This is a genomic window from Sporosarcina sp. SAFN-015, assembly GCF_059415085.1.
The window spans coordinates 288358-343768 of sequence record NZ_JBPFDR010000002.1; the positions used below are offsets into that span (position 1 = coordinate 288358).

The 55411-nt window shown below is 44.7% G+C and carries 71 protein-coding genes, 5 tRNA genes, 1 riboswitch and 1 other annotated feature (2 of these 78 running past the window's edge); of the genes, 74 read left to right on the plus strand and 2 right to left on the minus strand.

The window, feature by feature from the left end; translation table 11 throughout:
* From cysS to ACR65H_RS04715, 62 genes are all read left to right on the plus strand, one after another.
* Positions 1–647, plus strand: partial view of a cysteine--tRNA ligase gene (gene cysS, locus ACR65H_RS04410; protein ID WP_440498971.1) — the 3' end only. Its footprint begins 751 nt before the window's first position; 647 of the gene's 1398 nt are visible here — the last part of the coding sequence; its start codon lies off the left edge, out of view; the stop codon is at positions 645–647.
* Entirely contained in the window at positions 644–1075 is a 432-nt protein-coding gene (locus ACR65H_RS04415; RefSeq protein WP_440498972.1) for a Mini-ribonuclease 3, read from the plus strand. The genes cysS and ACR65H_RS04415 overlap by 4 nt, the downstream gene beginning before the upstream one ends.
* Positions 1072–1830 carry a 23S rRNA (guanosine(2251)-2'-O)-methyltransferase RlmB gene (gene rlmB, locus ACR65H_RS04420; RefSeq protein WP_440498973.1) on the plus strand — a complete coding sequence of 253 codons (759 nt, stop codon included), beginning with the start codon at positions 1072–1074 and terminating at the stop codon, positions 1828–1830. The genes ACR65H_RS04415 and rlmB overlap by 4 nt, the downstream gene beginning before the upstream one ends.
* The gene (locus ACR65H_RS04425; RefSeq protein ID WP_440498974.1) at positions 1827–2342 is read left to right on the plus strand and encodes an NYN domain-containing protein; all 516 of its coding nucleotides are present in this window, start codon (positions 1827–1829) and stop codon (positions 2340–2342) included. Before rlmB ends, ACR65H_RS04425 begins: the two co-directional genes overlap by 4 nt.
* A gap of 69 nt (positions 2343–2411) precedes the next feature.
* On the plus strand, positions 2412–3062 hold the full coding sequence (sigH, locus tag ACR65H_RS04430) for an RNA polymerase sporulation sigma factor SigH (RefSeq protein WP_440498975.1): 651 nt from the start codon (positions 2412–2414) through the stop codon (positions 3060–3062).
* Between the two features lie 132 nt (positions 3063–3194).
* On the plus strand, positions 3195–3344 hold the full coding sequence (gene rpmG, locus ACR65H_RS04435) for a 50S ribosomal protein L33 (protein ID WP_440498976.1): 150 nt from the start codon (positions 3195–3197) through the stop codon (positions 3342–3344).
* A 39-nt stretch (positions 3345–3383) separates the two neighbouring features.
* Complete coding sequence (secE, locus tag ACR65H_RS04440) at positions 3384–3569, plus strand: preprotein translocase subunit SecE (RefSeq protein WP_413054657.1); 186 nt, start codon at positions 3384–3386, stop codon at positions 3567–3569.
* A gap of 175 nt (positions 3570–3744) precedes the next feature.
* Entirely contained in the window at positions 3745–4278 is a 534-nt protein-coding gene (gene nusG, locus ACR65H_RS04445) for a transcription termination/antitermination protein NusG (protein ID WP_440498977.1), read from the plus strand.
* 171 nt (positions 4279–4449) lie between these two features.
* A complete protein-coding gene (gene rplK, locus ACR65H_RS04450; RefSeq protein WP_060203386.1) occupies positions 4450–4875 on the plus strand; it encodes a 50S ribosomal protein L11 in 426 nt (141 codons plus the stop codon).
* Between the two features lie 117 nt (positions 4876–4992).
* The gene (gene rplA / locus ACR65H_RS04455; protein WP_440498978.1) at positions 4993–5691 is read left to right on the plus strand and encodes a 50S ribosomal protein L1; all 699 of its coding nucleotides are present in this window, start codon (positions 4993–4995) and stop codon (positions 5689–5691) included.
* Between the two features lie 46 nt (positions 5692–5737).
* Positions 5738–5884, plus strand: a sequence feature (ribosomal protein L10 leader region).
* 32 nt (positions 5885–5916) lie between these two features.
* Positions 5917–6417, plus strand: a complete 501-nt coding sequence (rplJ, locus tag ACR65H_RS04460; protein WP_440498979.1) for a 50S ribosomal protein L10 — start codon at positions 5917–5919, stop codon at positions 6415–6417.
* A 76-nt stretch (positions 6418–6493) separates the two neighbouring features.
* Positions 6494–6859 (plus strand): 50S ribosomal protein L7/L12, encoded by a 366-nt coding sequence (rplL, locus tag ACR65H_RS04465; RefSeq protein ID WP_440498980.1) that lies wholly within the window; start codon positions 6494–6496, stop codon positions 6857–6859.
* 135 nt (positions 6860–6994) lie between these two features.
* Entirely contained in the window at positions 6995–7603 is a 609-nt protein-coding gene (locus ACR65H_RS04470) for a class I SAM-dependent methyltransferase (RefSeq protein ID WP_440498981.1), read from the plus strand.
* A gap of 213 nt (positions 7604–7816) precedes the next feature.
* Positions 7817–11353, plus strand: coding sequence for a DNA-directed RNA polymerase subunit beta (gene rpoB / locus ACR65H_RS04475; RefSeq protein ID WP_440498982.1), 3537 nt, complete (start codon positions 7817–7819; stop codon positions 11351–11353).
* Between the two features lie 111 nt (positions 11354–11464).
* Positions 11465–15058 carry a DNA-directed RNA polymerase subunit beta' gene (rpoC, locus tag ACR65H_RS04480; protein ID WP_440498983.1) on the plus strand — a complete coding sequence of 1198 codons (3594 nt, stop codon included), beginning with the start codon at positions 11465–11467 and terminating at the stop codon, positions 15056–15058.
* A 126-nt stretch (positions 15059–15184) separates the two neighbouring features.
* Positions 15185–15433 (plus strand): ribosomal L7Ae/L30e/S12e/Gadd45 family protein, encoded by a 249-nt coding sequence (locus ACR65H_RS04485; protein WP_440498984.1) that lies wholly within the window; start codon positions 15185–15187, stop codon positions 15431–15433.
* Positions 15434–15534: 101 nt separating this feature from the next.
* A complete protein-coding gene (gene rpsL, locus ACR65H_RS04490; protein ID WP_440498985.1) occupies positions 15535–15957 on the plus strand; it encodes a 30S ribosomal protein S12 in 423 nt (140 codons plus the stop codon).
* Positions 15958–15992: 35 nt separating this feature from the next.
* The gene (gene rpsG / locus ACR65H_RS04495; RefSeq protein ID WP_207959161.1) at positions 15993–16463 is read left to right on the plus strand and encodes a 30S ribosomal protein S7; all 471 of its coding nucleotides are present in this window, start codon (positions 15993–15995) and stop codon (positions 16461–16463) included.
* Positions 16464–16698: 235 nt separating this feature from the next.
* Positions 16699–18777 (plus strand): elongation factor G, encoded by a 2079-nt coding sequence (gene fusA, locus ACR65H_RS04500; protein WP_440498986.1) that lies wholly within the window; start codon positions 16699–16701, stop codon positions 18775–18777.
* Between the two features lie 125 nt (positions 18778–18902).
* The gene (gene tuf, locus ACR65H_RS04505) at positions 18903–20090 is read left to right on the plus strand and encodes an elongation factor Tu (RefSeq protein WP_440498987.1); all 1188 of its coding nucleotides are present in this window, start codon (positions 18903–18905) and stop codon (positions 20088–20090) included.
* Positions 20091–20752: 662 nt separating this feature from the next.
* Complete coding sequence (gene rpsJ / locus ACR65H_RS04510) at positions 20753–21061, plus strand: 30S ribosomal protein S10 (protein ID WP_042478628.1); 309 nt, start codon at positions 20753–20755, stop codon at positions 21059–21061.
* Positions 21062–21100: 39 nt separating this feature from the next.
* Complete coding sequence (rplC, locus tag ACR65H_RS04515) at positions 21101–21730, plus strand: 50S ribosomal protein L3 (protein WP_440498988.1); 630 nt, start codon at positions 21101–21103, stop codon at positions 21728–21730.
* A gap of 25 nt (positions 21731–21755) precedes the next feature.
* Positions 21756–22379: a 50S ribosomal protein L4 gene (gene rplD / locus ACR65H_RS04520; RefSeq protein WP_440498989.1), complete on the plus strand. Its 624-nt coding sequence runs from the start codon at positions 21756–21758 to the stop codon at positions 22377–22379.
* On the plus strand, positions 22379–22663 hold the full coding sequence (rplW, locus tag ACR65H_RS04525) for a 50S ribosomal protein L23 (protein ID WP_440498990.1): 285 nt from the start codon (positions 22379–22381) through the stop codon (positions 22661–22663). The genes rplD and rplW overlap by 1 nt, the downstream gene beginning before the upstream one ends.
* Positions 22664–22696: 33 nt before the next feature.
* Positions 22697–23527: a 50S ribosomal protein L2 gene (gene rplB / locus ACR65H_RS04530; RefSeq protein ID WP_440498991.1), complete on the plus strand. Its 831-nt coding sequence runs from the start codon at positions 22697–22699 to the stop codon at positions 23525–23527.
* Positions 23528–23590: 63 nt separating this feature from the next.
* Positions 23591–23869: a 30S ribosomal protein S19 gene (rpsS, locus tag ACR65H_RS04535; protein ID WP_060203421.1), complete on the plus strand. Its 279-nt coding sequence runs from the start codon at positions 23591–23593 to the stop codon at positions 23867–23869.
* Positions 23870–23888: 19 nt separating this feature from the next.
* Entirely contained in the window at positions 23889–24233 is a 345-nt protein-coding gene (gene rplV / locus ACR65H_RS04540) for a 50S ribosomal protein L22 (protein ID WP_060203423.1), read from the plus strand.
* A 3-nt stretch (positions 24234–24236) separates the two neighbouring features.
* The gene (gene rpsC, locus ACR65H_RS04545) at positions 24237–24893 is read left to right on the plus strand and encodes a 30S ribosomal protein S3 (protein ID WP_440498992.1); all 657 of its coding nucleotides are present in this window, start codon (positions 24237–24239) and stop codon (positions 24891–24893) included.
* A 2-nt stretch (positions 24894–24895) separates the two neighbouring features.
* A complete protein-coding gene (rplP, locus tag ACR65H_RS04550) occupies positions 24896–25330 on the plus strand; it encodes a 50S ribosomal protein L16 (RefSeq protein WP_440498993.1) in 435 nt (144 codons plus the stop codon).
* On the plus strand, positions 25320–25520 hold the full coding sequence (rpmC, locus tag ACR65H_RS04555; protein WP_009499049.1) for a 50S ribosomal protein L29: 201 nt from the start codon (positions 25320–25322) through the stop codon (positions 25518–25520). Before rplP ends, rpmC begins: the two co-directional genes overlap by 11 nt.
* A 17-nt stretch (positions 25521–25537) precedes the next feature.
* Positions 25538–25801: a 30S ribosomal protein S17 gene (gene rpsQ / locus ACR65H_RS04560; RefSeq protein WP_147057446.1), complete on the plus strand. Its 264-nt coding sequence runs from the start codon at positions 25538–25540 to the stop codon at positions 25799–25801.
* Positions 25802–25840: 39 nt separating this feature from the next.
* Complete coding sequence (gene rplN / locus ACR65H_RS04565; protein WP_060203431.1) at positions 25841–26209, plus strand: 50S ribosomal protein L14; 369 nt, start codon at positions 25841–25843, stop codon at positions 26207–26209.
* 35 nt (positions 26210–26244) lie between these two features.
* Complete coding sequence (gene rplX, locus ACR65H_RS04570; RefSeq protein ID WP_060203433.1) at positions 26245–26556, plus strand: 50S ribosomal protein L24; 312 nt, start codon at positions 26245–26247, stop codon at positions 26554–26556.
* Positions 26557–26582: 26 nt separating this feature from the next.
* The gene (rplE, locus tag ACR65H_RS04575; RefSeq protein WP_440498994.1) at positions 26583–27122 is read left to right on the plus strand and encodes a 50S ribosomal protein L5; all 540 of its coding nucleotides are present in this window, start codon (positions 26583–26585) and stop codon (positions 27120–27122) included.
* A 19-nt stretch (positions 27123–27141) separates the two neighbouring features.
* The gene (gene rpsN / locus ACR65H_RS04580; RefSeq protein WP_066366377.1) at positions 27142–27327 is read left to right on the plus strand and encodes a 30S ribosomal protein S14; all 186 of its coding nucleotides are present in this window, start codon (positions 27142–27144) and stop codon (positions 27325–27327) included.
* A 29-nt stretch (positions 27328–27356) separates the two neighbouring features.
* Entirely contained in the window at positions 27357–27755 is a 399-nt protein-coding gene (rpsH, locus tag ACR65H_RS04585; RefSeq protein WP_060203437.1) for a 30S ribosomal protein S8, read from the plus strand.
* A 30-nt stretch (positions 27756–27785) separates the two neighbouring features.
* A complete protein-coding gene (gene rplF, locus ACR65H_RS04590) occupies positions 27786–28325 on the plus strand; it encodes a 50S ribosomal protein L6 (RefSeq protein ID WP_440498995.1) in 540 nt (179 codons plus the stop codon).
* 34 nt (positions 28326–28359) lie between these two features.
* On the plus strand, positions 28360–28722 hold the full coding sequence (gene rplR / locus ACR65H_RS04595) for a 50S ribosomal protein L18 (protein ID WP_252504706.1): 363 nt from the start codon (positions 28360–28362) through the stop codon (positions 28720–28722).
* Positions 28723–28744: 22 nt separating this feature from the next.
* A complete protein-coding gene (rpsE, locus tag ACR65H_RS04600) occupies positions 28745–29245 on the plus strand; it encodes a 30S ribosomal protein S5 (RefSeq protein WP_440498996.1) in 501 nt (166 codons plus the stop codon).
* A gap of 13 nt (positions 29246–29258) precedes the next feature.
* A complete protein-coding gene (gene rpmD, locus ACR65H_RS04605; RefSeq protein WP_224654333.1) occupies positions 29259–29441 on the plus strand; it encodes a 50S ribosomal protein L30 in 183 nt (60 codons plus the stop codon).
* 33 nt (positions 29442–29474) lie between these two features.
* A complete protein-coding gene (gene rplO / locus ACR65H_RS04610) occupies positions 29475–29915 on the plus strand; it encodes a 50S ribosomal protein L15 (protein ID WP_060203448.1) in 441 nt (146 codons plus the stop codon).
* Positions 29915–31207 (plus strand): preprotein translocase subunit SecY, encoded by a 1293-nt coding sequence (gene secY / locus ACR65H_RS04615; RefSeq protein WP_440498997.1) that lies wholly within the window; start codon positions 29915–29917, stop codon positions 31205–31207. Before rplO ends, secY begins: the two co-directional genes overlap by 1 nt.
* A gap of 63 nt (positions 31208–31270) precedes the next feature.
* The gene (locus ACR65H_RS04620; protein WP_440498998.1) at positions 31271–31924 is read left to right on the plus strand and encodes an adenylate kinase; all 654 of its coding nucleotides are present in this window, start codon (positions 31271–31273) and stop codon (positions 31922–31924) included.
* A complete protein-coding gene (locus ACR65H_RS04625) occupies positions 31921–32352 on the plus strand; it encodes a hypothetical protein (protein ID WP_440498999.1) in 432 nt (143 codons plus the stop codon). The genes ACR65H_RS04620 and ACR65H_RS04625 overlap by 4 nt, the downstream gene beginning before the upstream one ends.
* The gene (gene infA, locus ACR65H_RS04630) at positions 32352–32570 is read left to right on the plus strand and encodes a translation initiation factor IF-1 (RefSeq protein WP_060203457.1); all 219 of its coding nucleotides are present in this window, start codon (positions 32352–32354) and stop codon (positions 32568–32570) included. The genes ACR65H_RS04625 and infA overlap by 1 nt, the downstream gene beginning before the upstream one ends.
* A gap of 40 nt (positions 32571–32610) precedes the next feature.
* On the plus strand, positions 32611–32724 hold the full coding sequence (gene rpmJ / locus ACR65H_RS04635; RefSeq protein ID WP_076758849.1) for a 50S ribosomal protein L36: 114 nt from the start codon (positions 32611–32613) through the stop codon (positions 32722–32724).
* A 24-nt stretch (positions 32725–32748) separates the two neighbouring features.
* Complete coding sequence (rpsM, locus tag ACR65H_RS04640) at positions 32749–33114, plus strand: 30S ribosomal protein S13 (RefSeq protein WP_440499000.1); 366 nt, start codon at positions 32749–32751, stop codon at positions 33112–33114.
* Positions 33115–33136: 22 nt separating this feature from the next.
* Positions 33137–33526, plus strand: coding sequence for a 30S ribosomal protein S11 (gene rpsK / locus ACR65H_RS04645; protein WP_009499031.1), 390 nt, complete (start codon positions 33137–33139; stop codon positions 33524–33526).
* Positions 33527–33662: 136 nt separating this feature from the next.
* Entirely contained in the window at positions 33663–34607 is a 945-nt protein-coding gene (locus tag ACR65H_RS04650) for a DNA-directed RNA polymerase subunit alpha (protein ID WP_251627903.1), read from the plus strand.
* Positions 34608–34635: 28 nt separating this feature from the next.
* On the plus strand, positions 34636–35016 hold the full coding sequence (gene rplQ, locus ACR65H_RS04655; protein ID WP_060203464.1) for a 50S ribosomal protein L17: 381 nt from the start codon (positions 34636–34638) through the stop codon (positions 35014–35016).
* Between the two features lie 401 nt (positions 35017–35417).
* Positions 35418–36263: an energy-coupling factor ABC transporter ATP-binding protein gene (locus ACR65H_RS04660; protein ID WP_440499001.1), complete on the plus strand. Its 846-nt coding sequence runs from the start codon at positions 35418–35420 to the stop codon at positions 36261–36263.
* Positions 36239–37108 (plus strand): energy-coupling factor ABC transporter ATP-binding protein, encoded by an 870-nt coding sequence (locus tag ACR65H_RS04665; RefSeq protein ID WP_440499002.1) that lies wholly within the window; start codon positions 36239–36241, stop codon positions 37106–37108. The genes ACR65H_RS04660 and ACR65H_RS04665 overlap by 25 nt, the downstream gene beginning before the upstream one ends.
* Positions 37109–37912, plus strand: coding sequence for an energy-coupling factor transporter transmembrane component T family protein (locus ACR65H_RS04670; RefSeq protein WP_440499003.1), 804 nt, complete (start codon positions 37109–37111; stop codon positions 37910–37912).
* A 1-nt stretch (position 37913) separates the two neighbouring features.
* Positions 37914–38654, plus strand: coding sequence for a tRNA pseudouridine(38-40) synthase TruA (gene truA, locus ACR65H_RS04675; RefSeq protein ID WP_440499004.1), 741 nt, complete (start codon positions 37914–37916; stop codon positions 38652–38654).
* Positions 38655–38829: 175 nt separating this feature from the next.
* On the plus strand, positions 38830–39267 hold the full coding sequence (gene rplM / locus ACR65H_RS04680; protein ID WP_440499005.1) for a 50S ribosomal protein L13: 438 nt from the start codon (positions 38830–38832) through the stop codon (positions 39265–39267).
* Between the two features lie 19 nt (positions 39268–39286).
* The gene (rpsI, locus tag ACR65H_RS04685; protein ID WP_440499006.1) at positions 39287–39679 is read left to right on the plus strand and encodes a 30S ribosomal protein S9; all 393 of its coding nucleotides are present in this window, start codon (positions 39287–39289) and stop codon (positions 39677–39679) included.
* A gap of 228 nt (positions 39680–39907) precedes the next feature.
* Positions 39908–40009: riboswitch (purine riboswitch) on the plus strand.
* A 174-nt stretch (positions 40010–40183) separates the two neighbouring features.
* On the plus strand, positions 40184–41143 hold the full coding sequence (locus ACR65H_RS04690; RefSeq protein WP_440499007.1) for a nucleoside hydrolase: 960 nt from the start codon (positions 40184–40186) through the stop codon (positions 41141–41143).
* A gap of 42 nt (positions 41144–41185) precedes the next feature.
* Positions 41186–42400: a NupC/NupG family nucleoside CNT transporter gene (locus tag ACR65H_RS04695; protein ID WP_440499008.1), complete on the plus strand. Its 1215-nt coding sequence runs from the start codon at positions 41186–41188 to the stop codon at positions 42398–42400.
* Between the two features lie 162 nt (positions 42401–42562).
* Positions 42563–43525 carry a hypothetical protein gene (locus tag ACR65H_RS04700; protein ID WP_440499009.1) on the plus strand — a complete coding sequence of 321 codons (963 nt, stop codon included), beginning with the start codon at positions 42563–42565 and terminating at the stop codon, positions 43523–43525.
* Between the two features lie 102 nt (positions 43526–43627).
* On the plus strand, positions 43628–43924 hold the full coding sequence (locus ACR65H_RS04705; RefSeq protein ID WP_440499010.1) for a rhodanese-like domain-containing protein: 297 nt from the start codon (positions 43628–43630) through the stop codon (positions 43922–43924).
* A 521-nt stretch (positions 43925–44445) separates the two neighbouring features.
* Complete coding sequence (locus ACR65H_RS04710) at positions 44446–45159, plus strand: N-acetylmuramoyl-L-alanine amidase (RefSeq protein WP_440499011.1); 714 nt, start codon at positions 44446–44448, stop codon at positions 45157–45159.
* 77 nt (positions 45160–45236) lie between these two features.
* Positions 45237–46295, plus strand: coding sequence for an iron-sulfur carrier protein/transcriptional regulator SalA (locus tag ACR65H_RS04715; protein ID WP_440499012.1), 1059 nt, complete (start codon positions 45237–45239; stop codon positions 46293–46295).
* Between the two features lie 29 nt (positions 46296–46324).
* On the opposite strand, the gene gerD is transcribed toward ACR65H_RS04715, so the two are convergent.
* The gene (gerD, locus tag ACR65H_RS04720; RefSeq protein WP_440499013.1) at positions 46325–46942 is read right to left on the minus strand and encodes a spore germination lipoprotein GerD; all 618 of its coding nucleotides are present in this window, start codon (positions 46940–46942) and stop codon (positions 46325–46327) included.
* A gap of 142 nt (positions 46943–47084) precedes the next feature.
* On the opposite strand from gerD, the gene ACR65H_RS04725 reads away from it, so the two are divergent.
* Positions 47085–47768: a KinB-signaling pathway activation protein gene (locus ACR65H_RS04725; RefSeq protein WP_440499014.1), complete on the plus strand. Its 684-nt coding sequence runs from the start codon at positions 47085–47087 to the stop codon at positions 47766–47768.
* A 168-nt stretch (positions 47769–47936) separates the two neighbouring features.
* Here the strand turns inward: ACR65H_RS04725 and ACR65H_RS04730 are convergent, their stop codons facing one another.
* A complete protein-coding gene (locus tag ACR65H_RS04730) occupies positions 47937–48602 on the minus strand; it encodes a polysaccharide deacetylase family protein (RefSeq protein ID WP_440499015.1) in 666 nt (221 codons plus the stop codon).
* A gap of 171 nt (positions 48603–48773) precedes the next feature.
* Here ACR65H_RS04730 and ACR65H_RS04735 point away from each other — a divergent pair.
* The 11 genes from ACR65H_RS04735 to ACR65H_RS04785 form a co-directional block, all read left to right on the plus strand.
* Positions 48774–48848 (plus strand) — tRNA-Asn (locus ACR65H_RS04735).
* 7 nt (positions 48849–48855) lie between these two features.
* Positions 48856–48931, plus strand: a tRNA-Thr gene (locus ACR65H_RS04740).
* A 165-nt stretch (positions 48932–49096) separates the two neighbouring features.
* Positions 49097–49171 (plus strand) — tRNA-Glu (locus ACR65H_RS04745).
* Between the two features lie 192 nt (positions 49172–49363).
* Positions 49364–49448, plus strand: a tRNA-Tyr gene (locus ACR65H_RS04750).
* A 90-nt stretch (positions 49449–49538) separates the two neighbouring features.
* Positions 49539–49613 (plus strand) — tRNA-Gln (locus tag ACR65H_RS04755).
* Between the two features lie 494 nt (positions 49614–50107).
* Positions 50108–51883 (plus strand): putative bifunctional diguanylate cyclase/phosphodiesterase, encoded by a 1776-nt coding sequence (locus tag ACR65H_RS04760; RefSeq protein ID WP_440499016.1) that lies wholly within the window; start codon positions 50108–50110, stop codon positions 51881–51883.
* A gap of 70 nt (positions 51884–51953) precedes the next feature.
* A complete protein-coding gene (gene rocF / locus ACR65H_RS04765; RefSeq protein ID WP_440499017.1) occupies positions 51954–52859 on the plus strand; it encodes an arginase in 906 nt (301 codons plus the stop codon).
* Between the two features lie 176 nt (positions 52860–53035).
* The gene (sigW, locus tag ACR65H_RS04770) at positions 53036–53599 is read left to right on the plus strand and encodes an RNA polymerase sigma factor SigW (RefSeq protein WP_440499018.1); all 564 of its coding nucleotides are present in this window, start codon (positions 53036–53038) and stop codon (positions 53597–53599) included.
* Positions 53600–53612: 13 nt separating this feature from the next.
* Positions 53613–54242 (plus strand): zf-HC2 domain-containing protein, encoded by a 630-nt coding sequence (locus ACR65H_RS04775; RefSeq protein ID WP_440499019.1) that lies wholly within the window; start codon positions 53613–53615, stop codon positions 54240–54242.
* Between the two features lie 206 nt (positions 54243–54448).
* Entirely contained in the window at positions 54449–55285 is an 837-nt protein-coding gene (gene cdaA, locus ACR65H_RS04780) for a diadenylate cyclase CdaA (RefSeq protein ID WP_440499020.1), read from the plus strand.
* Positions 55278–55411: the start of a CdaR family protein gene (locus tag ACR65H_RS04785; protein ID WP_440499021.1), read on the plus strand. Its footprint extends 1138 nt past the window's final position; only the first 134 of its 1272 coding nucleotides appear in the window; the start codon lies at positions 55278–55280; its stop codon lies off the right edge, out of view. Before cdaA ends, ACR65H_RS04785 begins: the two co-directional genes overlap by 8 nt.

A 55411-nucleotide genomic window follows, 5' to 3' on the forward strand; every position in this document is an offset into this window, starting at 1 on the left:
CTCGTTATTGGATGCATAACGGCTATATTAATATCGACAATGAAAAGATGTCAAAATCACTCGGGAACTTCATCCTTGTTCATGACATCCGTAAGCAGATCGATCCGAGAGTGCTCCGTTTCTTCATGCTATCCGTCCATTACCGTCACCCGGTGAACTTCTCTCAAGAGCTTGTCGAGAGCGCTTCGAATGGATTGGATCGCATTCAAACTGCGTACAACAATTTGAAGCACCGTTTAAGCACGTCCACTGACTTGGGCGACCAACAAGATATATGGACGCATAAAGTGGATGAAGTCGTCCGCCAGTTTGAAATTGCGATGGATGATGATTTCAACACTGCGAACGCTATTGCTGCCATTTTTGAACTTGTGAAAACTGCCAACATTTATTTGTTGGAGAAGAACACTCAAACAGCCGTACTAACTTATTTCATTTCCACGTTTGACCGAATGATGGAAGTGCTTGGCTTGCCATTCGGCGAGGAAGAGCTATTGGATGATGAAATTGACGGGTTGATCGAGGAGCGATTGAATGCCCGCCGCGAACGGAATTTCGGCCGTGCAGACGAGATTAGGGACCTTTTGAAGGAAAAAGGGATCATCCTGGAGGATACTGCTCAAGGAACGCGGTGGAAAAGAGGATGAGTGACGGATATACATTGCGTGACGTCGACGTAAAGCAACTGAACGCATTAGCGCTAGCTTATATGGGAGACGCGGTTTACGAGCAGGCGGTCCGTGAGCATTTACTGCGCTCGGGCCGCGTGAAGCCGAACATACTCCATAAGGAGGCTACTCGGTATGTATCCGCCAAAGCCCAGGCGTCCTCTGTCAAAATGATGCAGGAGATGGCTTTTCTGACCGATGAGGAGGAAGCCGTCCTGCGGCGAGGGCGGAATGCGAAATCCGGTTCGGTTCCAAAAAATACTGATGTCGTTACGTATAATTATAGTTCAGGGTTCGAGGCTGTCCTTGGCTATTTATATTTGCTTGGCAGAAATGAACGACTGGAAGAAATCATCAGTAAGACAATGCAGTTCATTGAAAATCCGAAAGAGGAGGGCGCATCATGACAAATCAGGAATCGGAATTGATCGGCGGTAAAAACCCGGTCGTGGAAGCACTCCGTTCCGGCAGGGAACTGAATAAGATCTGGATTGCCGAAGGATTGAATAAAAAAAGCATCGGAGAGATCTTGTCGCTGGCAAAACAATCAGGCGTCATTGTCCAAGCTGTGCCTAAGCAGAAGCTGGATGGCATGCTTGACGTAAACCACCAAGGCATTATTGCCTCAGTTGCCGCCTATTCCTATGCTGAGTTGGATGATTTGTTCGCACTCGCAAGAAGCCGGGGAGAAGATCCGTTCTTCCTCATCCTCGATGAATTGGAAGACCCGCATAATCTAGGGTCCATCTTACGAACGGCGGATGCGACAGGCGTACACGGCATCATCATTCCAAAAAGACGTTCGGTTGGTTTGACGGGAGTCGTTGCGAAAGCTTCGACGGGCGCTATCGAGCACATACCGGTTGTCCGTGTGAACAATCTTTCTCAAACGGTGGAAGAATTGAAGAAAGCGGGTGTCTGGATAGCGGGAACGGACGCGAAAGGCTCGCAAGACTATCGTTCAATGGATGCAACATTGCCTCTCGCTATCATCATTGGAAGCGAAGGAAAAGGAATGTCCCGCATTTTGAAGGAGAAATGCGACTTCCTTTATCATTTGCCGATGATCGGGCACGTGACGTCGCTGAACGCCTCTGTCGCCGCCTCTCTGCTCATGTATGAAGTGTTGCGTAAACGCAAGCCCCAAACATCTGGGTCATGAAAAAAGATATATTGCTCGTCGATGGTTATAACATCATCGGGGCATGGCCGGAATTGAGAAAGTTGAAGCAAGAAAGCCTCGCTCAAGCCCGCGACCGGCTTATCGAACGAATGGCGGAATACAAGGCGCATACGGGCTGGCGTGTCATCGTTCTGTTCGATGCGCACTTGATGCGGGGAATTGAAAAGAAGGATTGGAAGCACAAAGTCGAAGTCGTTTTCACCCGTGAAAATGAAACCGCTGATGAGCGGATTGAAAAGATGGTGTCCGAATTAAGTGGGCGCAAAGTCCAAATTCATGTTGCCACTTCGGATTTAACGGAGCAATGGGTCATTTTTGCGCAAGGCGCACTCCGGAAATCGGCTCGTGAGCTAGAAATTGAGATGGATGAAATTGATAAACTAATCACGAAAAAAGTGAAAGAAATCCAAGAGGAACGACCGTTTTCGAAGATTCAATTGTCCGACGAGGTGGCAGAAATATTTGAAAAATGGCGCCGAGGAATGAAATGAACGGTTGACGCAAAAATTTTCCATACGGTATACTGATTGAAATGGCAATAACGAATCGGGGTGTGGTGATTGGCGGGAAATGTATACGTTCAGGGGGGTATTACTGATTTCACCGGGCTATCCGATGAAGAGCTTTTAGTTCGTATCCATGAGGGCAGCACGGACGCGCTTGATTTCCTTATTACCAAATATCAATCTTTCGTAAAAATGAAAGCGCGCTCATATTTCATGATGGGCGGCGATCGGGAAGATATCATTCAGGAAGGAATGATTGGTCTTTATAAAGCAATCCGTGACTTCAGGATGGATCGTCTTGCTTCGTTCCGGGCATTTGCGGAATTATGCATCACAAGGCAAATCATTACAGCTATCAAGACGGCAACGAGACAAAAACACATTCCGCTGAATACGTCAGTATCTTTGGACAAGCCTGTGTTCGACGAGGAATCCGATCGCACTTTACTAGATGTCATTTCAGGTTCCGTTCTCGATGATCCTGAAGATCTGATCATCCACAAAGAAGACTTCATCCATATGGAAGGGGAAATCAATAAAGTGCTAAGCGGGCTGGAAAAGCAAGTGCTATCACTCTATTTGGAAGGGCAGTCTTATCAGGAGATATCCGATGAATTGAATCGGCAAGTCAAATCCGTAGATAATGCGCTTCAACGCATCAAACGGAAGCTCGAACGGCATATGCAGCTGGATGTCGTCCATTGAGGCTTGCAAAGGTTGCCAAACAATTTCCATCGTGTTGACATCATGAATATTAGGTGGTACTCTTTAGCAAGACTATGACGATGTAATTAGACTATCGGCAATAGTTGCACGACGGAATTCCAAGGTGAAAAAATGTCTAAAAAACTGATTTTATGCTGTGATCGCTGCGGGTCAAGAAACTATGTTATCCCCGCGGGGAATAAACAGACGACGGTTCGGTTCGCAGTGAAGAAGTTTTGCAATCAATGTAATACACATACAGAACATAAACAAACAATCTAGTTGCAGCAATATACTTAGTATTCGGAGGTCTACGATTGAATGGGTAAGGTAACCGGCTTTTTAAAAGATGTCGTCTCTGAAATGCGGAAGGTCAGCTGGCCGAAGCGAAAAGAATTGACGCGCTATACGATCGTTGTCATTAGCACGGTTGTTTTCATGGCGGTTTATTTTGGTCTTGTCGATTTGGGCATTTCAGAAGTAATGGAATGGTATCTTGCGTTATAATAGGACAGCGTGAATATCCTTGTTGAAAAATATCCCGTCTTGTTACATGAACGGGTTTTTTCATTTCTCTGAAATATATAGAGTAATTGGCTTATATACGGGGAATTAATTAGAAAGACTTTAGTGAGTTAGAAAAAAGGAGGGACGGACACAACAGTCCTACGTTACTATGGAAATGGAGAAAAATTGGTACGTCGTCCACACATATTCAGGTTATGAAAATAAGGTGAAAGCCAACCTGGAAAAACGTGTTGAGACGATGGGAATGCAAGATAAAATATTCCGAGTCGTCATCCCGGAAGAGCAAGAAACGGATTTCAAAGACGGCAAAAAACGGACAGTCATGAAAAAGACATTCCCTGGATATGTCCTCGTGGAGCTGATCATGACAGATGACTCTTGGTATGTCGTCCGTAACACGCCTGGCGTCACAGGCTTCATCGGATCTTCAGGCGGGGGCGCGAAACCGACACCGCTTTTGCCGGAAGAAGTCGATTTCATCCTCAAGCAGATGGGCGTTAAAGAACGGAAAGCTGAAGCTGACTTTGAAGTTGGCGAAGTGATCGAAGTGCTTGAAGGACCATTTGCTCATTTCCAAGGGAAAGTGGAAGAAATCGATCAGGACAAAGGAAAAGTCCGAGTTTCCGTCGATATGTTCGGCAGAGAAACAATTATGGAACTTGACTTTGGACAAGTTGAAAAAATATAAGAGATTACCACTTGCAAGAAGAGCATAATAGTGGTATCATTTCAAAGGTCAGACTGTAAACAGTACAGGCTGGGCGGATTAACCAAATTCTACCGGGTGAAACCGGCAGGCACATATTGAGTGGGAGGGGCAACCCAATTACCACATCACGGACTTAAGGAGGTGTGTCTCGTGGCTAAAAAAGTAACCAAAATCGTAAAATTGCAAATCCCTGCAGGTAAAGCTAACCCAGCTCCACCAGTTGGACCGGCACTAGGTCAAGCAGGTGTCAACATCATGGGATTCTGTAAAGATTTCAACGCACGTACAGCAGATCAAGCAGGCTTAATCATTCCTGTTGAAATAACTGTATTTGAGGACCGTTCATTCACTTTTATTACAAAAACTCCACCAGCAGCAGTATTGCTGAAAGTTGCAGCTAATCTTCAAAAAGGTTCAGGTGAACCTAACAAGAAGAAAGTAGCTACTGTAAAACGTGATAAAGTTCGCGAAATTGCAGAACAAAAGATGCAGGATCTAAACGCAGCATCGGTTGAAGCGGCGATGGCAATGGTTGAAGGTACTGCTCGCAGTATGGGAATCACGATCGAAGACTGATCGCGATAAACCAAACGCGGTTCTTTGTAGTGGGGGTTGCGATTGTTCCTTGGAACACGCAACCCTTATTCGTGGGAGGTTCAATCCGTTAAAACCACAAACGAGGAGGAAATTTTAATGGCTAAAAGAGGTAAAAAGTTCACTGAAGCGGCGAAGCTAGTAGATCGCACGCAAGTGTATGACTTGAAAGAAGCGATTGAGCTTGCAAAGAAAACAAGCACAGTCAACTTCGATGCAACTGTCGAAGTCGCGTTCCGTCTAGGAATCGACACTCGTAAAAACGACCAGCAAATCCGTGGAGCTGTTGTGCTTCCAAACGGAACTGGTAAAACTCAACGCGTTCTCGTTTTCGCTAAAGGCGAAAAATTGAAAGAAGCGGAAGCTGCAGGTGCAGACTTTGCAGGCGATGCAGAGTACATCACTAAAATCCAACAAGGCTGGTTCGATTTCGACGTTATCGTTGCAACTCCGGACATGATGGGCGAAGTTGGTAAAATCGGTCGCGTATTGGGACCAAAAGGCTTAATGCCAAACCCTAAAACAGGTACAGTAACATTTGATGTTGCTAAAGCTGTTGCAGAAATCAAAGCAGGTAAAGTTGAATACCGTGCGGACAAAGCTGGTATTATCCACGCTCCAATCGGAAAAGCTTCTTTCGACAACGAAAAGCTTGAAGAAAACTTCAAAACTGTTTTTGAAACGATCCAAAAAGCTAAACCAGCTGCAGCAAAAGGAACTTACATGAAGTCAGTGAACGTTACGACTACAATGGGTCCTGCGGTCAAAATTGATCCATCGTCTGTAGTTATTAAATAAAAAACATTGACAAGCTTGAAATCTTATAGTAAGATTTCGTTTGTTGTAAACTAAATCATTTGTACCGTAGACAGCAGGGGCTTTTAAAGCTTAATCATCCTGCCGAGGACAAGACGCTCTTTATGTTAAAGATGACGACTTTTCTGCCCTCGTGGTCTACTTTGTGGATTGCGAGGGCTTTTCATATCGGTATGAATGACCCGAATTCTTACAGGAGGTGTCAAGATGAGCAAAGTATTAGAAGCTAAACAAGCGGTAGTTGAAGAGATCTCAGGCAAATTGCAATCAGCAGTTTCCGTTGTCGTAGTTGACTATCGTGGTCTTAACGTGAGCCAAGTTACGGAACTTCGTAAACAGCTTCGTGAAGCAGGCATCGACTTCAAAGTTTACAAAAACTCAATGTCGCGCCGTGCTGCTGAAACAGCTGGACTTGAAGGGTTGAATGAGCATTTGGTAGGTCCGAATGCAATCGCGTTCTCTACTGAAGACGTTGTTGCTCCTGCTAAAATCCTTAACGACTTCGCTAAGAAGAACGACAAGCTTGAAATCAAAGCAGGTGTGATTGAAGGAAATATCGCTTCTGTTGAAGATATTAAAGCATTGGCGGATCTTCCATCCCGCGAAGGACTTCTTTCTATGCTACTCAGCGTTCTACAAGCTCCAATGCGCAACTTCGCGCTTGCAACGAAAGCTGTTGCAGAGCAAAAAGAGGAACAAGGCGCTTAAGTTTACTCAAGCAGCCTGAACGAAAATATGCGGGGTAATCCCCGACAAAACAAAACCTATTTAGGAGGAACATATAATGACTAAAGAACAAATCCTTGACGCGATTAAAGAAATGACAGTTCTTGAATTGAATGACCTTGTAAAAGCTATCGAAGAAGAATTCGGCGTAACTGCTGCAGCTCCAGTTGCAATGATGGGCGGAGCAGGTGCTGGTGAAGCTGCTGCTGAGCAAACTGAATTTGACGTAGTTCTTGCATCTGCAGGAGACCAAAAAATTAAAGTTATCAAAGTCGTTCGCGAACTTACTGGCCTAGGCTTGAAAGAAGCGAAAGAACTAGTTGATAACGCTCCAAAAGCACTTAAAGAAGGCGTTGCTAAAGAAGAAGCTGAAGAAATGAAAGCTAAACTTGAAGAAGTTGGCGCTGGCGTAGAAGTTAAGTAATTTCTCGATAAATGAAGGAAGGCTCGTCGAATTTGGACGGGCTTTTCTTCGTTTTTTTATCTAAATGACGGCTTTTAATCTTATATTTAAAAAGAAAAATAAATGGGTAACCTTTCGGAAGGAAGGAGGATCATTATGTCCGAACATTACTACTCTAAAAATCCGACAGTGAAAAGTGATCCGAAGGAATGGCAAGCGACATTGCGCAACAACCGTCTGCGTTTCAAAACGGATGCGGGTGTATTCAGCAAAGGGGAAGTGGATTTTGGTTCTCGCCTGTTAGCGGAAGCTTTCACATTGCCTACTGTTGCAGGTGATGTGCTAGATGTTGGCTGTGGATATGGACCTATCGGATTATCGATCGCCGCATCTTTTCCGGATCGGAACATTCAAATGGTCGATGTCAACGAAAGAGCAATGGCTCTTGCAAATGAAAATGCTGAACTGAACGGCATTCGAAATGTGTCTGTTTACGCAAGCGATGCATTGTCGGCTGTAGAGGCGGATGGCTTCGCTGCAATATTGACGAACCCGCCGATCCGGGCAGGAAAAGAGACGGTGTTCAAAATCTATGACGGTGCTTTTTCCAAATTGGCTTTCGGTGGAGAACTGTGGGTCGTCATTCAGAAGAAGCAAGGTGCTCCTTCTACGATGGCGCATTTGACGGAGATTTTCGGAAATGTCGAAACCGTGGAAAAGAAAAAAGGATATTTCATACTTAAAGCCAAAAAAACCTTGACCTGAGAGTTTTGTTGTGCTAGTATTGTAAAATGCATAAATAATATAATGCGGTCGTGTGCCCTTTTGCATAAGTTTTGGAAATCTAAGGCATACTGGCAATGGATAAAAGATTGTTAAACCGAAAATGAGCTCTTGCCAGAACTCGTTTTCTTTTTGTTTTTTCGATATCATACACTATTTTTATGATTTCGCAAAGGACTAATATTGTTTTGAGGGGTGAAAGAGTTGACAGGTCATTTAGTTCAGTATGGTCAACACCGTCAGCGCAGAAGTTTCGCGCGGATCAATGAAGTTCTCGAGCTGCCGAATTTGATTGAAATCCAGACGGCATCTTACGAGTGGTTCTTGGAAGAAGGATTGCGGGAAATGTTCCGCGATATTTCTCCGATCCAGGATTTCACAGGTAATCTTTCGTTGGAATTCATTGATTATCAACTTGGTGAACCGAAATACCCTGTTGATGAATCAAAAGAGCGTGACGTTACGTATGCAGCGCCGCTCCGCGTAAAAGTGCGCTTGCATAACAAGGAAACAGAAGAAGTGAAGGAACAGGACGTTTTCATGGGCGACTTCCCGCTTATGACTGAGAACGGAACGTTCATTATTAACGGTGCGGAACGGGTTATCGTATCACAGCTCGTTCGATCCCCGAGCGTCTACTTCAATGATAAGACGGACAAGAATGGGAAGCGCGGCTTTGCGGCGACTGTCATTCCGAACCGCGGTGCATGGCTCGAGTATGAGACTGATGCAAAAGATGTGGTCCATGTCCGGATCGATCGTACCCGTAAATTGCCGATCACAGTTCTTCTACGTGCACTTGGATTCTCGACAGATCAAGAGATCATTGATTTGATCGGTGATAACGAGTACTTGCGCAATACGCTTGAAAAAGATAATACGGAAACGTCGGAAAAGGCATTGCTCGAAATCTATGAGCGTCTACGTCCCGGCGAACCACCGACACTGGATAGCGCGAAGAGCCTGCTATATCCCCGCTTCTTCGACCCAAAAAGATACGATTTGGCGAATGTCGGCCGTTATAAAATGAATAAAAAGCTTCATCTGCAAAACCGTCTCTTCAATCAAACGGTTGCAGAAACACTTGCAGACCCTGAAACAGGTGAAATTTTACTTGAGAAGGATCAACTGATCGATCGTAGAACATTGGACCGTCTCTTGCCGCATCTTGAAAAAGGCGTTGGCATCCAAGAATTGTCGCATATCGGCGGCGTTTTGGAAGACGACATTACAATCCAAACAATCAAAATCTATGCTCCGAAGAGTGAAGAGAAGCAAGTCATCAATGTCATCTCGAATGCGAGCATCGACGAGTCTGTGAAACATGTCACTCCAGCTGATATTGTTGCGTCCATCAGCTATTTCTTCAACTTGCTTCATGGAGTTGGAAATACGGATGATATCGACCATCTCGGAAATCGTCGTCTGCGTTCAGTCGGCGAGTTGCTGCAAAATCAATTCCGTATCGGTCTATCTCGTATGGAACGTGTCGTTAAAGAACGTATGTCCATCAATGACACTCAATCGATCGTGCCTCAACAATTGATTAATATCAGACCGGTTATCGCTTCTATCAAAGAATTCTTTGGCAGTTCGCAGCTATCTCAATTCATGGATCAGACGAATCCGCTTGCCGAATTGACGCATAAGCGACGTCTGTCTGCGCTCGGGCCTGGTGGATTGACTAGGAAACGTGCGGGAATGGAAGTCCGTGACGTCCACTATTCCCACTATGGACGTATGTGTCCGATTGAAACGCCGGAAGGTCCGAACATCGGATTGATCAACTCCCTTTCGACGTTTGCAAGAGTAAATAAATTCGGTTTCATTGAAACGCCTTATCGGAAGGTTGACCCTGAAACTGGACGCGTCACTCACCAAATCGATTACTTAACTGCAGATATCGAGGATAACTATGTCGTTGCACAGGCGAACGCGCCGCTCAACGAAGATGGTTCCTACGTGAACGAGGAAGTCGTCGGTCGTTTCCAAGGGGATAACACAGTATTCAAGCGTGAGCAGATTGACTATATGGACGTATCTCCAAAACAAGTTGTATCTGCGGCGACTGCTTGTATCCCATTCCTTGAAAACGATGACTCCAACCGTGCCCTCATGGGAGCGAACATGCAACGCCAAGCTGTACCTTTGTTGAACCCTGAAGCTCCGTTTGTCGGTACAGGGATGGAACACGTTTCAGCGCGTGACTCCGGTGCTGCAGTAATCGCTAAATACCACGGTATCGTTGAACACGTCGAAGCGAAAGAAATTCGTATTCGTCGCATTGAGACTGTGGATGACAAAGAAGTCAAAGGCGATTTGACGATTTATAAACTTGAGAACTTTATCCGCTCCAACCAAGGGACTTGCTATAACCAACGTCCGATTGTCAGTGTCGGTGACCGTGTGAAACCACGCGATATCCTTGCTGACGGTCCTTCGATGGATCAAGGGGAACTCGCTTTGGGCCGGAACGTCCTCACAGCTTTCATGACGTGGGACGGCTATAACTATGAAGATGCGATCATCATGAGCGAACGTCTCGTGAAGGATGACGTATTCACATCAATTCATATCGAAGAATATGAGTCGGAAGCTCGGGATACGAAACTTGGACCTGAAGAGATTACAAGGGACATCCCGAACGTCGGTGAAGAAGCTCTTCGCAACCTTGACGACCGCGGTATCATCCGGGTCGGTGCAGAAGTTCGCGATGGCGACATCCTCGTCGGAAAAGTGACACCTAAAGGGGTTACTGAACTGACAGCTGAGGAAAGACTCCTTCATGCAATCTTCGGCGAAAAAGCACGTGAAGTGCGCGATACATCTTTACGAGTTCCTCACGGTGCAGGCGGAATCGTCCTTGACGTGAAAGTGTTCAACCGTGAAGACGGTGACGAATTGCCACCGGGTGTCAACCAGCTCGTTCGCGCGTATATCGTACAAAAACGTAAAATCTCCGTCGGGGATAAAATGGCTGGACGTCACGGTAACAAAGGGGTAATCTCCCGTATCTTGCCTGAATCTGATATGCCATACCTTCCAGACGGAACACCGATTGATGTCATGTTGAACCCACTTGGTGTACCGTCTCGTATGAACATCGGACAGGTATTGGAAATGCACTTGGGAATGGCTGCACGGAATCTAGGCGTTCATATGGCTTCGCCGGTATTTGACGGAGCGAATGAAGAAGACGTTTGGACGACGATGGAAGAAGCCGGCATGAATCGTGATGGTAAGACGATCCTTTACGATGGCCGTTCAGGCGAACCGTTTGATAGCCGTGTATCCGTTGGTGTCATGTACTTGATAAAACTCGCGCATATGGTCGACGACAAGCTACACGCTCGGTCGACTGGACCATACTCGCTCGTTACGCAGCAGCCGCTCGGAGGGAAAGCCCAATTCGGCGGACAACGTTTCGGGGAGATGGAAGTTTGGGCGCTCGAGGCTTATGGTGCAGCTTATACATTGCAAGAAATCCTTACTGTCAAGTCGGATGATGTTGTCGGCCGTGTGAAAACATATGAAGCAATCGTCAAAGGTCAAAGCGTTCCTCAACCAGGTGTGCCTGAATCGTTCAAAGTATTGATCAAAGAACTTCAGAGCCTTGGTTTAGACGTTAAGATGCTGACGGAAGAATTCGAGGAAATCGAAATGCGTGATCTCGATGACGACGATGATATGCAACCGACAGATGCATTGAATCTGATGGCTGAAGAGGTCTGATAAAGTAATAATTTATACAATTGGATAGGGGAGCTGTTATACGCTCCTCTATTTTTAAACGATAATGATGAGAGTCCATCGCGGAGATAAGATAAGAGGGAGGTAGGCTCCTTGATAGATGTAAATAATTTTGAGTATATGAAAATCGGCCTTGCTTCACCGGATAAGATTCGTTCTTGGTCTTACGGTGAAGTGAAAAAACCCGAAACGATCAACTATCGTACATTGAAGCCCGAGAAAGACGGTCTGTTCTGTGAACGGATCTTCGGACCTACAAAAGACTGGGAATGTCATTGTGGTAAATATAAGCGCGTCCGTTACAAAGGTGTCGTCTGTGATCGATGCGGTGTTGAAGTAACTAGGCAAAAAGTTCGCCGTGAACGTATGGGGCATATCGAGCTAGCAGCGCCGGTCACTCACATTTGGTATTTCAAAGGCATCCCAAGCAGAATGGGCCTTATTCTCGACATGACGCCACGCGCGTTGGAAGAAATCATTTATTTCGCGTCTTATGTAGTTATCGATCCTGCGGACACACCGCTAGAACGGAAACAATTGCTCTCTGAAAAGGAATTCAGATTGTACCGTGAAAAGTACGGCTCAAAATTCCAAGCGCTTATGGGTGCTGAAGCAATTGAACAGCTACTAATGGCAATCGATTTGGATAAAGAAACGGAAATGTTGAAAGAAGAGTTGAAGACAGTGCAAGGTCAACGTCGTACTCGTGCGATCAGACGCTTGGAAGTTGTCGAGTCTTTCCGTAACTCCGGAAATCGTCCAGAATGGATGGTTCTTGAAGTGTTGCCGGTCATTCCTCCAGAATTGCGCCCAATGGTACAGTTGGACGGCGGCCGTTTTGCGACATCCGACTTGAACGATCTTTACCGAAGAGTCATTAACCGTAACAATCGGTTGAAGCGACTTCTTGACCTTGGTGCACCTGGCATCATCGTTCAGAATGAAAAGCGTATGTTGCAGGAAGCCGTCGACGCGCTCGTAGATAACGGTCGACGCGGACGACCGGTTACAGGACCAGGGAATCGTCCGTTGAAATCCCTCTCCCATATGTTGAAAGGGAAGCAAGGTCGCTTCCGTCAAAACCTATTGGGTAAACGGGTCGATTATTCCGGCCGTTCGGTAATCGTTGTTGGGCCAAACTTGAAAATGTATCAATGCGGCCTCCCGAAAGAGATGGCTATTGAATTGTTCAAGCCTTTCGTTATGAAAGAATTGGTCGAACGCGGACTTGCGCATAATATTAAGAGCGCGAAACGTAAAATTGAACGTTTGCATTCCGAAGTGTGGGACGTCCTCGAAGACGTCATTAGAGAGCATCCGGTTTTACTAAACCGAGCTCCTACTCTTCATAGACTTGGTATCCAGGCATTCGAGCCGATGTTGGTGGAAGGCCGTGCCATCCAGCTGCATCCACTCGTATGTACAGCATATAACGCCGACTTTGACGGAGACCAAATGGCTGTACACGTTCCACTTTCGGCAGAGGCTCAAGCTGAGGCGCGTCTACTTATGCTTGCCGCGCAAAACATCTTGAACCCGAAAGATGGAAAACCGGTTGTTACTCCATCTCAAGATATGGTGTTGGGTAACTACTACCTTACGTTGGAAAGAGCAGGTTCCATCGGCGAGGGAGCAATCTTCAGCAATATGAACGAGGCACTGATTGCATATCAAACAGGCCATGTCCATCTGCATACGAGAATCGCTATCCAAGCTGGTACGCTGAACAATCCAACATTCACAGAAGAACAGAACAGCAAGCTTTTATTAACAACAGTCGGGAAACTTATCTTTAATGAAATCCTTCCCGAAACATTCCCGTACATCAATGAGCCGACGAATCATAACTTGCAAATTGAAACGCCGGATAAATACTTCATCGAAGGTACGGTAGATGTTAGAGAGCATATTAAAAATGCGGAGATTGTTCTTCCATTCCGTAAAAAAATCCTCGGCAATATCATCGCGGAAATCTTCAAGAAGTTCCATATTACGGAAACTTCAAGAATGTTGGACCGCATGAAAAACCTAGGTTTCAAATATTCAACTCGTGCAGGCATCACAGTCGGTATCTCGGATATCGTCGTATTGCCGAACAAAGATGAAATTTTGCAAGAAGCTCAAGATAAAGTGGATAAAGTGACGCAGCAATTCCGCCGTGGTTTGATTACGGAAGAAGAGCGTTATGACCGTGTCATTTCCTACTGGAGCAATGCGAAGGACATCATTCAGGATAAACTGATGGACTCACTTGAAAATACAAACCCTATTTACATGATGAGTGACTCAGGTGCCCGTGGTAACGCGTCCAACTTCACGCAGCTCGCAGGAATGCGGGGCTTGATGGCCAACCCGGCTGGTCGAATCATCGAGTTGCCGATCAAATCTTCCTTCCGTGAAGGTTTAACCGTACTCGAGTACTTCATTTCCACGCATGGTGCTCGTAAAGGTCTCGCGGATACAGCATTGAAAACTGCCGACTCCGGTTACTTGACACGCCGTCTTGTAGACGTTGCACAAGATGTCATCGTACGTGAAGATGATTGCGGAACAGACAGAGGTCTACTTATCTCTGCTCTTACCGAAGGGACTGAAGTCATAGAAACGTTGGAAGAGCGAATCGAAGGCCGTCATACGAAGAAGACGATCCGTCATCCGGAAACGGGTGAAGTGATTGTTCCGAAAGATGGTCTTGTCACTGCTGATCTTGCAAATGCAATCGTAAATGCTGGCATTGAATCGGTTACGATCCGCTCTGCGTTCACTTGTAATACAAAACATGGTATTTGTAAGAAATGTTACGGCATCAACCTTGCGACAGGCGAAGCGGTCGAAGTCGGCGAAGCAGTCGGTATCATTGCTGCGCAATCGATCGGTGAGCCTGGTACACAGCTTACGATGCGTACATTCCATACAGGTGGGGTTGCCGGGGATGACATCACGTCCGGTCTCCCACGTATCCAAGAGATTTTTGAAGCCCGTAATCCGAAAGGGCAAGCGGTCATTTCTGAAATCAAAGGTGAGATCACTGAGATTGATGAAATCCGGGAAGGACAGAAGGAAATTACGATTCAAGGGGAAGTCGAGACGCGCAAGTATCTCGCGCCATATAATGCCCGCTTGAAAGTGCAAATTGGCGATTCTATCGATCGTGGAGATAGCATTACTGAAGGTTCCATCGACCCGAAAGAATTAATCATCGTTAAAGACGTAGCCACTGTACAAGAATACCTTCTTAAAGAAGTTCAAAAAGTATACCGTATGCAAGGTGTTGAAATCGGGGATAAGCACGTTGAAGTAATGGTTCGCCAAATGCTTCGCAAAGTGCGTGTCATCGAGGCTGGCGACACGGATCTTCTTCCAGGCTCGCTGCTCGATATCCACCAATTCTCCGAAGCGAATGCTGAAGTGTTGAAGAGCGGAAGAGTACCAGCTACATCACGTCCAGTCATTCTCGGTATTACAAAAGCATCGCTTGAGACGGAATCCTTCCTATCAGCAGCCTCTTTCCAAGAAACGACTCGCGTCTTGACAGATGCAGCGATCAAAGGCAAAACGGATGAGTTGCTAGGATTGAAGGAGAATGTCATCATCGGTAAACTAGTTCCGGCTGGAACAGGCATGCAACGCTATCGTCAAATTCAAATGGAACAAGATGAAGAGGCGACAGCAGCAGTTGTAGAATAAACAATAATTGAAATGGGGAGAGAAAAATCCTCTCCCCATTTTTTATTTATTGTTGACATGTTTCTTTCCAGATGATAATATACAAAAGGTTGATAGTTGAATGTCTGTACTTTGGAGGATGTACGAATGTCTTATGAAAAAGTCGAGCAGGCAAAGAAGACAATCATCGGTACAAAGCAAACAGTGAAAGCGATAAAGTCTGGCGTGGTGAGAGAAGTCGTCATTGCGAGAGATGCCGAAGAAAAGCTGATTGATCCCATAGTCGGAGAAGCAGCGCGTCACGGCATTCAAGTAAGTTATGTCGATTCGAGGGAAAAACTCGGTCAGGCATGCGGCATTCAAGTCGGTGCGTCCGTCGTCGCCATTACTGTATGATGGTTTTTGTGTGAATAAACACAAAGACTTTGTTTTTACCCCAAAAATGAACCACCTGGATGTGTGGTCTTACAAAAAGCACAGTGAAAGGAGGAAATCCGATGCCTACAATTAATCAATTGGTCCGTAAACCTCGTCAATCGAAATCGGACACTTCCAAGGCACCAGCACTCGGAAAAAGCTATAACAGCTTCAAAAAGTCGATGACAAATGTCAACTCGCCACAAAAAAGAGGTGTTTGTACTCGTGTGGGTACAATGACTCCGAAGAAACCGAACTCGGCTCTTCGTAAATATGCGCGTGTTCGTTTGACAAACACTCTAGAAGTGAACGCATATATCCCTGGTGAAGGCCACAACCTTCAAGAGCACAGCGTTGTTCTTATCCGCGGAGGACGTGTAAAAGACTTACCGGGTGTTCGTTACCACATCGTACGTGGAGCGCTTGATACTGCTGGTGTTACTGGCCGTATGCAAAGCCGTTCACAATACGGTGCGAAAAAACCTAAAGAAAAGAAAAACTAATAACGAAATGATTATTTCGAAAGGAGGAAAACAATATGCCTCGTAAAGGTCCTGTTGCAAAACGCGACGTATTACCGGATCCGATTTACAATTCCAAGCTTGTCACTCGTCTTATCAACAAAATGATGGTAGACGGTAAAAAAGGTACATCACAAAAAATCCTCTATGGTGCGTTTGAACTTGTTAAAGAACGTTCTGGTAAAGATCCTATTGAAGTATTTGAAGCAGCATTGAACAATGTTATGCCTGTACTTGAAGTACGTGCTCGCCGTGTCGGTGGTGCGAACTACCAAGTTCCAGTCGAAGTTCGTCCTGAACGTCGTACAACTCTCGGATTGCGTTACCTTGTGAACTACTCCCGCACACGTGGTGAGAAAACAATGGAAGAGCGTCTTGCGAATGAAATCCTTGATGCTTCCAACAACACAGGTGCATCTGTGAAACGCCGTGAAGAAATGCACAAGATGGCAGAAGCGAACAAAGCATTCGCTCACTATCGTTGGTAAGATCGGACGTTTTACCTTTATTCAGCAGAAACTGCCACCGCTATATATAGCGTTATCCATGCAATTTTGTATACTGCTAAGCGGATGTTATAATGCTGAACAAAGATAAAAGCCTCCGGCGGATGTCACGGATTTTTTAGGCGAGTTTTCGAACTCGCTCGAAAAAATCCCGACGCAATCACGCCGAGGCGTGATTGATTGACACCTTAATCCGAAACGGAAGGAGTTATACAAAATGGCTAGAGAGTTCTCCTTAGAGAATACTCGTAACATTGGTATCATGGCTCACATCGACGCCGGAAAGACGACGACGACCGAGCGGATCCTTTTTTACACAGGTAAGATCCATAAGATTGGAGAAACACACGAAGGGGCTTCCCAAATGGACTGGATGGAGCAGGAGCAAGAGCGTGGAATCACGATCACTTCCGCTGCAACAACAGCTTCTTGGAAAGGCCACCGTGTAAACATCATCGATACTCCAGGACACGTAGACTTCACAGTTGAAGTTGAACGTTCACTTCGCGTATTAGATGGTGCTGTTACAGTTCTTGACGCTCAATCGGGTGTTGAACCACAAACAGAAACAGTTTGGCGCCAAGCGACAAACTATAAAGTTCCACGTCTTGTTTTCGTAAACAAGATGGATAAAACAGGTGCAGACTTCCTTTACTCTGTAGGCACTCTTCATGACCGTCTACAAGCGAATGCTCACCCGATTCAACTTCCGATCGGTTCCGAAGATTCATTCAGCGGAATCATCGACCTCGTTGAAATGAAAGCAACTATGTACGGTAATGACCTCGGAACGGACACAACAATTGAAGAAATTCCGGAAGAATACCGTGCGCAAGCTGAAGAGTACCGTGAGAAATTGGTCGAAGCGATCGTAGACTTCGATGAAGATCTAATGGAAAAATACCTCGGCGGCGAAGAGCTTACAGTAGATGAGATTAAAACTGCAATCCGTAAAGCGACACTTGCGGTAGAATTCTACCCTGTTGTTTGCGGTACTGCGTTCAAAAACAAAGGTGTTCAATTAGTCCTCGACGCAGTTGTTGACTACTTGCCATCTCCGATCGATATCCCACCAATGATGGGTATCAATCCGGATACAGAAGAAGAAGAAGAGCGTCATTCCAGCGACGAAGAGCCATTCTCTGCTCTAGCGTTCAAAGTTATGACAGACCCTTATGTTGGTAAGCTTACATTCTTCCGTGTTTATTCCGGAGTTCTTCAATCGGGTTCATATGTACAGAACTCGACAAAAGGCAAGCGTGAGCGTGTAGGACGTATCCTACAAATGCACGCAAACTCCCGTGAAGAAATCGCTGAAGTTCATGCTGGTGAAATCGCAGCAGCAGTTGGTTTGAAAGACACTGGAACAGGTGACACGCTTTGTGACGACAAAGCACCAATCATCCTTGAGTCCATGGAATTCCCAGAACCGGTTATCTCTGTTGCAATTGAACCGAAGACAAAAGGCGACCAGGACAAGATGGGTACAGCTCTTGCGAAACTTCAAGAAGAAGACCCGACTTTCCGTGCACATACTGACCAAGAAACAGGAGAAGTTATCATCGCAGGTATGGGTGAGCTTCACCTCGACATTATCGTTGACCGCTTGAGACGTGAGTTTAAAGTAGAAGCGAATGTCGGAGCGCCACAAGTATCTTATCGTGAAACATTCCGTAGCGCTGCGGAAGTTGAAGGTAAGTTCGTACGCCAATCTGGTGGTCGTGGTCAATACGGTCACGTTTGGATCGAATTCTCTCCAAACGAAGAAGGAAAAGGTTTCGAATTCCAAAACGCTATCGTCGGTGGTGTCGTTCCTCGTGAATACATTCCATCCGTTGAAGCAGGTCTTCGCGATTCCTTAAACAATGGTGTTCTTGCTGGTTATCCGTTGATCGACGTAAAAGCTCGTCTATTCGATGGTTCTTACCATGACGTCGACTCCAATGAGATGGCGTTCAAGATCGCTGCTTCCATGGCACTTAAAAATGCTGCTGCAAAATGTAACCCAGCACTTCTTGAGCCGATGATGAAAGTTGAAGTCATCATTCCTGAAGAATACCTAGGCGATATCATGGGTGATATTACATCACGTCGTGGTCGCGTTGAAGGTATGGACGCTCGCGGTAACGCACAAGTTGTTCGTGCAATGGTTCCACTTGCAGAAATGTTCGGTTATGCAACTTCACTTCGTTCGAACACACAAGGTCGTGGAGTATTCTCTATGACATTCGATCACTATGAAGATGTTCCGAAATCAATTGCAGAAGAAGTTATCAAGAAAAATAAAGGTGAATAATTAAACTTCATCCTTGTTTCCATCATTGATTACTTGTAAGATATGGATAGTTGGAGGGAACAATTTCTCCAGCATCCATGCTTATAAAAAATAAAACATTCATATTTTTAAGGAGGAATTCCACAATGGGTAAAGAGAAATTCGATCGCTCCAAGGAGCATGCTAACGTTGGTACAATCGGTCACGTTGACCATGGTAAAACAACTTTGACTGCTGCAATCGCAACAGTTCTTTCAAAAAGAATGGGTGGAGAAGCGAAATCTTACGCTGACGTAGATAACGCACCAGAAGAAAAAGAGCGTGGTATCACGATCAATACTTCACACATCGAGTATGAAACTGACAAGCGTCACTACGCGCACGTTGACTGCCCAGGTCACGCTGACTACGTTAAAAACATGATCACTGGTGCAGCACAAATGGACGGCGGAATCCTAGTTGTATCTGCAGCTGACGGCCCAATGCCACAAACTCGTGAGCACATCCTTCTTTCTCGTCAAGTAGGTGTTCCTTACCTAGTTGTATTCATGAACAAATGTGACATGGTTGACGACGAAGAGCTTCTTGAGCTTGTTGAAATGGAAATCCGTGACCTTCTTTCTGAGTATGAGTTCCCTGGCGACGACATTCCTGTCATCAAAGGTTCTGCTCTTAAAGCACTTGAAGGTGAAGCAGAATGGGAAGAAAAAATCGTTGAGCTTATGAACGCTGTTGACGAATACATCCCAACACCACCACGTGACACTGACAAACCATTCATGATGCCAGTTGAGGACGTATTCTCAATCACAGGCCGTGGTACAGTTGCTACTGGACGTGTTGAGCGCGGACAAGTTAAAGTCGGTGACGTTGTTGACATCATCGGTTTGACTGAAGAACCAAAATCAACTACTGTAACAGGTGTTGAAATGTTCCGTAAGCTTCTTGACTATGCAGAAGCTGGAGACAACATCGGTGCACTTCTTCGTGGGGTAGCTCGTGAAGACATCGAACGTGGTCAAGTACTTGCAAAACCAGGTACAATCACACCACACACAAGATTCAAATCAGAAGTTTATGTTCTTTCAAAAGAAGAAGGTGGACGTCACACTCCATTCTTCTCTAACTACCGCCCACAGTTCTACTTCCGTACAACTGACGTAACTGGAATCATCTCTCTTCCAGAAGGCGTAGAAATGGTTATGCCTGGCGACAACGTTGAAATGACAGTTGAACTTATCGCTCCAATCGCGATTGAAGAAGGTACTAAATTCTCAATCCGTGAAGGTGGACGTACAGTAGGCGCTGGCGTTGTAGCTACAATCGAAAAGTAATAAACTTTTAAATCCCGCACTCGTGCGGGATTTTTTAATTGGATAGCCATTTTGCTAGTGTCAATGACATTTGGCACAATACGATGTTGTGACGATCGTGGATTGTGGCCGCGTTCAAAACAGACCTCCGAGCGCTCAAAGCCGGCCGTTCCGCGCTCAAGAAGTCGTTATCGCGCTCAAGAAATCGCTCCCGCGCTCAAAGAAACGACTGCTGCGCTCAAAGCCGGCCGTTCTGCGCTCAAGAAGTCGTTATCGCGCTCAAGAGATCGCTCCGAGCGCTCAGAACAAGCAAACTTTAAAATGGTATCCTTTATTAATAATTAATTTTCATAACATTTTAGATATCCAAGGAGTCATTTAGACTCCACAAGCCACGCAATCACAAAAAGCTGCACACTTCGCGAAAAACCTCACTATTTTTCATGTAAAATCCTACAAAACAGTTGAATTATAAGCAACATCCTATTATAATTAAAAAGCTGAGAAAAGAATTTCGCGAAAAGGGTTGCGAGATTCTTTTTCCTTGTGTATAATGTTGAATGTTGGTCTTTGACTGCGATGAAGCGGGAGGTTGCCGACACACCCGGCCGCTTTGCCATGGCACGTGTGTGGGAAATTTCCGTGGAGAATGTCTAGAAAATAGGCGAGAAGGAGGGAAAGTAATGGCAAAACAGAAGATTCGTATCCGTTTAAAAGCATATGATCACAGAATTCTTGATCAGTCAGCTGAAAAAATCGTAGAAACAGCAAAACGTTCAGGTGCAAGCGTATCAGGTCCGATACCACTTCCAACTGAAAGATCTGTTTATACAATTCTTCGTGCGGTACATAAGTACAAAGATTCGCGCGAGCAGTTCGAAATGCGTACGCATAAACGTCTTATCGATATCGTCAACCCGACACCACAAACTGTCGATGCATTGATGAAACTCGATTTACCATCTGGCGTTGACATTGAAATCAAACTTTAATCGATAAAATAAAACTAATTAATTCAGGAGGTGTGACAAATGACCAAAGGAATCTTAGGGAGAAAAGTCGGCATGACGCAAATTTTTGCTGAAAACGGCGATCTCATTCCAGTGACTGTGATTGAAGCTGCTCCAAACGTTGTTCTTCAAAAGAAGACAAACGAAACGGACGGCTACGAAGCAATCCAGCTTGGATTCGACGACAAACGTGAGAAGCTTGCAAACAAACCTGAAAAAGGACACGTTGCAAAAGCTGAAACGGCACCTAAGCGCTTCATTCGCGAATTCCGCGGAGTAGACGTAGCTGGGTATGAAGTTGGTCAGGAAGTCAAAGTCGATACATTCGCAGAAGGCGATATCGTCGATATTACAGGAGTATCAAAAGGTAAAGGGTTCCAAGGTGTTATCAAACGCCACGGATTCTCACGCGGACCAATGAGTCACGGTTCTCGTTTCCACCGTGCACCAGGTTCACTAGGTGCGGTTGACGGACAACGTGTATTCAAAGGTAAAAAATTGCCAGGACGTACTGGTGGAGACACTGTTACGATCCAAAACCTTGAAATCGTACGAGTTGACGCTGAGCGTAACTTGTTGCTAGTAAAAGGTAACGTTCCAGGAGCACGCAAATCACTTATCACAGTGAAAAGCGCAATCAAAGGGAACTAATTCTTAAAGGAAGGAGGAAACAAAAATGCCTAAAGTATCCGTACTAAGTCAGACAGGTTCTTCAGTTGGCGATATCGAATTGAACGAAGCGATCTTCGGAATCGAACCAAATGAAGCTGTCCTATTCGAAGCATTGGTTCAACAACGCGCATCTTTGCGTCAAGGTAACCATAAAGTAAAAACTCGTGCAGAAGTTGCTGGCGGTGGTCGTAAACCATGGCGCCAAAAAGGAACTGGACGTGCTCGTCAAGGGTCGATCCGTTCACCACAATGGCGTGGAGGCGGTATCGTATTCGGTCCGACTCAAAGAAGCTACAGCTACAAGCTTCCTAAAAAAGTTCGTCGTTTAGCTCTTCTTTCAGCGCTTTCAACAAAAGTGCGCGATGAAGAAATCATCGTATTGGACGCTCTAACATTCGAAGCTCCAAAAACAAAAGAATTCACGAAGGTCCTTACAGATCTTTCAATCGATAAAAAAGCATTGTTCGTAACAGCTGACCTTGATGAAGCAGTGGCATTGTCCGCTCGTAACATCCCTGGAATCAGCGTCGTTACAGCAAACGGCATCAACGTTCTCGACATCGTCGCTCATGACAAACTCGTCGTTACAAAAGATGCAGTTCAAAAAATTGAGGAGGTGCTTGGTTAATGGAAGCACGTGATGTACTAAAACGTCCGGTCATTACCGAGCGTTCTTCAGAACAAATGGAACTCAAAAAATACACTTTCGAAGTTGATACTCGCGCTAACAAAACACATGTGAAGCAAGCTATCGAAGAAATCTTCGGAGTGAAAGTTGAAAAAGTCAACGTACAGAACTACAAAGGTAAGTTCAAACGTATGGGCAAACATGCTGGTTACACAAACAAACGCCGCAAAGCGATCGTAACTTTGACTGCTGATTCAAAAGACATCGAACTTTTCGAAATGTAATTAACTCGTAAATAAACGAAGGAGGGAACACCAATGGCGATTAAGAAATACAAACCTACCTCCAACGGACGTCGTAATATGACTACTTCAGACTTCTCTGCTATTACAACAGATAAGCCGGAAAAATCATTGCTTGAACCACTTAAGCGTAAAGGCGGACGTAACAACCAAGGTAGGATGACTGTTCGTCACCAAGGTGGAGGCCATAAGCGCCAATACCGTGTCATCGACTTCCAACGTCGGAAAGATGGCATTCCAGGACGCGTTGCTACGATCGAATACGATCCAAACCGTTCTGCAAATATCGCCCTAATCAACTATGCTGATGGGGAGAAACGTTACATCCTTGCACCAAAAGGATTGGAAGTGGGCATGACTGTTATGTCAGGACCTGAAGCGGACATCCGCGTAGGGAACTCTCTTCCACTTGAAAACATTCCAATGGGTTCTACAATCCATAACATCGAATTGAAACCTGGTAAAGGTGGACAATTGGTGCGTTCTGCTGGTACATCCGCGCAATTGCTTGGACGTGAAGGCAAATACGTAATCATCCGTCTACAATCAGGAGAAGTTCGTATGATCCTATCAACTTGCCGCGCAACAATCGGTCAAGTAGGTAACGAACAACACGAATTGATTAACATCGGTAAAGCAGGTCGTTCACGCTGGATGGGCAAACGTCCAACTGTACGTGGATCTGTCATGAACCCTAACGATCACCCACACGGTGGTGGTGAAGGACGTACTCCAATCGGCCGTCCGAGCCCAGTTACACCTTGGGGTAAACCAGCTCTTGGTTACAAAACTCGTAAGAAAAACAACAAATCCGACAAACTTATCGTTCGTCGCCGTAAAAAATAATGTGATGACACTGCGGTTCGGTGAGTGGACCGTAGTACAATCATCACGGAGGGAGGTTTTTCCATGGGCCGCAGCTTGAAAAAAGGACCTTTTGCAGATGATCATCTAATGAAAAAGGTCGACGCTCAAAAAGATGCACAAAAGAAACAGGTCATTAAAACTTGGTCTCGCCGTTCCACAATCTTCCCATCCTTCATCGGATTGACGATTGCTGTATACGACGGACGTAAGCACGTACCTGTCTATGTGACTGAAGATATGGTTGGTCACAAACTCGGTGAATTCGTACCTACGCGCACATACAAAGGTCATGGCGCTGACGATAAGAAAACTAGACGTTAATTGAGAGGAGGTTAATCTGATGCAACAAGCAAAAGCTACTGCCCGCACAGTCCGTATTGCTCCTCGCAAAGTCCGTTTGGTCGTTGATCTTATCCGGGGCAAGAAAATCGGTGAAGCTGTCGCGATTCTACGCCTGACGCCGAAAGCGGCATCTCCGGTTGTAGAAAAAGTATTGAAATCAGCAATCGCAAATGCTGAACACAACTATGAAATGGATGTTGAGAACATGATCGTCAGCGAAGTATTCGTTGATGAAGGTCCAACAATGAAACGTTTCCGTCCACGTGCACAAGGTCGTGCAAGTGCGATCAACAAACGTACTAGCCACATTACAGTAGTGGTATCCGAAAAGAAGGAGGGGTAATTCGTGGGTCAAAAAGTACATCCTAATGGTTTGCGGGTTGGCATCATTCGTGATTGGGATTCGAAATGGTATGCAGAAAAAGACTATGCGAACCTTCTACACGAAGACTTGAAAATCCGTGAGTACATCGAAAAACGCCTAGTTGACGCTGCAGTTTCCAAAGTGGAAATCGAGCGTGCTGCAAAGCGTGTCAATATTACAATCCACACTGCGAAGCCGGGCATGGTGATCGGTAAAGGCGGTTCTGAAGTTGAAGCACTTCGTAAATCGTTGAACGATATCACTGGCAAGCGTGTACACATCAACATCGTAGAAATCAAACGTGCTGACCTTGACGCGAAATTGGTTGCAGAATCAATCGCACGTCAATTGGAAAGCCGTGTATCATTCCGTCGTGCTCAAAAACAAGCAATTCAACGTACGATCCGTTCTGGTGCAAAAGGAATCAAAACACAAGTATCCGGACGTCTTGGCGGTGCTGACATCGCTCGTGCGGAACACTACAGTGAAGGTACTGTTCCTCTTCATACATTACGTGCAGACATTGATTATGCACACGCAGAAGCTGACACTACATATGGTAAGCTTGGCGTAAAAGTATGGATTTACCGGGGAGAAGTCCTTCCAGTGAAGAAGAACTCTGAGGAAGGAGGCAACTAATTATGTTAATGCCTAAACGCGTTAAATATCGTCGTGTGTTCCGTGGTAAAATGCGCGGAGCTACAAAAGGCGGAGCATCTGTTCAATTCGGTCAGTTTGGCCTACAAGCGACTGAGTCAGGTTGGATCACTAACCGTCAAATCGAATCTGCTCGTATCGCAATGACACGTTACATGAAACGTGGCGGTAAAGTATGGATCAACATCTTCCCACATAAGCCATATACGAAAAAGCCTCTTGAAGTCCGGATGGGTTCCGGTAAAGGTGCTGTAGAAGGCTGGGTAGCAGTAGTAAAACCAGGTCGTGTAATGTTTGAAATCGCAGGTGTGTCTGAAGAGGTTGCCCGTGAAGCACTTCGTCTCGCATCTCACAAACTGCCCGTGAAGAGCAAGTTTGTAAAACGTGAAGAAATTGGTGGTGAATCTAATGAAAGCTAAAGAAATCCGTGACTTAACAACTGCAGAAATCGAGCAAAAAGTGAAATCACTGAAAGAAGAGCTTTTCAACCTTCGCTTCCAATTAGCGACAGGACAATTAGAAAACACTGCACGCATCCGTGAAGTTCGCAAATCGATTGCGCGCATGAAAACTGTAATACGTCAAAGAGAGATCAGTGCAAATAACTGATGAAGGAGGTTGCAGCCATGACTGAGCGTAACCAGCGCAAGGTATATACAGGCCGTGTAGTATCCGACAAAATGGATAAAACGGTTACCGTAATGGTAGAGACACACAAAAAGCACTCTTTATACGGCAAACGTGTAAAGTATTCGAAGAAATTCAAGGCCCATGATGAATTGAATGAAGCGAAAATCGGCGATGTAGTTCGCATTATGGAAACACGTCCACTTTCAGCTACAAAGCGTTTCCGCCTCATCGAAGTAGTCGAAAAAGCGGTCATCATCTAATAACGTTCGGAAAGTAAATTCCGAGAGGAGGTAGCCTCAATGATTCAACAAGAGAGCCGTATGAAAGTTGCCGATAACTCAGGAGCACGTGAAGTTCTAACAATTAAAGTGCTTGGCGGAACAGGCCGTAAAACTGCAAATATCGGTGACATCGTTGTTGTAACAGTGAAAAAAGCAACACCAGGTGGCGTTGTCAAGAAAGGCGACGTTGTCAAAGCAGTTATCGTTCGTACAAAGAGCGGAGTGCGTCGTAAAGATGGCTCCTACATTACGTTCGACGAAAACGCATGTGTTATCATCCGTGATGACAAGAGCCCACGTGGAACACGTATTTTCGGACCAGTTGCACGCGAATTGCGCGACAGCAACTTCATGAAGATCATTTCCCTAGCTCCAGAAGTTCTTTAATCACATGACAGTGCCAATCAAGGAGGTGCGATGAAATGCACGTTAAAAAAGGCGATAAAGTTATGGTCATCACCGGAAAAGATAAAGGTAAGACCGGAGTAATCTTAGCTGCTTTCCCTAAAAAGGATCGCGTACTTGTGGAAGGCGTCAACATTGTAAAAAAACATACGAAGCCTAACCAAGCGAATCCTCAAGGCGGAATCGTCAGCCAAGAGGCAGCTATCCATGTATCCAACGTCATGCCAATCGATCCTAAAACAGGTGAGCCTACTCGCGTAGGATATAAATTCGAAGATGGCAAAAAGATTCGTATTGCTAAAAAATCCGGTGAAGCGCTGGATAAATGAGTAATGGATGAAAGGAGGTCCAACTGATGAGCCGTTTAAAAGAAAAGTTTTCGAAAGAAATCACACCTGCTCTCATGAGCAAGTTTGAATATACTTCAGTAATGCAAGTACCAAAAGTAGAGAAAATCGTCATCAACATGGGTGTTGGTGATGCTGTTCAAAACTCTAAAGCGCTAGATGCAGCGGTAGAAGATCTAACTATTATTTCAGGTCAAAAGCCGGTTGTAACAAAAGCGAAAAAGTCAATCGCCGGATTCCGTCTTCGTGAAGGAATGCCGATCGGTGCGAAGGTAACACTACGCGGCGAGCGCATGTATGAATTCCTGGACAAGCTGATCTCAGTTTCACTTCCACGTGTTCGTGACTTCCGAGGTGTTTCGAAGAAAGCATTCGATGGTCGCGGTAACTACACACTTGGTGTGAAAGAACAGCTAATTTTCCCTGAAATTGACTACGATAAAGTATCTAAAGTACGAGGAATGGATATCGTCATCGTTACGACTGCTAACTCCGATGAAGAAGCACGCGAGTTGCTAACGCAGTTCGGCATGCCGTTCCAAAAGTAAACTAAAGGGAGGCGAAAACGTGGCTAAGAAATCAATGATCGTTAAACAGAAACGTACTCCAAAGTTCAAAGTTCAAGAATATACACGTTGCGAGCGCTGTGGTCGTCCGCACTCCGTATATCGTAAATTTAAACTTTGCCGTATTTGTTTCCGAGAACTCGCATATAAGGGACAAATTCCTGGCGTTAAAAAAGCTAGTTGGTAATCCCCTAACTTGGGAAGGAGGTTAATGGAATGACAATGAGTGATCCTATCGCAGATATGCTTACACGCATCCGTAACGCGAACATGGTTCGTCACGAGAAGCTTGAGGTACCTGCTTCAAACATGAAAAGAGAAATCGCTGAAATCTTGAAACGCGAAGGTTTCGTACGCGATGTTGAATATGTGGAAGATAGCAAACAAGGCATTATCCGCATTTTCCTTAAATATGGTCAAAACAACGAGCGTGTTATCACTGGTCTTAAACGTATCTCAAAACCTGGTCTTCGTGTTTATGCAAAAACAAATGAAGTTCCTAAAGTTTTGAATGGCCTTGGTATCGCCCTTGTATCCACGTCAAACGGTCTCCTTACTGATAAGGAAGCTCGTGCAAAACAAGTAGGCGGAGAAGTCGTCGCTTACGTTTGGTAATCTGTAACAATTGAATGGAGGTGCAATGGAATGTCCCGAATTGGTAAACGCCCGATCGAGGTTCCTGAAAACGTGACAGTTACTATCGCTGATAATAACGTTGTTACTGTTAAAGGCCCGAAAGGCGAACTTACAAATACATTTAATGCTGATATTAAAATCGAGCAAGAAGGCAACATCATCACTTTGACTCGCCCGTCTGACTCGAAAGAACACCGTTCCATCCACGGAACAACTCGTTCCCTTCTTGATAACATGGTAACTGGTGTGTCAAAAGGTTTCGAACGTACTCTTGAACTTGTTGGGGTTGGGTATCGTGCTCAGCTTCAAGGCAATAAACTCGTATTGAACGTAGGGTACTCTCACCCGGTTGAATTCACACCGGAAGATGGAGTTGAAGTTGAAGTTCCTGCAAATACGAAAATCATCGTTCGCGGTATCAATAAAGAGCGCGTCGGTGCTTTGGCGTCGAACATTCGTAAAGTACGTCCACCTGAACCGTATAAAGGAAAAGGTATTAAGTACGAAGGCGAACAAATCCGTCGTAAAGAAGGAAAAACAGGTAAATAATGCCGCGTAAAGGCATTCGGAAGGAGTGACCACGATGATCACGAAACAAGATAAGAACGCTGTCCGCAAAAAACGTCACGCACGTGTTCGTACGAAAATCAGCGGATCTCCAGCGCGTCCACGCTTGAATGTTTATCGTTCAAACAAACATATCTATGCACAACTAATCGACGATGTGAATGGCGTTACGATTGCAAGTGCTTCCACTATGGATAAAGGGTTCGAATTGGACTCTAAAGCGAATGCTGAAGCAGCAGCTAAAGTCGGCGAGATGATCGCGAAGAAAGCCGTTGAAAAGGATGTCAAATCGGTTGTTTTCGACCGTGGCGGATACCTATTCCATGGCCGTGTGAAAGCTCTTGCAGACGCAGCACGCGAAAATGGACTGGAATTTTAATTAAGAAGGAGGGACATATTTCATGCGTCGTAATGATCAGAATAGAAGTGAATTCGAAGAACGCGTAGTAACGATCAACCGCGTAGCGAAAGTGGTAAAGGGTGGACGTCGTTTCCGCTTCACAGCACTTGTCGTTGTCGGAGATAAAAACGGCCGCGTCGGTTTTGGAACAGGGAAAGCGCAAGAGGTTCCTGATGCAATCCGTAAAGCTATCGAAGATGCGAAGAAAAACTTGATCGAAGTGCCAATGGTTAAAGGAACGACTCCACACGAAATTATCGGACGTTTCGGTGCAGGACAAATCCTCATCAAACCGGCAGCACCTGGTACAGGAGTAATCGCCGGAGGACCTGTCCGTGCGGTACTTGAACTTGCAGGAATCACGGATATCCTTTCAAAATCCCTAGGATCAAGCACACCAATCAACATGGTTCGTGCAACAATTGAAGGGTTGAAGAGTTTGAAACGCGCTGAAGAGGTTGCTAAATTGCGCGGCAAATCCGTTGAAGAACTGTTAGGTTAAGGGGGGAAACACAATGGCAAATAAACTTGAAATCACCCTTACGAAAAGTGTAATCGGCGCTAAGCCGGCACAACGTAAAACAGTTGAAGCTCTCGGTCTGCGTAAATTGAATCAGACAGTTGAACATCAAGACAACGTAGCAATTCGTGGCATGATCAGCAAGGTTAGCCACTTGGTCACTGTTAAAGAACAATAATGCACATTTTCGAAATAAGGAGGTGCCGATAAGATGAAATTACACGATATGAAGCCAGCTGAAGGCGCACGTAAAGCACGTAAACGCATTGGTCGTGGAATCGGTTCCGGTACAGGTAAAACTTCCGGTAAAGGTCATAAAGGTCAAAACGCTCGTTCCGGCGGCGGTGTTCGTCTTGGATTCGAAGGTGGTCAAATTCCACTTTTCCAACGACTTCCGAAGCGTGGATTTACGAACATCAATCGTAAAGAATATGCGATCGTGAACTTGGATGTACTTAACCGTTTTGACGAAGGTACTGAAGTTACGCCTGAATTGCTAATTGAAACTGGAATCGTGAGCAATGAAAAATCAGGAATTAAGATTCTTGGAAATGGGACTCTTGAGAAAAAGATTACTGTCAAAGCTCATAAATTCTCAGCTTCTGCTAAAGAGGCTATCGAGAAAGCGGGCGGGCAAGCAGAGGTGATTTAATGTTTCAGACAATCTCCAACTTTATGCGCGTTAGAGATATTAGGTCTAAAATCATTTTCACACTATTAGTGCTCATCGTATTTAGACTCGGCACATTCGTCCCAGTCCCTAACGTTGACGCAACGGCTTTGCAACAATCAAACAACCAATTCATTGGATTTCTAAACATATTCGGCGGTGGCGCTTTAGCGCAGTTCTCCATTTTTGCAATGGGAATCATGCCTTACATCACCGCTTCCATCATCGTGCAATTATTGCAGATGGATGTCGTTCCGAAATTCACTGAATGGGCGAAGCAAGGGGACGTCGGAAGACGAAAGCTTGCTCAATTCACAAGATATTTCACAGTCGTCCTCGCTTTCATTCAAGCGATCGCCATGTCATTCGGTTTTAACCAAATGTTCGGCGGTACGCTCATAGTAGGCGAAGGTATTTCCACTTATGTGATGATTGCGATTGTCTTGACTGCCGGTACATCATTCCTGCTTTGGCTTGGTGAGCAGATCACCGCAAAAGGAGTCGGTAATGGTATTTCCATTATCATCTTCGCGGGTATCGTCGCAGCTATTCCAAACGCAGTGAACCAACTGTATGCAACACAAATTCAAGATGCGGGAGATGCTTTGTTCATTCGCCTTGCTATGATGGCATTATTGTTGATCGTAATTATTGCGATCATCGTCGGAGTTGTTTACGTACAAGAAGCGCTCCGTAAAATTCCAATTCAGTATGCAAAACGTATGACAGGTCGTCAACAGACTACGGCCGCACAACAAACGCACTTACCATTGAAATTGAATGCTGCAGGGGTAATCCCGGTAATCTTTGCTGTGGCATTTTTCATTACACCTCAGCAAATCGCTACATTTTTCGGCGAAAACAGCGTAACGAAGTTCATTACTCGAACGTTCGATTACAATGAACCGATCGGAATGATTCTTTATGTAGCATTAATCCTTGCTTTCACATATTTCTATGCATTCATTCAGGTGAATCCGGAAAATATGGCAGACAATCTGAAAAAGCAAGGTGCGTATATCCCGGGCATTCGTCCAGGGCAGAATACGCAAAATTATTTAACAAGCACTTTGTATAGACTGACTTTCGTTGGCTCGATCTTCCTTGCCGTCGTAGCAGTCATGCCGATTTTCTTCATCAATTTGGCGAACCTTCCACAGTCCGCTCAAATCGGAGGAACTAGCTTGCTCATCGTCGTCGGGGTTGCCCTTGAAACGATGAAACAACTTGAATCACAACTTGTGAAAAGGCATTACAAAGGGTTCATGAAATAATATTCCTAATAGGTGTACCTCTTGGTTAACTCCTGTTTTGAATAATGATGGAGGGCAAGACGTATGAATATCGTATTAATGGGTCTGCCAGGTGCCGGAAAAGGTACACAAGCAGATAAAATTGTCGAAAAGTACGAAATCCCTCATATTTCTACAGGCGATATGTTCCGTGCTGCAATTCAGGAAGGCACGGAACTTGGAGTCAAAGCAAAATCGTTCATGGATCAAGGTGCTCTTGTTCCTGATGAAGTGACAATTGGCATCGTTCGTGAACGACTAAGCAAATCCGATTGTGATAATGGATTCCTACTTGATGGGTTTCCGCGCACAGTTCCTCAAGCAGAAGCATTGGATGCATTGCTTTCGGATATGGGCCGGAAAATTGAGCATGTGCTCAACATCAAAGTAGAAAAAGATGAACTTATCGCAAGATTGACCGGTCGCAGAATTTGTAAAGTATGCGGCACGTCCTACCATTTGCAATTCAACCCGCCAAAGGTTGAAGGCAAATGCGATAAGGATGGCGGGGAACTTTATCAGCGAGCGGATGACAATCCGGAAACCGTCACGAACCGTCTGGAAGTAAATATGAATCAAACAGCACCACTATTGGCGTTTTATGACGACAAAGGCGTGTTGACGAACATAGATGGACAAAAAGACATCAATGATGTTTTCAAAGATCTGGACGCTATCTTACAAGAGAGTGGCCAGTGATCCTTTCCGGACGCAATTCATGCACGCCATATTGTGGGCAGCATCGCACTGTTGCACGGAAAGAGCGTATGATTAACGAGCTGCAAAAGCATATGGTGCCCGGTATAGGAACTGGTGATAATCCATTGGCGGCACTGTTTTGGGACGTCGTAAATGCAAATGCCTGCCGAGGTAGGTATAATGTAAAAGATGTCCGAAACTCTGTGGCAAGGATGGAACGCACCAACGGCAATCCTGTCGTTAGCGTCTTTTCCGATGCGATTTTCCACAACAAAAGTCGGGGACTGACTAACGGGAAACGAAGTGTGACAGACGTCTTTCGAACATCACTCATGCAATCCGGACATATGTTGAAGGAAGCTTTGAAGGCGACTGTTGCCGCTCGATGGTTAAGACCTTTATTGGATATAGAAGGGAGACAGGATTGATGGCGAAGGACGACGTAATTGAAGTTGAAGGTACCGTAGTCGAAACGTTGCCGAACGCAATGTTCAAGGTGGAATTGGAAAATGGTCATACGATTCTTGCACATGTTTCAGGCAAGATCCGTATGCACTTTATCCGTATCCTGCCTGGCGACAAAGTGACGATGGAACTCTCACCTTATGATTTGACACGCGGTCGTATCACATACCGTTTCAAATGAAACTTTTGCAACTCCGGAATATTGAAGGAGGTTGGGTAAGATGAAAGTAAGACCATCTGTAAAACCGATCTGCGAAAAATGTAAAGTTATTCGCAGACGCGGCCGAGTAATGGTAATCTGTGAAAATCCAAAACATAAACAAAGACAAGGCTAATACAAAGGGAGGTGCACAATCTATATGGCACGTATTGCTGGTGTAGACGTACCGCGCGATAAGCGCGTAGTCATTTCATTGACATACATTTTCGGAATTGGTAAAACAACTGCACAAAAGATCCTTGCTAACGCTGGCGTTTCTGAGGAAACTCGCGTTCGTGATCTTACTGAAGCAGAACTTGATAAAATCCGTGAGCAAATCGACGGTTTGAAAGTTGAAGGGGACCTTCGTCGTGAAACTTCCCTCAACATCAAACGTTTGATGGAAATCGGAAGCTTCCGTGGAATCCGTCACCGTCGTGGACTACCTGTTCGTGGACAAAACACGAAAAACAATGCACGTACACGTAAAGGTCCTAAACGGACAGTAGCTAACAAGAAGAAATAATAGGTAAAGGAGGTTTTCGTACATGGCACGTAAACAACAAACTCGTAAGCGTCGTGTGAAAAAGAATATTGAAACTGGTATTGCACATATCCGTTCGACGTTCAACAATACAATCGTAACAATCACTGATAGTCACGGTAATGCACTTTCATGGTCAAGTGCTGGTGCACTAGGATTCAGAGGTTCTCGTAAATCGACTCCGTTTGCTGCACAAATGGCTGCTGAAACGGCTGCTAAAACTGCTATGGAGCATGGCCTGAAGTCTTTGGAAGTTACTGTTAAAGGACCAGGTGCTGGTCGTGAAGCTGCAATCCGTTCACTACAAGCTGCAGGTCTAGAAGTAACTGCAATCAGAGACGTAACACCGGTTCCACATAACGGATGCCGCCCACCGAAACGTCGTCGTGTATAATGGTTTGTTCTCCATTTGATTGAAAAGCACAATTTTTGGTAAAACTAAATTGTGTGATTGCATTTTGATTTCTTTTGATAATCGATTTCAATATGGAACGGCCTATATACTAGACGTTTTGAAGGAGGGTAAATGAATGATCGAGATTGAAAAACCGAAGATTGAAACAGTTATGATCAGCGAAGATTCCAAGTTCGGTAAGTTTATTATTGAACCATTGGAGCGTGGATACGGAAACACTTTAGGGAATTCCTTGCGCCGCGTGCTTCTTTCCTCATTGCCAGGAGCTGCCGTGACATCTATCCAGATCGACGGAGTTCTTCATGAATTCTCTACAATTGAAGGTGTCGTTGAAGACGTTGCAACAATTATTTTGAACGTGAAGAAACTTGCTCTCAAAATCTACTCAGATGATGAGAAAGTGATTGAAATAGATGTAAAAGGCGAGGGGACGGTCACTGCTGCTGATATCACTCATGACAGTGATGTCGAAGTGCTGAATCCGGATCTTCAAATCGCTACACTAGGCAAGAACGGTCATCTGCGTATGCGCATGTATGCTGTTCGTGGCCGTGGGTATGCACCTTCCGATCAAAACAAACGTGAGGATCTTGCGATTGGTGTTATTCCGATCGACTCTATTTACACTCCAGTTTCACGCGTCAATTTTCAAGTCGAGAATACTCGTGTAGGTCAAAGTACCAACTTTGATAAGTTGACGTTTGACATTTGGACAGATGGCAGCATCGGTCCGAAAGAAGCTGTTTCGCTCGGAGCAAAAATCCTGACGGAGCATCTGAATATTTTTGTCGGTATGACTGACGAAGCACAAACTGCTGAAATAATGGTGGAAAAAGAAGAAGACCAGAAAGAGAAAGTACTTGAGATGACTATCGAAGAACTTGATCTATCTGTGCGTTCTTATAACTGCCTGAAACGCGCAGGCATCAATACCGTTCTAGAACTTGCTAACAAGTCTGAGGATGAAATGATGAAAGTGCGCAACCTTGGCCGTAAATCGCTTGAAGAAGTAAAGGCGAAATTGGATGAGTTGAACCTCGGGTTACGCTCGGAAGATTAATCAACTAGATTGAAGGAGGGAAACTTCTATGGGTTACAGAAAACTTGGACGTACAAGTTCACAACGTAAAGCAATGCTTCGCGACTTGGCGACAGACCTAATCGTGCATGAGCGCATCCAAACAACAGAAGCGCGTGCAAAAGAATTACGTTCAGTCGTTGAAAAGATGATCACGCTTGGTAAACGCGGTGACTTACATGCACGTCGTCAAGCAGCACAATTCATTCGTCGTGAGCTAGTCACAACTGCGGATGAAGAAGGCAATGAAAAAGAGATTTTTGCACTTCAAAAATTGTTTGATAACGTGGCACCACGCTACGCTGACCGCCAAGGCGGATACACTCGTATTATGAAAATGGGACCTCGTCGTGGAGACGGAGCACCTGTTGTAGTAATCGAATTAGTATAATAATGCGGAGGGCGACCGCCTAGACGCGACAGGCATAAGACGGATTGGCGAAGCGGCGCTTTTTGCCGCAAAACCGAGACGGATTATGACCCGAGCGGCTGGCGCCCGAAGCTGGAATGTAACATGACGAAGGGTGTGTCTGGCATACGCACAGCCACGCCCTTTTAATATCTAAACGATTTATACGACAAATAATTAAAGCTGAGTGTTATGATCGACGGTTCAGCCGATCGGTCTAGCTCTACGCATCTCATCCGCTGATCTGGATTGAGCACCCAGCATCAGAATAGAATGGAGCGCATTTCTTCGGATGAGGTGCGCGCTTTTTTTATTTATATCGAGAAAAAATTGTAGAATTCAGTTGTTTCATACATAATCGAAAAATGCCGGAGGTGAAAGATGTGAAGGAAATTTTGTCATTGGATCATGTGTCTTATTCCTACGAGTCGGAAGAAGGCGATGTTCGCAGAGCAGTGGATGATGTCAGTTTCACTGTTAGGGACGGAGAATGGATTGCCATTGTAGGTCATAATGGATCGGGGAAATCGACGTTGGCCAAACTGATGATCGGTCTTTTATTTCCGGAAGAGGGCAAAGTGAAAGTCTTTCTAGAAGAGTTGAACGCAGAGAATCTATGGGACATCCGCTCAGACATCGGTATCGTCTTTCAAAACCCGGACAATCAATTCGTTGGCTCGACTGTACAGGACGATGTTGCATTCGCTTTGGAAAACAACGGTATCCCTTTTGAAGAGATGGTGCCACGTGTTCATGATTCACTTGCACAAGTGAAAATGGAAGGATTTCTGGATCATGAGCCTCATCATCTATCCGGCGGACAAAAACAACGTGTGGCAATTGCAGGAGCTCTTGCCATGCGTCCAAAGCTGCTCATTTTGGACGAGGCGACTTCCATGTTGGATCCGCAAGGGCGCGATGAAGTGATCCAAGTAGTCGATGAGCTGAAGCGGACGACAGGGCTCACGGTCATCTCCATTACACATGATTTAGAGGAAGTGCTTCTCGCGGATAAGGTTATTGTGATGAATAATGGGAAATTGATGATGACCGGCAATCCGGAGGAGATTTTTGCGCATGGCGACGAGCTGGAGGCAATCGGACTGGATCTGCCTTTTGCGGCAAGATTGTCGCGCGCTCTTCGCCAGGAAGGTATCGCAATACAAGGGGAACATATGACGGAAGAAGAGTTGGTGAATGAATTATGGACATCTCACTTCAACAAGTAGGCTATTCATACGCAAAAGGCACGCCTTTTGAAAAACGGGCCCTCTATGAGGTGAATGCTTCAATTAAATCAGGATCATATACGGCGGTCATTGGACATACGGGGTCTGGCAAATCGACGTTGCTCCTTCATTTGAACGGCCTTCTGAAGCCGACTGAAGGTTCTGTGGGCATCGGAGAGATAAACATTACTTCCGATACGAAGGCAAAAGAGCTAAAAAAAATCCGAAAGCATGTCGGCATCGTCTTTCAATTTCCGGAACACCAACTCTTCGAGGAGACCGTAGAGAAGGATATTATGTTTGGACCTTTGAACTTCGGGATACCTGAAGAGGAGGCTAGAAGGCGAGCTCATGAATTGATTAAGCTTTTAGGCTTGCCGGAAGACGTCGCACAGAAGTCGCCGTTCGATCTATCTGGCGGACAGATGCGACGTGTTGCGATAGCGGGCGTTCTTGCATTCAAACCGTCCGTCCTTATATTGGATGAACCGACAGCTGGACTCGATCCGCGCGGGCGTAAAGAAATAATGGAGCTTTTCAACAAGTTGCATAAGGAAGAAGGTTTGACGACGATTCTCGTTACGCATAGCATGGAAGATGCAGCGAGATATGCTGATCAAATCCTTGTCATGCATGAAGGACGCTCTGTCATGTCTGGAACGGCTGAAGAAGTATTCAGGGATGCTGAGCGGCTAAAGTCATTCAGGCTTGACCTGCCGCGTTCTGTGGCGTTTCAGCGCGATGTGGAGAAGCTGTTCGGCAGGCAGTTTGGGAAGCTTGCACTTACTGAAGAGCAGCTTGCCAGCATCATTGCCGACGCTTTGCAGGAAGAAGGTGAGCAATAAATGCTTGAGAAGATGATCTTTGGTCGATACGTGCCGGGCGATTCGTTCGTCCATCGACTTGATCCAAGGTCGAAGCTGCTATTCGTCTTCATGTTCATTATCGCAGTATTTTTAGCGAATAATACGATCACATACGCTTTACTGCTAGCTTTCACGTTGTTTGTCATATTCATTGCACGGATTCGTCTTTATTTTTTGTTCAATGGACTAAAACCGATTCTCTTCCTCATCGTTTTCACTTTGCTTATGCACTTCATTTTCACGAAGGAAGGCGCGCTGCTGATCGATTGGAAATTCATAAAGATTTATGAAGAAGGGGTCAGGCAGGGGATTTATATTTCCATTCGGTTCCTCGTACTTGTCCTCATGACGACTATATTGACATTGACGACGTCTCCCATTTCTATCACGGATGGAATGGAGACGTTGCTGAATCCATTGAAGCGCATTAAACTCCCCGTTCACGAACTTGCTCTAATGATGTCGATTTCACTTCGCTTCATTCCGACACTGATGGATGAAACGGATAAGATATTGAAAGCCCAGCTTGCACGTGGGTCAGATCTGACGAGCGGTACGATCAAGGAAAGGATACGTGCAGTCGTACCGTTGCTTGTCCCCCTTTTCGTCAGCGCTTTTAAACGGGCAGAGGATCTTGCTATAGCAATGGAAGTGAGAGGCTATCGCGGGGGAGAGGGAAGGACAAGGTACCGTCAGTTAAGTTGGCAATGGCGTGATACATTGATTATCATCCTTTTCCTTGTTTTAGTCGCAGCTCTTATTTGGCTGAGAGGAGGGAACTGATATGAGACGGGTCAAAGCTACAGTCGCCTACGATGGGACAGACTATGCAGGATACCAGTTCCAACCGAATATACGGACAGTGCAATCCGTCATCGATAAAGCCCTTGTGAAGCTTCACAAAGATAAGTCCATCTACTCTGTCGCAAGCGGTAGGACAGATGCGGGTGTGCATGCTTTTGGACAGGTAATCCATTTCGATACGCCATTGGATCTTCCCCCTGACAGGTGGCGGATGGCGCTGAATGTTTTATTGCCTAAGGATGTAAGAATAATGAATGTGGAGTTTGTGGATGGAGAATTTCATGCACGCTATTCTGCGACGGGAAAGACCTATATGTACAAATGGTCGTCGAGCGAAATCCAAAGCCCTTTTCAAAGAAATTATGCCGTTCATTTAGGGAAGTGGAAGCCTGATATTGAGCGGATGCGCGAAGCTGCCCAGTATTTTATCGGTACGCATGATTTCACAAGCTTTTGTTCATCCAAAACGGCGACTTCAAATAAAGTGCGGACCGTACGGGAATTGACGCTAGTCCAGCAAGGCGAAGAGCTGATCATGACGATTGAAGGCGATGGTTTCCTTTACAATATGGTGCGGACAATTGCAGGCATGCTTTTTGCGGTCGGCATAGGTTGGAACGAGCCGGCGGACATGAAGGAAATGATCGAAGCAAAAGACCGAAAAAAGGTTGGGAAAACAGCGCCAGCACACGGTTTGTACTTGATGAATGTGACATACTAGACTCGAGTCAACTTTTCCAGGTGTTTTCTGAGAAAATGCTTGACTTATGATCACTTTCAATATAAGATGATAAATGGTATTTCAATAACCCCACAATAAGCCCCGGAAAGTTTATTTGTGTTTAGGGATAGAGAAAACAACGGAACAGATTGATAATTTTAGGAGGAAACAATACATGCGTACAACATTCATGGCTAAAGGTCACGAAGTAGAGCGTAAATGGCTCGTTGTCGACGCTGAAGGACAGACGCTTGGTCGTCTAGCTTCTGAAGTTGCAGCAATTTTGCGCGGCAAAAATAAACCTACGTTCACACCACACGTTGACACTGGCGATCACGTCATCATCATCAACGCTGAGAAAATCCAATTGTCTGGGAATAAATTAAAAGATAAAATCTACTATCGCCACACTGGCTATACAGGTAATATCAAACAACGTACAGCTCTTGAAATGCGTACAAACTACCCAACTAAAATGTTGGAACTTGCGATTAAAGGGATGCTTCCAAAAGGTCCTCTAGGTCGTCAAACAATCAAGAAACTTCATGTCTATGCTGGACCGGAACATCCACATACGGCACAAAAACCAGAAGCATACGAGCTTCGCGGATAATTAAGAGGAGGAAACACTTTTGGCACAAGTACAATATATCGGCACTAGCCGTCGTAAAAGCTCAGTAGCTCGTGTACGTCTCGTACCTGGCGAAGGTAAAATTGTCGTCAACAACCGTGACGTAGAAGACTACGTACCATTCGAAACACTTCGTGAAGTGATCAAGCAACCACTTGTAGCTACTCAAACACTTGGCAGCTATGACATCCATGTAAACGTCCACGGCGGCGGTTACACTGGTCAAGCAGGCGCAATCCGCCACGGCGTGGCACGTGCTCTACTTACTGTAGACCCTGAATTCCGCGGCACTTTGAAAGCTGCAGGATTGCTTACACGTGACTCCCGTATGAAAGAACGTAAAAAATACGGTCTTAAAGGCGCGCGTCGTGCACCTCAGTTCTCAAAACGTTAATCTACGAATATGTACAGCCCTTTCCCGATTTTATCGGGGAAGGGTTTTTTATTGTTTACAATACGAATTTAGTAATGCGGTATCATGGTTTAATGAATTTTCTTTACCTTGCAAGCGTAAACACGAAGAATGAGTTGTCTAAATTAAATAACATTCGTCTTACCATTGACTGTACGAAAGTTTCTATGTTATAAATGTAAAGTGAAAAACAGATTCACAACTACGCAATAATTTCATTTAAATATTAAATGTATATGCTTGGGAATATGGCTCAAGCGTTTCTACCTGGTAACCGTAAACTACCGGACTACATGAAAAATAACTGGAAACATTATTTTTCCATTATTTTTCGTGAATCGGCAAACCGGGTAGACTCTATCCGGTTTTTTTGCATTTCATCCAGAAAAGGAATTGCCGGAAGAAGCGTATGAATAGCTTCCCGCTAATAACGGGAGACTATTAGATATTGATTCAAACAATATGTATTGTAGAGGATGGGACGGAATGACAAAGAAACCTATTTACTTCAACCACGACGGTGGAGTTGACGATCTTGTATCATTATTCCTATTGCTTCAAATGGATAATGTTGAATTGACAGGTGTATCGGTCATACCAGCCGATTGTTATTTAGAGCCGGCCGTATATGCAAGCCGGAAAATCATCGATCGTTTTGGAAAAGGCGTCAGTCTGGATGTAGCCGAATCAAATTCGCGCGGAAAAAATCCTTTCCCGAAAGACTGGAGAATGCATGCGTTTCTCGTAGATGCACTGCCAATTTTAAATGAATCCGGGAAAGTTGTTACTCCTGTCGCAGAAAAGCCGGCACATCTTCATATGATCGAAGCGATTCGTAATACTTCTGAGAAGACAACATTATTATTCACAGGACCACTTACTGATCTGGCACGTGCATTGGACGAGGCGCCGGATATTGAAGAGAAAATCAAAAGACTCGTATGGATGGGCGGAACTTTCCGTGAAGATGGAAATGTTCATGAGCCTGAGCATGATGGAACAGCGGAATGGAATGTGTTTTGGGATCCTGAAGCGGCGGCTCGTGTATGGGAAACGAATATAGAAATTGATTTAGTCGCGCTTGAAAGTACAAACCAAGTGCCATTGACGTTGGATGTTCGTGAACGTTGGGCGAAGGAACGCAGCTATATCGGAGTTGACTTTCTCGGTCAATGTTATGCGATGGTCCCACCGCTCGTCCATTTTAAAACAAATTCCACGTACTATTTATGGGACGTGTTAACGACTGCTTTTATCGGTAAAACAGATCTTGTTAAAGTGAAAATGGTTAATAGTTATGTCATTTCCGATGGACCGAGTCAGGGACGCACAGTAGAAACACCTGACGGGCGCCCGGTCAACGTTGTATATGATGTGAATCGGGATGCATTCTTTGATTACATTACGGAATTGGCGAAGCAAGTGAACGGAGAAAACTCCAAGTAATTATAAAAATCCATCCAATCTTACAATGACGGGAGAGTTACTATGCAATACATCTGGGGAATTTGCGGCATCATCGGTATTTTAGCAATTGCATGGGTCTTTTCGACAGCACGTAAATCCATCAATTTGAGAACTGTTCTTGGAGCTTTAGCGATTCAGCTCGTATTCGGTTTTGCTGTGTTGAAATGGGAATTCGGAAGGAAAGCGTTAGAATATATTTCGGGAATTGTCCAGAAAGTCATTGATTCATCCAATGAAGGGATTCAATTCTTATTTGGAGGAGTATTAGGGGCAGATAATGCAGGCTTCACTTTTGCATTTCAAGTGTTGCCGATTATCATTTTCTTTGCTTCCTTAATATCGGTCCTTTATTATTTAGGAATTATGCAGTTTGCGACGAAAATCGTTGGAGGCCTTTTGGCGAAAGCTCTTAAGACAAGCGAGACTGAGTCGATGTCAGCTGCTGCTAATATTTTTCTTGGTCCGACAGAAGCACCGTTAGTCGTAAAACCTTATATCGAAAAAATGACTAAATCAGAACTATTTGCAGTGATGGTAGGCGGAATGGCCTGCGTATCGGGTGCTGTTTTAGGCGGGTATGCTATGCTTGGCGTTCCTATAGAATATTTGTTAGCTGCAGCTTTCATGGGTGCTCCGGGCGGATTATTATTTGCGAAAATCATCGTCCCTCAAACGGAAAAATTGAACACAGCTGAAAATGTTCAAATGGTGAAAGACACGGAATCGAGAAACGTAATCGACGCGGCATCTCGCGGAGCGATGGATGGATTGAAAATAGCGGTTAGTGTAGGTGCGATGTTAATTGCGTTTATCTCTCTCATCTATTTGATCAATCTCATCACTGGGGCAGTTGGCGGGATATTCGGACTTGAATCACTGACACTTGAACAAATCTTAGGATATCTATTCTCCCCACTCGCTTTCCTAATTGGAATTCCATGGGAGGAAGCATTACAAGCAGGTTCATTTATTGGACAAAAATTTGTACTGAATGAATTTGTCGCGTACACTTCCTTTGCTCCTGAAATAGCCAATCTATCACCGAAGGCCGTCGTCATGATCAGTTTTGCATTATGCGGCTTTGCCAATCTCTCAGCGTTGGCTATGTTAATCGGTGGTTTAGGAGGAATGGCTCCTTCAAGAAGAAATGATATTGCGGAAATGGGATTGCGCGCAATCATCGGAGGAACGCTTGCCAATCTGATGAGCGCCGCCATTGCCGGGATGTTACTATAATTGATGTCATAATAGATTGTTGTTTCAATAAGGGACTGCCTGTTTTTCGGCAGTCCTTTTTCTATTGAGAAGTAAAGCTTATAAACGTTGGACGTGAAAATAAAGTAACTTTACAATATTAATAGAAGATATACAACTTAGTGAGATTTGTGAGGAGAATGCATGGTGTATGGATGGGATAACATATGGCCGAAACTGTTGGCGTTTGCAGTGTTTCTGTTTTTAATTTATACGAATTACACAAATTATGAGGAGCATCGAGCGCTAATAGAGGAAGCGGAGAGTAATCCGGTCGAGGAGAGGGTACATCGGAAGCTTGTCGTTCTTGATTTTTTTCGCGAACCTCGATTCACTGTGCAAGTAGGATCTATGCCGGACAGTAGCATTCCGACAAGACATAATTCATCCATTATCGGAGTCGACCGAGAAGTTTATGAGCAGTTGGATGTCGGCGATTATTTGGCGGGCTATAAGGCGGAAGGCAAGTTTTATACGGATAGCACGTTGAAAGAGGAAAAGAATTGGTTTTATATCTTATTCGCTTTTTTTAACCTGTATCCAATCGGTTTTGTGCTTTACTGGCTGCTCAAAATTAAAGCGCTCCGTGAGTTTATAGGACGAATCGGGAAGATTCTCTATCTAAAAAGTATAGGATCTCTAATTGCGTATATTGTCTTTTGGGGGATTGCATTACTTCTTATTGCTTTTTTCGCGACAGAATTTAAAAATTCAGTGGAAAAAAGTTATGAAAAGTTTTTTGGGAAACATCATGTTGAAACGACTGCACTCGTCGTGGAGAAAGATGTCGATTGGCGAGGAGGTAAGTATGATAGAAGGCAGTATTATGTTTCATTAATGTACGGTCCCGAAAATTCACCGGATAGCCTTTTTGTTGTAAAAGAAGTGACGAGGCATACGTACGACAAATATACGAAGGAGATGCCGATCGTCTATAAGGAAGACAATCCTTATCAAGTTTTCGCAAGTCATATGGGGCCGTGGGACGTTATTTACGTAATGACGAGAGGGACAGTAATCGCCTTCGCTGCTACAGGCATTTTAGTTGTTTTATTATGTTTGCTGCCGTATTTATTATGGAAACGGAACAAAGCGGGGCATTCATAAGTACCCTTACTTTAGTTAACTTTAGAAATGAAAATCAAAGTGCTGGACGGTGTGCTTCGCTCGTAGGTAAGATGGAATGAGTGATGACGAGGAGGATATGATATGAAAGAAATTACAACAGCAGATTTACAGCAGAAGCTTGAGAATGGTGAGAGTCTTCATATGATCGATGTAAGGGAAGATGAAGAGGTCGCTGCGGGAATCGTGCCTGGTGCCATTCATATTCCATTGGGAGAGATCCCGGAACGCATGGCTGAACTAGATAAAGCGACGCCGTATGTGCTGATTTGCCGGTCAGGCGGTCGCAGTGGCCGTGCTGCAGAATTTTTAGAGGCACAAGGGTATGACGTAACCAATATGGTTGGCGGCATGTTGGATTGGCATGGAGACGTTGAATAAGGAATGCGAAAAAATAGGCTATCCAGAAGGTCGGAAAATCGGCTTTCTGGATGGCTTTTTTAATTGAAGATGGCGGAGTCCAAAGGGGGTAGTTGATTTCTTCGCTCAAGAATCCGATTTTGCGCTCAAGAAAATGAATATGCGCTCAAGAATCCGATTTTGCGCTCAAGAAAATGAATATGCGCTCAAGAATTTGATTTTGCGCTCAAGAAAATGAATATGCGCTCAAGAATTTGATTTTGTGCTCAAGAAAATGAATTAGCGCTCAAGAATTTGATTTTGCGCTCAAGAAAATGAATTTACGCCCAAGAATCCGATTTTGCGCTCAAAAAAACGAATCTTTGCTCAAGAAGTCTGACCCGGCGCTCAAGAACTCAAGTTCAGCCCTCAATAATCAGCCGAATTCAATTGCATTCCGAAAGAATGAAGTCCTTACAGCAGACCGATCATCCAAAATGTAAAACAAGCTATCATATCTTGGCCAAGGTCTGCGTATAGTGGAGGAAAAAGGCGGTGTGAGATTGAAACGATGGCTTATCATCGGGTTGTTATTTGCAAGCTCCCTACTTATCGTGCTTTACGGTGTGAATGCCTCGGACAGAGGTTTTTTCATGCCTGAACAGCTTGGGGGAGTGAAGATTGTCATTGATCCAGGGCACGGGGGACTAGACGGCGGAGCATCAGTTGGAGACGTTGTAGAGAGGGACATTACGTTAAGCATTTCGCATGAATTGAAGAAGAGATTGGAAAAGAAGGGCGCGATGGTTGTTATGACGCGTGAGAAGGAAGGCGACGCCCTTGCAGAACACGCACCGAGTGAGAAATTCGGAACGACAAGGCAAAGAAAAATGGCCGACTTGAAGTTGCGGGAAACCATTGCAATTGAAGAGGATCCTGATATGTTCCTCAGCGTCCATGTAAATGCGATTCCAGAACAAAGATGGCGGGGTTCACAAGTGTTTTATCATGCTGAAGGTCATCCTGGAGGAGAACTTTTAGCAAAATCAATTCAAGGATCTTTCGTAAATAATTTACAAAATACTGATCGTGAAGCCTTAGCGATCAAAGGGGTTTATTTGTTGAAAAAAGTTCCGATGCCTTCCGTTTTAATAGAGACAGGCTTTATCTCAAACCCGGAGGAACGGGCGTTGTTGACGGATCCTGCCTACCGCGGGAAAGTAGCGGATGCGATAGTGGAAGGAATCATCCAATTTCATTTATCTGAAAAGCAATGAAGACAATTCTGACTTTGCAAGTGTAGCAATATGGTATACTTAGAGGAGAAGAAATAAACCTCTAAGGAGTGGCCATATTGATTAACGAACAAATTGTCCGTGACGTTGTAGGCGAGTTGAAGGATCCGTTTTTACATAAAACACTTGCGGAAACCGATGGGATTATTAGTGTATCGGTTAAACCGGAGAAAAAGCATGTCAGTGTAAAATTGGCCATCGCTAAAGTCAACACAGCGGAGCAAATGAACTTGCAGATGAAAGTGGTTGAAGTGATAAAAGCAGCAGGAGCAGACTCAGTGGGTATTCGTTTTGAGGAACTGCCGCCTGAAACACTCGAAAAATTCCGTGGTACGGCAACGGAGGCTGAAGCTCAAGACTTACTGTCTCCGTTGAATGATGTTGAATTCATTTCAATTGCATCCGGGAAAGGCGGAGTGGGGAAATCGACGGTTTCCGTGAACTTGGCGGTTGCCCTCGCTCGTCTTGGGAAGAAGGTAGGATTGATCGACGCGGATATTTACGGTTTCAGTGTACCTGATATGATGGGTATTACAGAATTGCCGGTCATCCGTGATAATCGAATCATTCCGGTGGAGCGATTTGGAGTGAAAGTAATTTCAATGGGATTCTTTGTGGAAGATAACGCTCCTGTCGTATGGCGTGGACCGATGCTCGGGAAAGTGCTAGATCAGTTTTTCCGTGATGTAGATTGGGGACCGCTGGATTATCTAATTCTAGATTTACCGCCTGGCACTGGGGACGTCGCTCTTGATGTCCATCAAATGATTCCTTCATCCAAAGAAATTGTCGTCACAACGCCACATCCGACTGCTGCATTCGTAGCGGCCCGTGCAGGAGCAATGGCGCTTCAGACAGATCATGCCCTCTTAGGTGTCATTGAAAACATGGCGTGGTTTGAGTCAAAACTGACAAATGAAAAGGAATACGTATTTGGCCAAGGGGGAGGCACTCGGTTAGCAGAAGAATTACGCACCGAGCTTTTAGGACAAATTCCACTCGGTCAGCCGGATTGGAATGAAACTGAATTTGCCCCATCTGTTTATGCAGAAGATCATCCGATTGGTCAAACGTATACGAAGATTGCACAGACAGTTATCGATAAAACTCAAAAATAATAGGAAGCTTCAAAAAAGGGCGGTGGAGGTTATTTACCTCCGCCGCCGCTATTTCCACCACCACCTGATTGTTCACCGCCACCACTAGATCCACCGCCACCACCTTGCTTCTCAGTTGGTGCCACTTCACCCGCTTTAAGGATCAACTCCTGCCATTTCGCCTTAAGTAATGGGCTGTTAATCGTTTCTTCAATCGACTTCTCCATCTGTTTTTTCATATTAGCTGATTGTAAAATGGTTTCCATTTGTTTTTGCATATCAGGCTGTCCGAAAAATTCCACCATTTCTTTTTGGAATGAAGAGTCATTAATTAGCTTTGACATAATGTCTTGCTGCTGATCCTTCATGCTTTTCGCAACTTTTTCCGTAAACTTCGGATCCTCAAATGCCTTTTTCCAGAAATCCTCGCCTTTATCCGATAGTAACGTATCCTCGATGGATTTTTTCACTTCCGCCTGATCCAGTACCATCAACTCCCTGAATTCGGGATCGGATAGCATTGTCCGAACAGCCTTTTTTCCATCTTCTGTTTGTAGAGCATCCGTCATCATCTTCTTCATTTCATCGTAATTCGGTCCTTGCTGTTGCATACTGCAGCCCGATAATAATATAACAAGTACAAGTAAATGAACCCATTTTTTCATCATGAGATCAATTTCCCTTCCGATTGCGTTTTCAATTATTGTTCACAATATAAAGAGGAATATGCATTACGCATTCAAGGAAATAGATTTTTCGGCAAAACGTTGATACACTATTGGAAGCAATTAAAAACGGGGGAACAGTAACGTGACCATACGAAATTGGGTTAAATTCTTTTTTACTGCATTAATTATCGGAGGAGTTGTCACGGGAATCCTCGGGTTGATCGTCCGATGGGAATTCTTCTCACAATATTTATCATCCGGAGAATATACGGAGTTTCTTGGCGCATTCTTATGGATGATCTTTCTCGGATTTACGATGAGTGTCGTTGCGCAGATGGGCTTCTTCGCCTATTTGACGGTTCACCAATTTGGTGTGAACTTATTCAGAACTTTGACATTATGGAATTGGGTGCAGCTACTCATCATCGCAGTAGTCATTTTTGATCTCGTGTTTTTCAGATTCAAACTGACTGCTGGAGATACCGGGCGAACCGTGCTTTATTTGATGCTGTTGTTTTCATTACTAGCAGTATCTATTGTCACGGCTTATTTCAAAGCGAAATGGACAAAAAAGCACACGCTTATTTCTGCACTGTTCTTCATGATCGTCATTACGACGCTTGAATGGCTACCGGCATTAATGGTTCGGTCAGGCAATATCGATTCGTGGGTGACAATTTTATTATTCCCGCTTCTCGCGGTCAATGCATATCAGCTTCTCATGCTGCCGAAGTATAACCGCCAATCCGATGAGGACAAGGCAAAGCTCGATGCGCGTAAACAGGCACGAAAATCGAAATCGACAAAAACGGCAAAAGCGAAATGATAAAAGCGCAGTTCCTCAAATAAAAGGAGAACTGCGCTTTTTGTTACGTCTAGACTCCGGGCGCCAGAAGCTCGGGGTCATAAGTCAAAGCTGTTACGTGGCAAAGACCGCCATTCAACATCTTTGTCTAATGCCTTTCGCTTTTAGTCAGGCGCCCTTCGCTTTTGGTTATTTCGGCATTTTTTTCGTTTTGATGGACATGTTGAAAAGGACATCTTCCAATAATCTATTTTGGCGTGTCTCGGCCAGCTTTTTGAAATTGGCTAATGTGACCCTTTCTTCACGATGGTGCGGCAACGAAATAATTTCTCCTTCAATGACCGGCGGCGGCTCTCCAGTGTGCCAGCGGACGGATGAACCGAGTGCATTCACTTCGCTGTCCCATAGCGCACTTCGTAAAGAATATGGAAACTGTTCATCAGACGTCCTGAACCATAACGGCTTTGCACCGAACAACTTCTCATACTGTTCAAGCTGTTCAATGAGAAGAGGTGTGTTCTGTTCATATTCCATTCCTGCATGTCCCAATAAGCCTGTCGGGATGTTGCGTTTCTTGATCAATTGTATGATCTCCGGAAAACGGTCGGCCCATTCCATATCTAGAAGAAGCAATGGATAGGGAGCCTGTAATTCATGAACCAGCTGTTTCACTTCCTCGTCTCCGAATGAAATATTAATTGTCATCGCAGAACCGGACATTCCTCTAACAATGACTTCATTCGGCTCATCCGTCAACCGGAAAACAGCCTTCAACGAATCCGATCCGGGCATGCTTGGGAAGAATAGTGCGGCAGCACAGCAAACGAAAATGAGAATAACTAGTTTAGCTCTCAAGTCACATCCCCTTTAAAACGAAATCTATAGGGTACTTTATGATAAAGGCTTGACCAATATGATTGGGTCATGCTAATATAAGAAAGTCGTTACAGGGTAGTGAAAAAAGGGTTGATTTTCACCCGGCTTTCAGCTAAACTAAATATTGTCGTTGGAAATAATAATTACGATTCCGCAGTAGCTCAGTGGTAGAGCAATCGGCTGTTAACCGATCGGTCGTAGGTTCGAGTCCTACCTGCGGAGCCATTTTTATGCTTCCATAGCTCAGTAGGTAGAGTGCTTCCATGGTAAGGAAGAGGTCACCGGTTCGAATCCGGTTGGAAGCTCCAGATGAAACTTGCGATTTCTGTTTCATTAAGAAAGACGCTTTTTTTATGCTCACCTGCCCTTTGGAATACGAAATATAAAAATGAAAAAAATAGACTTGCATAACGAATACGAATTTGTTAATATAACATTTGTGCGATTCGTAAAGCAGTTTATTAATCTTATATGGCCCCTTGGTCAAGCGGTTAAGACACCGCCCTTTCACGGCGGTAACACGGGTTCGAATCCCGTAGGGGTCACCATGTTTGTTTCTAAAGTTAGTAAAATGAAGCTGACAAAGAGATGCGCAGCTTATCACTACACTCCCGTTAAAATTGGGAGAAGCAAGCAGGTCGCGGAAGCGATTGAGAGAAAGAGGGAGCGTACAAAAGTACGTGACCGAGTGAACGAATGAAGCTGACAAAGAGATGCGCAGCTTATCACAATTTTAACCTGGTGGGGTAGCGAAGTGGCTAAACGCGGCGGACTGTAAATCCGCTCCCTCAGGGTTCGGCGGTTCGAATCCGTCCCCCACCACCATTACATACTTACGCTTTAACATGTTTGCTAATCCAGTTAAAAACGAGTGAAGCCGAAGCAGCAATGCGAAGCTAAACTCTATTTTAACGTTGGGGTATAGCCAAGCGGTAAGGCAACGGACTTTGACTCCGTCATTCGTTGGTTCGAATCCAGCTACCCCAGCCAATTATTTTTTTCGCTCCACGAAAAAAATAATTTGCGAGCAATTCCGAAGGTATTGCGAGCAAATCGGTTTTAATACCAGAACATTCCAAGTTCAAGGAATTAGGAGCAAATCGGTTTTAATACCAGAGCATTCCAAGTTCAACGAATTAGGAGAAAACCGATCTTAATATCCACAGCATCTAACCACATACACACCACTCTCAAATCCATCCAAAAGATAGGATTTTTTTTATTGCCTAAAATACCCTCTCACGACATTCAAAAAATGTTCATACAGCTATCCGTCAAATTCAGTTTTTGCGAGTATTATAGAAAGGTATTGTATAGTAGAGACAAAGATCAGCAGAAATGATGTAGATTCTCACAAGTATAGAACAGTTCGCATGTGTTTATGCGTTACTGGACTGACTTATGCGTATTTGGATAATCGCGCAATCATCGAAGTTTATTCAAATAGGCAATGAGGTTCAGTTGAAAGGATTGATGATGTTCACATGCATGATTATTTTGAAGTAATGCGTAAAATGACAGGCAACGACAATCAGATCGACGTCGAGGCAATCCTCGCCGATATTGCGTTTGCGCTCGATCAAACCGTCATCGTCGCGATGACTGATCGCACAGGAAAAATAACATATGTCAATGAATTGTTTACAAAGATATCGCAGTTCGAAGCTAATGAGCTGATTGGGGCTACACACTCGATCATTAATTCTGGCTATCATTCGAAAGAGTTTTTCAAAGATATGTGGTCGACAATTGGCCGCGGGAAAATCTGGCAAGGTGAAATTCGTAACCGAGCAAAGGATGGCAGCATCTACTGGGTGGATACAAAGATTGTTCCTTTTATGAGTGAATCGGGAACACCGAATAGATATATTTCCATTCGTTATGATATTACAGAACGGAAGCTTATGGAGGAGAAAATTCGAAAGGATGCACAAACATACCGTCGAATTGCCGAAGAAAACCGTAATCTATCGTATAATGACCAACTAACGTCTTTGCTCAACCGTAATGCATTCAGCAAGGAGCTGCGATCATGTATAGAAAGTAAGCGAAAAGATGAATCAAGATTAGGGCTTGTTTATTTGAACATCGATCGATTGCGAAATGTAAATGACTCGTTTGGACAGGAAACTGGGGATTACGTGCTGTCGGTAATCGCAAACCGGTTGAGGAACGTACTACGTCATGAAGACATCATTGGCCGCATCTCAGGTGACGAATTTGCGTTCACTTTAACGGAGGCTGCGGACGAGGAAAAAGCGGAGCAGTTGACGGAGACAATAAAGAGCAGTTTGGAAAATCCGATAAGCCTTCATGGTGAATTGTACACTATTTCAACTAGCTGTGGCATTGCGTTATTTCCAAAACACGCGAAAGTGGCGCCGGAGCTTATGATGAAGGCTGAAAAGGCGTTGCATTATGTAAAAGAGCATGGTGGCGGGAATTATAAAATGTATGAACCTGGAACAGCGACAAAAACATTGGAACGCATTTTATTGGAGAATGAATTGCGTAAAAGTGTTCAATTGGGACATTTCACATTAGAATATCAACCGAAAATGAACTTGTCCCGTGGCGATCTGTCTGGGGTCGAGGCATTGGTGCGCTGGAATCATCCTGAACTTGGCCGCATTCCACCGGACAAGTTCATTCCGTTGGCGGAGGAGACGAATCTCATTTTGCCGCTTGGCGAATGGATTTTACGGGAAGCTTGCAAGCAGGCGGCGCAATGGAAGCACGAAGGGTATGGACCAATTCGCATTGCCGTGAATATGTCGACCGTCCAGCTGGATGATGAGGAAATCGTTGGGGCGATAAAACGGATTCTTATGGAAGAGGAAGTTGAACCGGATTTCATCGAAATTGAACTGACCGAGAGCTCATTTGCAGATCGGGATGAAATGAGGGAGACGATTCAGCAGATTAGGGATTTAGGCATGCATGTTGCAATAGATGATTTCGGAACAGGTTATAGCACTTTCAGTTATATTAAGGAATTGCCAGCAGACACAGTGAAAATCGATATGTCATTCGTGAAGGACATTGACGTGAACGAAAACAGCAGAGCTATCGTCAAGGCGATTGTTACATTGGCAGATACGGCTGGCCTTAATGTCGTTGCCGAAGGAATCGAGACGGGGGAACAAGCGGAAATCCTTTGCAACTTAGGATGCAGAGAAGGACAAGGCTATTTCTTCAGCAAGCCTTTACCTCCCGAAGAATGTGAATTGATGTTTTCAAAATCCGTAGAATATGAATAAATATCCGTAAACTTGTCAGGTTGAGCCATTTCATTGAACGAATTACAATATGGGTGGGGGGCTGACAAATATGAGAAAACTGGATATATCACTAATTGGTGTTCCACTCGACTACGGACAAAGCAGAAGAGGAGTGGATATGGGACCGAGTGCCATCCGTTATGCGGGGGCAATAAGAAGATTGGAAGCGATCGGACATACGCTGAAAGATGAAGGGGATATCCAAGTAAGCTCTGTCGAACATAAAGATCGTGAAGCTACAAACTTGAAGAACTTGGAGGAAGTCGTCCAAGCAACGAGTGAACTTGCGAATCGGGTTGCTGAAGTCGTAGAAAAAGGGAATTTCCCACTCATCCTCGGAGGCGATCATAGCATTGCAATTGGGACGATTGCAGGATTATCGTCAACGTATAAAAACTTAGGTGTCATCTGGTATGATGCGCATGTTGACATGAATACTGCTGAAACGTCACCATCAGGTAATATCCATGGAATGCCGCTTGCGGTTCTCATGGGCCGGGGGCATGAAAGATTAGTAAATATCTTTAAAGAAGGGCAGAAAGTAAAGCCCGAAAACATTGTCATTATCGGAGCTCGTTCAGTCGATCCAGGCGAGCGTTTATTAATTAAAGATCTAGGCATCAAAGTATTCACGATGCACGAAATTGATCGCGATGGCATGACATCGGTCATGAAGGAAGCGATTGCTTATTTACAAGCAAAGAATGTTGATGGTGTCCACTTGTCATTGGATTTGGATGGCCTTGATCCTCTCTACACACCTGGAGTCGGAACACCGGTGCCAGGCGGAATCAGCTATCGCGAAAGCCATCTTGCAATGGAGATGCTCGAGGATTCGGGTATGATCACATCAGCAGAATTCGTCGAAGTGAATCCGATCCTCGATGAAAAGAACAAAACTGCGGATGTCGCAGTCGGACTAATGGGCTCATTGTTCGGAGAAAAATTATTATAAGGCAGGCCGCTTGGATTAATATCCAAGCGGTTATTTTTTGTGAAAGAATTTCCTAAAAGAACGGAAATATTTATCAATCTTTGGTAAAATAAAAAATATGGATTAAAAAAATGAAACCAGTTGGACCCTTCAAACGTATAGAAGGAACAGCCGCATAGAGCGGAGGATGAAAGTCATTGGATGAATTGGTCAATAAAAGAATAAATGATGTGATCAAAGGCGATCAGGATGCATTCGAAGAAATTGTCACCATGTTTCAACATCGGCTGTATCATGTTTGTTATCGAATGCTCGGCAATCCCCAGGAAGCGGAAGATATAGCTCAAGAAGCATTTGTGCGTGCATATGTGAACATCCATACGTACGATCAGAAACGGAAATTTTCCACTTGGTTATTTCGGATTGCAACAAATTTATGCATCGATAGAATTCGTAAAAAGAAACCGGATTATTATCTTGATGCGACAGTGCCTGGAACGGATGGCCTAAATATGTATTCGCAGATTGCAGCAGCCGGCGACTTGCCGGAGGAAGAAGTAGAGCGTATGGAAGCACAGGATCGTGTCCAATATGAGATTGGAAGGCTTCCTGAAAAATATCGTTCTGTTATCATCCTAAGATATATGGAAGAATTGCCGTTGCAGGAGATTAGTGATATTTTAGAATTACCACTTGGAACCGTAAAGACCCGAGTTCACCGTGGCCGGGAAGCGCTACGGAAACAGATGGGTAATATGTAGGAGGGAATTAAGTATGAATACGTGTCAGGAACCAGTGATCCATTTAATGCACGCGTATTTAGACGGAGACATTAGCCGCCAGGATGAGCAATTGCTGCAGAAGCATTTAGCTGACTGTGAACATTGCAGGGAAATGATGGATGAATTCAAAATGTCGGCTTTATTCCTGAAGGAAGCTGCTCCAATCCAAGCCCCGGACGGATTTGTCTCAGGCGTCATGGCACGTCTCCCGAAAGAAAAATCGCAAGCAGGTTTTCAACGGTTTTTACGCAGGCACCCACTCGTGGCTGCGGCTGCACTGTTTTTAATATTAATGAGCGCGACGCTCTTTTCTAGCTTCGGCAATAATCAGCAGTTTTCATTCACGAAGCAGCCAAATCTGATCGTTGAAGGGGAAACGGTCGTCGTCCCTGCTGGCGAAGTGGTGAAGGGGGATATCGTCGTCAAAAACGGCAATCTTCGAATTGAAGGAGAAGTGGACGGCAATGTGACTGTCATCCGCGGTACGAAATACATGGCTTCGACGGCAGTAGTTACAGGAAAAAGCGAAGAAATTGATCAGGCCTTTGATTGGTTATGGTATAAAATAAAGTCGACAGTCAAAGATATTTTCCCTTCTAGCGATGGAGAGTCGGGGGAATAATGATTGCACGATCGCCTTCCCGGCATAGGGTGGGCGATTGTTTTTTATTTTTTATGAATGAACGATTGGTACATAGGGAAAGGAAACAATACACCAATCAAAAACGTTCCCATTAGTAGCCAGTCCTTGTTCGTTTTCAAGAGCACTGAAACTGGGCTGTATGATATACTGAAGTAAAGAATATGCGATGAAGGTGAGGGAAGCGCATGCCTGGTTGGGAAATGATTACAAACTCAAGTCCGATTGAAATACTGAAAAATATAGTGGATGTGCTTCTCGTTTGGTTTGTTTTCTATAAATTAATCACCATCATAAAAGGCACGAAAGCCGTACAGCTATTAAAAGGTATTTTCGTTATTTTATTTGCCCGTATTCTTACTGAATATCTTGGACTTGATACATTGAAATGGATGTTGGATCAAGTGTTGATGTTCGGGTTCCTTGCTATTATTATCCTCTTTCAACCCGAAATACGCCGTGCGCTGGAACAACTTGGTCGAGGCCGTTTGTTTGCGAGGTCTGCAATGCAGGAAGAAGAGGAACGTGATCGCATGATCGACGCTTTCAACAAGTCGGTGAGCTATATGGCGAAACGACGGATTGGAGCGCTTATATCGATTGAACGGGAGACAGGGCTTAGTGAGTATATTGAAACAGGGACTCCGTTGAACTCGATCGTCACTTCGGAATTGCTTATCAATATATTCATCCCAAATACTCCGTTGCATGACGGGGCTGTCATTTTACAAAAAAATCGCATCGCTGCTGCAGGATGCTATCTACCGCTTTCGGAAAATCCTTTCATTTCAAAAGAGCTCGGAACCCGACACCGGGCAGCTCTCGGTATCAGTGAAGTGACCGATGCAATCACAATTGTCGTTTCCGAAGAGACAGGTGCAGTAAGTCTTACGACAAATGGAGATATTAACAGGAACTTGTCAATGGATGAATTTGAGCAGCAACTGCGGAAAGTATGGTTTGGAGCAGAACCTGAAACCTCGTCTACTTCATTCTGGAAATGGGGGAAACAGAAAAATGGATAATCTAATGGACCGCCCATGGTTTCTCCGTATTACGGCATTGGCGCTTGCCATTATCCTTTTCTTTTCCGTTCAGGCGGAAGAAGATAAAAAGACAGGCTCCACAATCGGTGATTCACAGGATGTCCT

Bases quoted from the DNA above. Each gene is read 5' to 3' on its own strand.
- ACR65H_RS04415 (WP_440498972.1), top strand. From the start codon at position 644: ATGAGTGACGGATATACATTGCGTGACGTCGACGTAAAGCAACTGAAC.
- rlmB (WP_440498973.1), top strand. From the start codon at position 1,072: ATGACAAATCAGGAATCGGAATTGATCGGCGGTAAAAACCCGGTCGTG.
- ACR65H_RS04425 (WP_440498974.1), top strand. From the start codon at position 1,827: ATGAAAAAAGATATATTGCTCGTCGATGGTTATAACATCATCGGGGCA.
- rpmG (WP_440498976.1), top strand. From the start codon at position 3,195: ATGTCTAAAAAACTGATTTTATGCTGTGATCGCTGCGGGTCAAGAAAC.
- secE (WP_413054657.1), top strand. From the start codon at position 3,384: ATGGGTAAGGTAACCGGCTTTTTAAAAGATGTCGTCTCTGAAATGCGG.
- nusG (WP_440498977.1), top strand. From the start codon at position 3,745: ATGGAGAAAAATTGGTACGTCGTCCACACATATTCAGGTTATGAAAAT.
- rplA (WP_440498978.1), top strand. From the start codon at position 4,993: ATGGCTAAAAGAGGTAAAAAGTTCACTGAAGCGGCGAAGCTAGTAGAT.
- rplJ (WP_440498979.1), top strand. From the start codon at position 5,917: ATGAGCAAAGTATTAGAAGCTAAACAAGCGGTAGTTGAAGAGATCTCA.
- rplL (WP_440498980.1), top strand. From the start codon at position 6,494: ATGACTAAAGAACAAATCCTTGACGCGATTAAAGAAATGACAGTTCTT.
- ACR65H_RS04470 (WP_440498981.1), top strand. From the start codon at position 6,995: ATGTCCGAACATTACTACTCTAAAAATCCGACAGTGAAAAGTGATCCG.
- ACR65H_RS04485 (WP_440498984.1), top strand. From the start codon at position 15,185: ATGTCTTATGAAAAAGTCGAGCAGGCAAAGAAGACAATCATCGGTACA.
- rpsL (WP_440498985.1), top strand. From the start codon at position 15,535: ATGCCTACAATTAATCAATTGGTCCGTAAACCTCGTCAATCGAAATCG.
- rpsG (WP_207959161.1), top strand. From the start codon at position 15,993: ATGCCTCGTAAAGGTCCTGTTGCAAAACGCGACGTATTACCGGATCCG.
- fusA (WP_440498986.1), top strand. From the start codon at position 16,699: ATGGCTAGAGAGTTCTCCTTAGAGAATACTCGTAACATTGGTATCATG.
- tuf (WP_440498987.1), top strand. From the start codon at position 18,903: ATGGGTAAAGAGAAATTCGATCGCTCCAAGGAGCATGCTAACGTTGGT.
- rpsJ (WP_042478628.1), top strand. From the start codon at position 20,753: ATGGCAAAACAGAAGATTCGTATCCGTTTAAAAGCATATGATCACAGA.
- rplC (WP_440498988.1), top strand. From the start codon at position 21,101: ATGACCAAAGGAATCTTAGGGAGAAAAGTCGGCATGACGCAAATTTTT.
- rplD (WP_440498989.1), top strand. From the start codon at position 21,756: ATGCCTAAAGTATCCGTACTAAGTCAGACAGGTTCTTCAGTTGGCGAT.
- rplW (WP_440498990.1), top strand. From the start codon at position 22,379: ATGGAAGCACGTGATGTACTAAAACGTCCGGTCATTACCGAGCGTTCT.
- rplB (WP_440498991.1), top strand. From the start codon at position 22,697: ATGGCGATTAAGAAATACAAACCTACCTCCAACGGACGTCGTAATATG.
- rpsS (WP_060203421.1), top strand. From the start codon at position 23,591: ATGGGCCGCAGCTTGAAAAAAGGACCTTTTGCAGATGATCATCTAATG.
- rplV (WP_060203423.1), top strand. From the start codon at position 23,889: ATGCAACAAGCAAAAGCTACTGCCCGCACAGTCCGTATTGCTCCTCGC.
- rplP (WP_440498993.1), top strand. From the start codon at position 24,896: ATGTTAATGCCTAAACGCGTTAAATATCGTCGTGTGTTCCGTGGTAAA.
- rpmC (WP_009499049.1), top strand. From the start codon at position 25,320: ATGAAAGCTAAAGAAATCCGTGACTTAACAACTGCAGAAATCGAGCAA.
- rpsQ (WP_147057446.1), top strand. From the start codon at position 25,538: ATGACTGAGCGTAACCAGCGCAAGGTATATACAGGCCGTGTAGTATCC.
- rplN (WP_060203431.1), top strand. From the start codon at position 25,841: ATGATTCAACAAGAGAGCCGTATGAAAGTTGCCGATAACTCAGGAGCA.
- rplX (WP_060203433.1), top strand. From the start codon at position 26,245: ATGCACGTTAAAAAAGGCGATAAAGTTATGGTCATCACCGGAAAAGAT.
- rplE (WP_440498994.1), top strand. From the start codon at position 26,583: ATGAGCCGTTTAAAAGAAAAGTTTTCGAAAGAAATCACACCTGCTCTC.
- rpsH (WP_060203437.1), top strand. From the start codon at position 27,357: ATGACAATGAGTGATCCTATCGCAGATATGCTTACACGCATCCGTAAC.
- rplF (WP_440498995.1), top strand. From the start codon at position 27,786: ATGTCCCGAATTGGTAAACGCCCGATCGAGGTTCCTGAAAACGTGACA.
- rplR (WP_252504706.1), top strand. From the start codon at position 28,360: ATGATCACGAAACAAGATAAGAACGCTGTCCGCAAAAAACGTCACGCA.
- rpsE (WP_440498996.1), top strand. From the start codon at position 28,745: ATGCGTCGTAATGATCAGAATAGAAGTGAATTCGAAGAACGCGTAGTA.
- rpmD (WP_224654333.1), top strand. From the start codon at position 29,259: ATGGCAAATAAACTTGAAATCACCCTTACGAAAAGTGTAATCGGCGCT.
- rplO (WP_060203448.1), top strand. From the start codon at position 29,475: ATGAAATTACACGATATGAAGCCAGCTGAAGGCGCACGTAAAGCACGT.
- secY (WP_440498997.1), top strand. From the start codon at position 29,915: ATGTTTCAGACAATCTCCAACTTTATGCGCGTTAGAGATATTAGGTCT.
- ACR65H_RS04620 (WP_440498998.1), top strand. From the start codon at position 31,271: ATGAATATCGTATTAATGGGTCTGCCAGGTGCCGGAAAAGGTACACAA.
- infA (WP_060203457.1), top strand. From the start codon at position 32,352: ATGGCGAAGGACGACGTAATTGAAGTTGAAGGTACCGTAGTCGAAACG.
- rpmJ (WP_076758849.1), top strand. From the start codon at position 32,611: ATGAAAGTAAGACCATCTGTAAAACCGATCTGCGAAAAATGTAAAGTT.
- rpsM (WP_440499000.1), top strand. From the start codon at position 32,749: ATGGCACGTATTGCTGGTGTAGACGTACCGCGCGATAAGCGCGTAGTC.
- rpsK (WP_009499031.1), top strand. From the start codon at position 33,137: ATGGCACGTAAACAACAAACTCGTAAGCGTCGTGTGAAAAAGAATATT.
- ACR65H_RS04650 (WP_251627903.1), top strand. From the start codon at position 33,663: ATGATCGAGATTGAAAAACCGAAGATTGAAACAGTTATGATCAGCGAA.
- rplQ (WP_060203464.1), top strand. From the start codon at position 34,636: ATGGGTTACAGAAAACTTGGACGTACAAGTTCACAACGTAAAGCAATG.
- ACR65H_RS04665 (WP_440499002.1), top strand. From the start codon at position 36,239: ATGGACATCTCACTTCAACAAGTAGGCTATTCATACGCAAAAGGCACG.
- ACR65H_RS04670 (WP_440499003.1), top strand. From the start codon at position 37,109: ATGCTTGAGAAGATGATCTTTGGTCGATACGTGCCGGGCGATTCGTTC.
- truA (WP_440499004.1), top strand. From the start codon at position 37,914: ATGAGACGGGTCAAAGCTACAGTCGCCTACGATGGGACAGACTATGCA.
- rplM (WP_440499005.1), top strand. From the start codon at position 38,830: ATGCGTACAACATTCATGGCTAAAGGTCACGAAGTAGAGCGTAAATGG.
- ACR65H_RS04690 (WP_440499007.1), top strand. From the start codon at position 40,184: ATGACAAAGAAACCTATTTACTTCAACCACGACGGTGGAGTTGACGAT.
- ACR65H_RS04695 (WP_440499008.1), top strand. From the start codon at position 41,186: ATGCAATACATCTGGGGAATTTGCGGCATCATCGGTATTTTAGCAATT.
- ACR65H_RS04700 (WP_440499009.1), top strand. From the start codon at position 42,563: ATGGTGTATGGATGGGATAACATATGGCCGAAACTGTTGGCGTTTGCA.
- ACR65H_RS04705 (WP_440499010.1), top strand. From the start codon at position 43,628: ATGAAAGAAATTACAACAGCAGATTTACAGCAGAAGCTTGAGAATGGT.
- gerD (WP_440499013.1), bottom strand. From the start codon at position 46,942: ATGATGAAAAAATGGGTTCATTTACTTGTACTTGTTATATTATTATCG.
- ACR65H_RS04760 (WP_440499016.1), top strand. From the start codon at position 50,108: ATGCATGATTATTTTGAAGTAATGCGTAAAATGACAGGCAACGACAAT.
- rocF (WP_440499017.1), top strand. From the start codon at position 51,954: ATGAGAAAACTGGATATATCACTAATTGGTGTTCCACTCGACTACGGA.
- ACR65H_RS04775 (WP_440499019.1), top strand. From the start codon at position 53,613: ATGAATACGTGTCAGGAACCAGTGATCCATTTAATGCACGCGTATTTA.
- cdaA (WP_440499020.1), top strand. From the start codon at position 54,449: ATGCCTGGTTGGGAAATGATTACAAACTCAAGTCCGATTGAAATACTG.